Genomic DNA, 57,671 nt, shown 5'->3' with positions numbered 1-57,671 from the left:
GCCGCTGGACGGGACGTGCCGAGCCGTTTGAGTCTGCACGCGCCCGCTATTGGTATCAAATAGCGCAGCCTTATACCTTTGATAGCAGCAGTCAACAAAACAGCCAGCAAAATGGCCAGCGCATTGGGCTGGTCGGCTTCGCTTGCGACCAAGGTGTCAGACGCAATCAAGGACGCGTGGGAGCCAGAGCGGCGCCGCCTTTGATTCGTCAAGTATTTTCGGCGCTGCCCGTCATCGCTGAGCTACAACAACGCTTTGATGGGAAACTATCAACGCTACTGGGTGATGCGGGCGATGTTCATTGTCACGATAATGATGACTTTGCCGAGCGTACCCTTGAACAAGCTCAATTAACCTACGCTGATAAAGTCAGTCACATTATCCAGCAAGGCGGGCTACCCATTGGACTTGGTGGTGGTCATGCCATCGCTTATGGCAGCTTTTTGGGATTGTGGCAAGCGCTGTCATCAAAAGCCGATCAGCCTACTCATGACGTTAGCAATGTCGAAAACTATTTTGAAAATGATGTCAAAAGCCATGTAAGCACAATGCCTACCATCGGGGTGATTAACTTTGATGCGCATCTAGATATTCGCCAATCTGATGTTGCCACCTCTGGTACGCCATTTCGCCAAATAGCCGAGCACCTTGCAGCGCAAGACCAGCCATTTCACTATTGCTGTATCGGCGTTAGTCGGTTTTCCAATACTGCCGCGCTCTTTGACCGTGCTGAGCAGTTAGGCGTTCATATCATCAGTGACGAAGACTGCACCAATAAAAAATGGAAAACACTTGCGGCGCAAATAGAAACCTTTATCAATGACGTTGATGTCATCTATTTAACCATTGACATGGATTGCTTGCCAGCAAGCGTGGTACCTGGTGTCAGTGCACCCGCCGCTTATGGTATTAATTTGGCATTCGTTGAGCGCGCGGTCAAACGTATCATGGCATCAGGCAAAGTAAAAATGGCTGATATCGCCGAGATTAATCCGACCTTTGATATTGATACACGCAGCTGTAAAGTCGCCGCTCGCCTCTTAGCCACTATTATCGAGCAGCATTTACTTTTAACATAGACAAAAAAATAGTTGGTTAACCACAAGCAGGAGCTTATTATGAACCACACTAGCGCCCAAATACTTGACAACAATGCTACTAATACCCTGACTTCATTTGATCACGTTATTATCAATGCCAATCTTGCCACCTTTTCAGCGCAATACGGCTTTGATATTTACAGTGACAAACAAAGCGCCAATCAAAGCAATGATCAAAACAAAAGCACCCCTTATGGTCAATTAGAAAACGCCGCTATCGGTATCAAAGACGGCAAAGTCGCATGGGTTGGTACGCATGAGCAAATCAAACCGCATCTGACTCATTATAAAAGCGATCAAATCAAAGACGTACATGGCAACTGGATCACGCCTGGACTTATCGATTGTCATACCCATATCGTGTATGGCGGCAATCGCAGCAACGAGTTTGAAGCACGCTTGCAAGGTGCCAGTTATCAAGATATCGCGGCACAAGGTGGCGGCATCGTCTCGACAGTGAGCGCCACCCGCGCAGCAAGTGAAGAAGAACTATTTACCCAAAGTGAAAAACGCTTGCTCGCCCTCATAAAAGAAGGCGTGACCAGTATCGAGATCAAATCTGGCTATGGGCTAGACTTAGACACTGAACGCAAAATGCTAAAAGTCGCCCGTGCACTCGGCGACAAACACCACATTCATGTTAGCACCACGTATTTGGCCGCCCATGCGCTACCGCCAGAGTATAAAGACCGTGCCGATGCGTATATCGAGCAAGTTTGCCAGTGGTTGCCAATTTTGCATAATGAGGGCTTGGTCGATGCGGTCGATGGTTTTTGTGAAAACATCGCCTTTACTGCTGAGCAAATTAAGCGGGTCTTTGACGTTGCCCGTTCATTAGACTTGCCTGTGAAGCTGCATTCTGAGCAGCTATCAAATATAGGTGCGAGCGCTTTGGTAGCAGAATACCAAGGGCTATCAAGCGACCATCTTGAGCACTTGGCAGAAGCCGATATTAAAAAAATGGCCGCAAGCAACACAGTAGCCGTGTTATTACCGGGTGCTTTTTATACGCTGCGTGATATTAAGTTGCCACCGATTGAAGCGTTGCGCAAGCATCAAGTGCCGATGGCTATCTCAACCGATTGCAACCCCGGTACCTCGCCGCTCACCTCGCTGTTATTGGCGATGAATATGGGCTGTACCTTATTTTATCTCACTACGGAAGAAGTACTGGCAGGGGCGACCGTGCATGCAGCGCAAGCATTAGGCCTCGCCAAAAAAGGCAAGATAGAAGTCGGCTGTGATGCTGACTTGGTATTATGGGATATCGCCCGCCCTGCTGACCTTGCTTATCAGATGGGGCTAAATCCTATCACAGGTATCATGGTACAAGGCAGATGGCGTGAGACGGTATAACAAACCCCTATAAAAACCTATTCATAACAAAAAATCTGGCAATACCTTATTGCCAGATTTTTTCTATTTTCAAAACTCAAACAAGCCTGAGCACCTTCTTCTTTATACTGTAATAAGCACATGACAAAAACCTAACCCACCGTCTATACCTTAATTACATTGATATGCCAGATATGCTTGATCAATCACTACCAAATATCAGTAGCAGCCATCTTGCTGCAGAAGCATTTGCCGCTCTACCGCCTATCACGCAGGCGCAGTTAATACGAAGCCAGCGTGTGATATTGATTGCCAACAACCCATCGATAGCTACAGCGAGCTTAGAGGCGCTATTGCAGCCTACTGATATGTTGGTGTTATTTAATGACTTTATTCATGCAGATTTCTTTGCCAATCATCCGCTCGCCAAAGATTTACCAAAGCTACTGTTTTTTAGACAAATCGGTGACAGTCAACTGCATTTTGGTCTACCACCTCGCAGCAATAATGTGACAGCGATGCTCGATATGGCGAAGCAAGCACCGCTTGGCATCTTGTTTGGGAATGCTGCCTATCAGTTCCCAATGCCATGCGACGACCCAAATCCCACTGATGACCCTATAACCGCTAACCGAGTGCTAGAGATTCCAGAGCAGCTTGAGAAAATATTACGCAGCGATGAGTATTGCCGCATGTTGTCAGAGCAGCATAAAGTAGTGGCAGATTATCCTATCTTTACTGATATCCATTCATCGGCACCGACGTCAGGATTTTTATTATATCGGTTATTCTTATCTGCACGCCTGCACATTCAACAAAAGCAGAAAGCTAAGACGCTGCTATCAATAGTGATGTTGGGTTTTAATAATGATGATAAAACTGCGCATTTTTGGGAAGGTCATAACTGGGCGTTTGAGCGGCAAGCGCTTGCAACGCCGCCGACAGGTGTGGAGATTATCCGTCAGTATTAGTTGCTCATCAAAATTAAATGTTCATCAAAACTAACTACTCATTGCTACTAGTGATGTATCGGTATTAGAGTGCTAAGAGCCGTCTACACATACGGTGCATCTGGACAATGTGCGCCGTCAATCTCAGCGCTACTTGGCTGCCGAAGAATCTCAATGGGCACTGTCTGCGCCTCTTGCCAATCAATCAAACCTAGCTGTGTAAATTCTACCAGCCAGCCTGCCATCGGCCAATGCTGCCATTTGTCATAAAAGCGATTGGCATTAATCACTATGCTATCGAGATGATTGAGCGGCGGCCGGTAGACGCTGTGCTGCTGATGGTAAACCACGTCGTTGGTCAGATAAAAATCAATGTCTAAAGCACGTGCCATAAAAGCAAAATCGGTGTCTTCAGCGCCGTAGCCGACATAATCGGTATCAAAGCCGCCGATCCGCTCAAACTGATGATGCATTATCGCAAAGCAAAGACTCCAAAATGCGCCATAATCTTGCGTTTTTTTAATATTAGCATCGACATTGTCATTGCGCTGTTGGGTAAAGTTATCACGATAAGGGTTAAATACCGAAAGCTGGTCTAAAGCGTCAGACGCCATTTGACCTTGCTGTAGTTGACTACCCTCATCATCCGTCAAAGGCCGTGTCAAATAACGTGGCTGTCCCATTAGTAGCGCATCAGGATACGTTTTCAATTTATCATATAACCCTTCGATAAAGTCATAGGCGACGATACAATCTACATCCAAAAAAATCATAGTCTCATAGCTAGCACGTGCAGCGCCAAGATTACGGTTACGACCGATATCAAACGAGGCGCTACTCGTCAATCCATGCTCAGTCGCTGTAGTCGTTGCTATCTTAATAATATTTAAATCGTAGTCTGCCAGACGTTCAGCCTCGGCGTCATCATTAACGATAACCACCTCGCTCGGCTTGACGCTACCTTGCGCCAGACTAGCAAGTAGATTATAAAGATGACGATCGCGCCCATAGCAAGTCGTTATTACACTCACGGGAATGGTGTTATATGCGGCGTCTTGAGCTCTGGTTGTCGCTGTCATGGAAATATTTGCTCTTATTATTATAAGTTTCTTTGTTATTTGTGATTTGTTATTTTTTAGGTTTTAAGTCCAACTGCGGCAATAGCCATTCTGCAAACCAAGCTTTTACAGAAATATAGTCAGCAATGCTATTCATAAAGCGTTGCGCCGCCAGATTGGCTTGCTTACTCATCAAAGCAGTCTGCTCATGGTCAATCGACTTATTATTCGTGGAGAGAGAAGACAATAGGTTCTGACTATCCATAGTAGAGGCTTTGGCGATAAACTGTGGCCAACTAAGCGCACGACCTTGTTCGATTAATGCCTCTGCCATCGCTTCTTGCTCACGGTGCGGGCGCACATCAGGCAATACAATAAGCGGCGTCGCATAGTCATAGGCCTGCGCAATTGCATTCAAGCCACACGCCATTAATAGCAGATTACTATAGGCTATAAATGGCGTTACATCATCGACATGGGCGGCAATATCGACACAATGCCGTACTTCATCATTGATAGGACCAAGAGAGACGATTATAGCGTCTGGTAGTATTTGGCGTAGCTTTGGCAACTTGGCATCAATCGCTTCGTGCCCGCCATAGCCTTTAATCACAGTAACGATAGAAGACTTATCGACACTGGCGACCAGTTGTTTATGAATAGCATCATCATGGGTCAATGTCATAAGCTCGTCCATAAACTCACAAAAGCTAGGCAAACCTTGGGCTTTACTTGGCAAAAAATCCAAATATAACGTTTTTTGTCGTACCCAGTCTGGCGTTGCTGCCGCCTCCAATGCTTTAGGATAAGGGGCCAGCAATCCAAGCGCGCCCGCAAAGGCGTTTAAGTGCGGCGCATCATCGCGCTCACCTGCCAGCCGTACATAGAGATAAGGCACGCTAGCAGTACGGCACAGCATAGCCACTTCGGCGCTCACATCAATAATCATCAGGTCAATCTGGCGCTGATGTATCTCATCAAGCAGCTGCCAACTGCGTCTCTGAATGTCTTTGTTACCCACTGGCGAGTAGTGCAAACAGCTTGGCTGCCAATACTCGCCTGCTCGCCCCGCTAGCACATCATCTGGTCGCTCATCCTCAGCGTCTAAACGTACGATGTGCTCATCACTTATACTGCTAAAGCGATAACCATCAGCAGGTAAGCTGGTAAACACCGTCATTTGCGAACGCAGCTCTAGTGATAGTAAGGCGGCCAGTTTATCTGCTTGGCGGCAGTGCCCCGAGCCGTGATGATGAGCATAGTAACCGATACGCATGGTAAATAGCTCCTAAGAGATGAAGGCAGTCATTGATACTCACTACATAAAGAAAAAAGGAAAGAACGCTAGACAAACGCCTCTTGGATGCTATCGCTGTCATCAACCGCTACTGCCTGCTCATATAAACGCAGATAACCATCGACCATTGCAGCGACTGAACAAAACTGCTCAGCGCGAGCACGACAGGCTGTTCGTGAAATATGCTGAATGTCAGCAAACGCTTGTATAAATGCCTTTTTATCCTTTTTGGGTACGATAATACCTGTCTGATGCGTGATAATCTCAGCACTGGCACCGACATCGAAGCCAATCACAGGTGTACCGCAAGCGAGGCTCTCAGCGAGCGTCAGACCATAAGGCTCATCCCAAGTACTGGTAAATAGCATGGCGGTGACTTGGCTTAACTGCTTGTTGATTTGATTCTTACTTAAATGACCAACATAATCAAATAACGGCGCAGCGCTCGCTCTATCGGCTTCTAATAGCGGCGCTACATAGTCATCGAAGTATTCCTCATTACTTTTGGGTCCTGCAATAATCAGGCGCTTACCTGCCGCTTTGCAGTATTCCATCGCCAAATGCGTACCCTTTTCAGGACAGATGCGCCCGTACCAAAAATACACTTCATCAGCAATTGGGTTTGTATTGGCAGTAAATGAGTGGACATCGATGCCGTTATAGACCACATGCGAGGGCACAAATTCAGCAAACAACTGCTGCTGATGACCACTGATCGCTGTAAACTGGGTTTGGGTGCCTTGCCGTAGCGTCAGTAGCGCCAGACGCAGCTGCGGAAAAATCGGCGTATGAAACGTGGTAAAAAACCGCGCGCCAAACGCCTGCCCCATCATCATCGGCACATGGTGCAAGCTATGATTGTGTACTACATCAATCATTCCCATCTCATCACGGCTAATGATATCGCGCAGCGCCTGCTGGTAGACCAAATACTGATACAGCTCCTCGCGGCTCATCTCTACTGACTCATGCTCATTGGGATAAACTGTTTTTTCAAACTCATCACGAGTCATAAAGGGTACTAGTGTGGCATGGGTTTGACTGTCAGCATGAGCGTAGAGCAACACCTGATGGCCTTGAGCCACCAACTCATCACAGATCAGCTGAGTGATCATCTCAAGACCGCCTGCATAAGGCTGGGCAATGGGATATAACGAGTGAGCGATGATGGCAATACGTCGTGGCTTTCTTACTTGAATGTTTGCCCCATCGGTTGTCTCACACGCCGCTGATGACTCAGGCAAGTCATATGTCTTGTGCATAACGATGTTAGAGGTTTTAGCTTTTATATGACTATTGGGGTTGGTTTTGATAGAAGTCAGCATACGTCATCCATTTATTATTTTATTCAGCCATATATTTTTTTATTGGGTCGGTGTTATTTGGGTGCTTATTTTTAGTAATATTATCTCTAGCCGTCTTTTTATTTTTAGCGACATTATTTTTAATCACACAGCTTTGGTTTACAGTGTTATTGATCTCGTCATACGTGTCATGCTCATCAGCATAGCGGTCATTCACCTCAGGATGATACCCATAGTTATCAAAAGCTATCTTTGCAGACCATAGCTTGAGGACAGTGACCACAAGCGCACTAACAAATAACAAAGGCGAATACAGCGCTGATAGCGGTGAGGTCACAGCCAAAGTGATGATATTAAGTATGAGTAGCAGTTTTGGTAAGGCACAAACATTGGCCTGCCATACGCTGCGGCGGTTACTGATCACCACCTGTTTGGGCGTACACACAAATGGCTTGTCGCGGCCCCACAGCACAGGCCACCATGACAACGCACCGATTTCCCAAAAATTTAGATGCAGTGCCCACGCTCGTAGCTTATTGATAAAGGTTGGCGTAACGTGCTGAGCTACCTGCTGATTAAGTGGTGAGCGGTCTTGTGCATAGGCCCACAGCCGTCGCAACAAAAACACGCCATAAGCCGCATAAACCACATATAAGGGCGTAAGCAACATCGCCATATCCACCTGTGCGCCTATTATCAGAGCCGCCAGCACGATAAGCAGCGTACAGATCTGCAGCACGATAAAAATTCCCGTAAAATTAATCCAGGCACTCAGCTGCGAAAAATGCGCACGCATATACTGCAAACGCTCGCCCATCGTCTGGCTTACATTTGTATTTGCGCTGCTATCGGCGGTCAAAGACGCCGGCCTAACAAAGTAACTATTGAGCACTTGTGCATTGCCATATACCCAGCGCTGCCGCTGAGCGATCAGATCACACAGCGTGGTGGGCAATATACCGGTAGCAATCACCTTGGGTATAAAACGACTGTGCAGACCCATACGATGGAGCAGCACGCCCATCTGCGCATCTTCAGTAATGGACGCTCCTGACCAGCCGCCTAAACCCACTAAAGCATCTCGGCGTATCACCGCATAAGTACCGGTAGATAACGCCCGCTGACGGTTAAAAAAGCGATGCAAATGATGATTAAAATAATGGTTTAATTCGCTGTGGACATCTGCTTTATCTGCATCACGATAAAACTGCGGAAATTGCAATAAAGCATGCTCAGGATACTCGTGGATAGCGCTGATAATAGCATCACGGGCATGTGGCAACGCCTGATAATCACTATCGACCACCACCACATGACTGGCGCTAGGGTCCATCAGCCCAAGCGCTAAGTTGAGCGCACCAGACTTAAACCCTGCCACCGCATCGATATGATAAAAATGCACGTTGAGATGCGGATCCAAGCCATCACAAAAGTCTGCCAAAGGCTCATAAAGCTCACGCTTAGTATGGTTGTTATCTATGATTAAAATCTCATCGTCGGCCGCTTTAATGGCTAGCAATGATTTGATAGTCGCAATCACCATTGCCGCAGGCTCAGCACGGGTCATCAACTGAAAGCTCAAGCGTATCGGCTGCGCGACCTCTGCATGAGTCATCGCCTGATCGATAGTACTGACTGCATGATCTGCTAGACGCTCCATCCGCTCAAATTTACCGACAGGTTGCATGCCATTGTTTGTGTCACTTTTTATACCCCTTTGGGTGTTTTGGTGGTAGGGCTTTAGGCAATCATTGCTACGTAGATAGCTGGTTACTTGCTCATTTATATGGTTGTTTATATGATTGTTTAATACAGGGTCTTTATACCAGCTGGTCTGCGCGCGTTTGGAGGCTGGTGGATAAGCGCCAAAGACATGCGCCGCTCGATTGTTTATAGCTTCACGGCCATTATCGTTATGTTCCTGACCAACGCTGCAAGCAAACCGCTCAGCATTTGGCGTATCCTGTATCATTGGATATAAGCCCGACATACCTGAGCGGCCATCAGAATAGACCTCCTTATTGACTGTCATGATTCATCCTTTGATAAATATATCGACATCGTCAGCGGCATCGTTTGCCCGCGACATGAATGATTGATGATATAAACCCGTGCGATAAACACTGAGATAATTGATGATAGTCAAAAAGATTGGTGATAATTATTTATAAACTGTCTAAAAAAATAGATTAATGTAACTTCAAGTAAAACATGTAAAAACTTTTATAAATTAATACTTTATAATCCAAAAAACTTTAGCCGGCGTCTATTACCTCGAGCTTGCAACCAGTCTTTGCGCTCATAAATATTTTATACAGACAAAAAAATACCGCACTTATATATGATAAGTGCGGTATTTGACAGTGCCTCAACAGCCAGAAAGAGTTAGTTTAAGATACCATAAGCGCACAGTGCGTCCGCCACCCGTTTAAAGCCAACGATATTGGCCCCTGCCATATAGTCGATATAGCCGTTGTCCGTTTGACCATAGTTTGCTGATGCTTCAGCCGCGCCGTCATGGATGTTTTTCATGATGCGCTTTAGGCGCTCATCTATTTCTTCAAAGGTTTTGTATTGACGTACCGAGTTTTGTGACATCTCAAGACCTGAGACTGCCACGCCGCCTGCGTTTGCTGCCTTACCTGGCGCATAGTGCACACGGTGCAAACGGATATGATCGACTGCCTCTGCTGTCAACGGCATGTTTGCGCCTTCAACGATATATCTGATGCCGTTTTCGACCATATGTTTGGCATCGTCTTCGTTGACTTCATTTTGTGTGGCTGATGGAATGGCGATATCACCTTTGATGTGCCAAGGCTTTTGCTGCGCAAACCACTCACCACCATAGACATCGACATAATCGCACAGTGGCTTACTCTGGGCTTTTTGCGCTTTTAGCCAATCGATTTTTTCTTGATTTAGGCCATTTGCATCATAGAGCGTCCCTTGTGAGTCGGAGACCGTCAGAACTGTCGCGCCTAGCATGCAGGCTTTTTCGGCGGCATGGAGCGAGACGTTGCCTGCCCCTGACACCAGTACTTTTTTGCCTTCGATACTCTCGTTTTGAGCAGCGAGCATGTTTTCTAAGAAGTACACCGCACCGTAGCCTGTCGCTTCTGTACGCATCAAGCTACCACCGAATCCCACCCCCTTACCTGTCAACACGCCACCGTATTCGCGCGTTAAGTTTTTGTACATGGCAAACATATAGCTGACCTCACGGCCGCCGACACCGATATCACCAGCTGGCACATCGATGTCTTTATTGACATAGTGGTGCAGCTCACGCATAAACGCATAGCAAAAGCGGCGAATTTCGCTGTCTGTTTTGCCTTTAGGATCAAAATCAGCGCCCCCTTTACCGCCGCCCATCGGCAGACCCGTCAAAGCGTTTTTGAATATTTGCTCAAAGCCCAAAAACTTAAGCACTGACTGGTTGACGGTTGGATGAAACCGTACGCCGCCTTTGTAAGGGCCAAGAGCGTTGCTGAACTGGACACGCCAGCCGCGGTTGACTTGTACTTCACCTTTATCGTTTTCCCAGTTGACGCGAAAGCAGATAATACGATCTGGTTCAACCAAACGCTCGAATATCTTCATTTTTTGAAATTCAGGATGGGCATCGTATAAAGGCGCGATAGTCAGTGCCACTTCTTTTACGGCTTGGACAAATTCAGGTTGATGGGCGTAACGCGCTTCGACTTTTTCGATGGCCTGACTGATACTCATATAGGTTCCTTAGGGTAAAAATGGTGGACGTGTTTATTTACATCGATGTCGCGTCGTATGGCAACAAACGAAGGGGATTATGGACATTGATGTAAGACTACAATCGCCCCTATACACTGCGGTATATAGAGGCTCGTGGGAGTAGAAAAGCGGGATAATGTGACGCCTGAACAAGACGCTCAGTAGCAATGACCGTTTCTATCCTATAACTATATATCATTTTTTTGGGGTATAAGTCTAGTGAATATCACCATCATGAAAAGTTATGGTCAACGTTTTTTGTATAAATCATTCGTTTGTCTGACCGCTACGCAGGCTGCTAGGCATTGTGAGCATAAAGTAAAGCGCTGGGTAAATGAAGCAAAAATTGCTACAAGCCTACTGTCTGATTGCAAGTGGCTGGGCAAAATAGAGAGAATAAAACCTTATTGCCAACTTTAGTTCGGCTTAAAATTAAAAACAACATATAAAAGGTTGATAATGACAACTAGACGGTCAAAAAATAGCAGAACCCAGCCATTTGTTTGCTGTAACATATATCAATATAAGTAGTAAGGGTTTATAATAACCAGCGTTTGCTTCAGCCCTTTTTAGTGTCGCTGATAGTGATCTCATCCATTCAATAACCCGTTATAGAGAAAGTGATATGCGTACAGATTCGTTCCAACAAATCTTGGAAGACCTAAACAGCTCATCTGCCGATGTCGAAGCATCTGCCCTAATTTCTAACGATGGTCTGATGATTGCATCAGCCCTACCATCAGGCGTTGATGAAGACCGTGTTGGCGCTATGTCAGCCGCTTTATTGTCATTGGGTGACCGTGCAGGTCGCGAGCTGGCGCGTGGTAGTATCGATCGTATTATGATCCAAGGCGAAAAAGGCTATGTCATCATGACCTCATCAGGCGATGAAGCGGTATTGACCATCATGGCCAAGCCAAACGCCAAGCTCGGTTTGATCTTTTTGGACATCAAACGCGCCTCAGAAGCCCTAGCAAAACTTATTTAATCAATCATTGTTTTCCAGTCAATCATGACGAATACAACGATAGATAAATACAACAATAAATAAAGGAGATTACTATGGGTTCTCCAATCCCTGATGCACCAAAGCCGGATATGCCAGCTGAGCAGATGACACTGACTTACTATGACGGCACCTCTCGCACCATTTATGATACGGGTGTTGAGCGCCCTTATCCTGATGGTAAGCTTATCGTCTCGCGTACCGACTTAGACGGTATTCTAACTCACGTCAACGATGCTTTTGTCGAGATTAGTGGTTACACCAAAGACGAGCTGCTTGGCCAGCCGCAGTCTATCCTGCGCCATCCTGATATGCCAAAAGCGGCTTATCAAGACTTGTGGGACACAGCAAAAGCTGGAAAGAAGTGGCATGGCTATGTCAAAAATTTATGCAAAGACGGTAGTCACTACTGGGTTTATGCCACTGTGGTGCCAAACGTACGCCGCGGTGAAACCGTGGGCTATACCTCAGTACGCCGCAAGCCATCACGTAGCAAAATCGAAGCCATGCAGGCGCAGTACGCTGATATGAAACAAAATGAGGAAGGGTAAATCATGACGACACACAATATGTTAATCGCCCCTGATTTTTCGCCTGAGCGTTTTGCAGGTTGGCATATGTTTAACACCTTGATTCAAAAGCGTGCCAACTTAAACATGCACCTAAATACGCCAGCCTCACACACAGAGCAACAACAAATCATCACGGCTGGGGACATTCAGGTCATCTATGCCAATCCTTTTGATGCGGCAGCCTTGATCCGTGAACAAGGCTACAAAGCGGTCGCACGTCCTATCGGCAAGTCTGACGAAATGGTCATCGCCGCTGGTGCCAACAGCGACATCAATGTCTTAGAAGATATCAAAGCTGGTGCCACCATCGCGATGGCAAACAACCGCGATGTCAAGCTGATTGGTTTGCGCCTGCTTGAGGCTGTCGATATAGAAGAGTCTGATCTGAGCTGGGATGTCACCGAAACATATCAAGCTGCGGCGCGTAAAGTCATCAAAGGCGATGCGCAGGCAGCGTTCTTTTTGGCAGAAGTATTTCACGGTTTTTCTCGTCTGACCAAAGCTCAGCTATCGGTACTGATCGAAAGTGATTTGGCTGATATCAGTCATGTGCTGCTGATCAAAGACGATTTTCCAGATACCGATATCTTTATGAATGCCATACTCAACCTGCACAACGACCCAGACGGTCAAGAAGCATTGGCCGAGCTGGGTATGCCGCAAGGATTTGAGGCCATGGATGAAGAAGACGCCGAGTTTATGATTGATTTGATGGAAACCTTGCTTGATTAGTCGTTACTTGCTATCTTGCTTTGGCTGATTTTATTTTTTCATGGTCGATGACAGTCGTCATCGCCGTGATTATTGGGTCATGTCCATACAACGCAACACATAGGCGCAGCCGCTATCAAGGCAAGAATAACCGCAACGAAGATGTGACCTAAAGGATCCTGTTATGTCTGATGTAGATCTGATCAAAGAAGCCGAGACCGAGGCGCGCCGTGCGTTTCGCTTTTACTCACGCAAAGTATTTTTGGCACCTGCCAATCGTCACTTTCATGAGCAGCGTATCAATGCTGCCCTACTGCTGAGCGAAAAAGAGCCGCTACAGGGCGCGGTGGCAGATTTTTTTTATGGCTGCTGGTACGATATTCCTTACGATGTCAATAACCTATTTACCCGTATTAAAGACCGTCTGTACCCTCATGTTGCACAAGGCTTTCGCGACTGCATCGACAAAAAACGCTACATCCAGCGCAACAGTATGCTGGCGACGCGTTGGAGTGTATTGATATCGCCGTCGCTCAATGAGCAAAAACAGCGACTGCGCATCAGTAGCGACGATGCCAAAGAAATCTCCAAAGACATCACCGCCGAACTAATGCAAGCACGTGCCGAGGAGGACTGGGGCACGATTGAACAAATCGAAAACGAGTTTTTTGCCCACTGTATCGCTCGCAATGACCGTCTGGCTTTTTCTTTGGTTTGGTTTCGCTTAGGCAAAAGCGACTGGCACTTTGACGAGCGCTGGAACAACTGCCAACAACGTCTTGACCAAACCAAAACCATCAAAACTTAACTTATCGCCTGTTTTATAACTTCATCACAATGGTAGCCGCTATGTCCTCTTACTTAAATGCTGATAAAACCTATCTTACCCTAACCCCAGCCGGTATTTTTGAGGCATTTTCCCAAAGCGAACCTACAGAGGAGCAGCTATCGTTACAAGACCTACTCTCTTATGAGCAAACCCTACTCGCCGCTGATTGGCTAGAGCGCTACTCTGAGACGTGGTTACAGCGCTTTATAGAGGCCGGCTGGATCGAAAAGTTGTCCCTATTTTTGCCCGCGCCCAACTTACCATTGGATCAGTTTTTGCCTTATGTCGTCGCAAGCCTATCTGGTAAGCGCCGTGCAGCTATCGGCTCTGATGAGGGCTTTTGTCTGGCGCGCATCGGCTATAACCAAGAAGAAGCGGATATGCTGAGTGTGGCGGCGGCTGACTTTTCAGGCTTTATGCTGCGCCAAAAACAACGCGGCTGGGCAGTAGAAAGCCAAGCAATTTCGTTTTTTCAGCAGGTTGACTTGTTGATTCCTGAGACCAGTTTTGTGTTTTTGTGGATTGATGGCTCAGGATATGTGCTGATCATCGATGGCGAGCCGCTCACTAACAGCCGCGCTTTTGTAGAGCTGGTTTGGGCACTCAAAACCTCTGGACTCCGATTTTTAAATTAAGCGTCTATGGCGTACTTGCTCATAACTCGTGACGGTCATGACTTTTATAAACATCAACATAAAAATAGACATGACTGACGTATCATATTCTCATTAAGAGGCATGCACCCCACTTCTATGTTTGCGTTTATAGCAGACAACTTGGTGCGGTGCGCGCTATTTTTATCCACAGCGCCCTCCTTTATCTTTATACCATACCGCCGTGCTTTTATATAAGCAATGAGATAGCTGACGGCGGCACACTTCGCAACGATACTACCCTCATACGTAACAGTAGCTGGCACCGCATTGCGTCATACTGACTTTTGACGTATGCCAACCTTTACTTGTCTGTTTTTGTGGCTGGTAAGCGTATCTTAGAAGTCGGCTGCGGCATGGCGTTGTCTAGCCTGCTACTCAACCACAGACGTGCTGATATTACTGCAACTGACTATCATCCGACGGTTGAGTATTTCCTTGACCGTCATACCACTTTAAACAATAACAAAACGCCTGACGTGATGGCCGCATCTTGCCACTGCTGGCGCTTGATCCAGTGAGCCATTAGGGGTTTGTAAATCCGCTGTGACATTGCTTGGTCAAAAAAACAAACCAAAGTTTATTTAATAATATGATTGCAATCGCAATATCATTCTTCTAGCATGAATTGATAGATAGCAATTGAGCATAAACCTCAAATAACTTTAAACAATATCAATTATATAAATAATATCAGGCAGATAGATATGAAAAATAACAATACTCCCTTACGTATCGACATCGTCTCAGACGTGGTGTGCCCTTGGTGCGTCGTTGGCTACCGCCAATTGGCCGCAGCGCTTAAGCAAAGCAATACAGACTATGAGATACATTGGCACCCTTTTGAATTAAACCCCAAAATGCCAAAAGAAGGACAAAATATGCGTGAGCACATCATGGAAAAGTATGGCTCAAGTAAGGCAGAATCGGATGCCAGCCGCGCCAGAATAACAGAGGCGGGAAATGAGGTCGGCTTTCAGTTTCACTTCAACGACGACACACGGATGCACAATACCTTTAATGCGCACCAGCTCTTGCACTGGGCCGAAAAACAAGGCCACAGACATGAGTTAAAGCAAGCGCTTTTTGCAGCGCACTTCACGGACAACCGCGATATATCGGATAACGCGGTACTGGCCGATATCGCAGCAGAGGTCGGCTTAGATCGAAGCGAGGCACGGGCAGTCTTAGCAGACCAGCGTTTTGCTCGAGAGATACGTGCAGAAGAGCAGCACTGGCAGCAGCAAGGAATTCAAAGTGTGCCAGCGATGATTTTTAATGAGCGTCATTTGGTAAGCGGCGCGCAAGGGGTAGACAATTACCTCAATATCTTAGGGCAATTGGCCCATATGCCCGACTAAACCCTAAGCGTTGTCGATGAAAGGATATCTTATGCACGCTCACCCAACACCCGCGGTTATCGTCTTTGATGTCAACGAGACGCTACTCGACATAACCACTTTAGCGCCGTTATTTGTACGCCTATTCGGTGACGAAAACATGCTCAGAGAGTGGTTTGCCCAGCTGGTGCTATAAGCGTTTCTCAAACGTCCTTATAATGCCTTGTTATCCGCCCCCAATGTGCCAACACCGGACTTTATGGCCACAGACTTGACTACGCTTGCAGAGCAAATCATTCATCGCGCGCAAGGCTAATCGCTATGGTTTGTCTTGAGCATAAAAAAATACCGCCCCATAATAGGCGCGGTATTTTCAGCTTATCGTTTGCTGCTTAACTTAATGTTTACTCAGAAAAGTGCACCACCGAACGAATGCTCTCACCTTTATGCATCAAATCAAAGGCCTCGTTGATGTCTTCTAATGGCATGGTGTGAGTGATGAAGTCTTGTAGCGGAATTTCACCTGCTAGGTAGCGCTCGACGTAGCCGGGCAACTCACTGCGGCCTTTGACCCCGCCAAATGCTGAACCTTTCCAAACACGGCCTGTCACTAGCTGGAATGGACGGGTTGATATTTCTTGGCCTGCGCCTGCGACCCCGATGATGACCGACTCGCCCCAGCCTTTGTGGCAGCACTCTAGTGCTGAGCGCATGACATCGACATTACCGATACATTCAAACGAATAATCCACGCCGCCGTCGGTCAATTCGACGATGACATCCTGAATGGGCTTGTCATAATTTTTTGGATTGATGCAATCTGTCGCGCCAAGCTTTTTGGCCAATTCAAACTTGCTCTCGTTGATATCGATAGCGATGATACGGCTGGCGTTGGCCATTTGCGCGCCGATGATAGCGGACAGTCCGATACCGCCCAGCCCAAAGATAGCAACCGTTGCGCCCTCCTCGACTTTGGCAGTATTCATCACAGCGCCCATGCCCGTGGTCACGCCGCAGCCCAGCAAGCAGACTTCTTCTAATGGCGCTTCTTTATTGACTTTGGCCAATGAAATCTCTGGCAACACCGTGTATTCAGAAAAAGTCGAGCAGCCCATATAATGGTAAATCGGCTTACCATCTTTGTAAAAACGCGTGGTACCATCTGGCATCAGGCCTTTACCTTGGGTTTCGCGTACTGCCGAGCATAGGTTGGTTTTACCTGAACGACACATTTTACAGACGCCGCACTCTGCGGTGTACAACGGAATGACATGGTCGCCGACTTGCACGCTGGTCACGCCTTCACCGACTTCCTCGACGATACCGCCACCTTCGTGACCCAAAATCGCAGGAAACACGCCTTCTGGGTCTTCACCAGATAAGGTGAACGCATCGGTATGGCAAACGCCGCTGGCGACAATCTTTACCAGCACTTCACCTTTTTTGGGCAGCATTACATCGACTTCTTCGATAGATAGCGGCTCATTTGGCCCCCACGCGATAGCGGCTTTGGACTTAATAAAATTATCTGACATAGTATTCTCTCTTGTAATCATAAATAAGTGATGGCGTTAATCACGCTCAGACCAATTTAGCTTATAGCGCTTACACTGTAGAGGCAAGCGCTAGTTTGAGTCGTCTATAGGCGTTGGTTTTATATTGTCCATTATAGTTGTTTCTGCTGTGATAACAATGTGTTATATTTGCAAATATCTTTTTCACAGTGGTAATAATCATGCGCTGGGATGGCATTAGTGAGTTTGTCTATGTGGCTGAATACGAGAGCTTTACCCGAGCGGCAAAGGAGCTGGGTATCTCCACCGCGCAGGTCAGTCGTCAGATCAGTGCGTTAGAAAAACGCCTGAATATTAAATTGCTCTATCGTACGACACGGAAGGTGTCGCTCACAGAAGAAGGGCAGGTGTTTTATCAGCATTGCCGCGGCGTGCTCGATGGCTTGGATGCCGCCGAGCAAGCGGTGAGTAACTTACAATCTAAGCCGCAAGGCAGAATCAAACTCACCGCCCCTGTCACCTATGGCGAGCAGCAACTATTGCCCCTGATCAATGACTTTATGGTGCAATACCGCGATATCGAAGTGACGGCCTTTTTGAGCAATCAAAAAATAGATCTAATAGAGGGCGGCTATGATCTAGCGGTGCGTATTGGCAAATTAAGCGACTCAACCATGATGGCAAAAAAACTCAGTCGCCGTACCAACTTTGTCTGCGCTGCACCTGCTTACCTCAAAAGATATGGTACGCCGCACACACTGTCTGATCTGCGCAAACATAACTGCCTACTTGGTACACGTGATTATTGGCACTTTATCGAAAATAATAAACAGGCTAACAAGACAGTGGAACAGCAAGCGCACAAACCAACAGACACAGAAAAAAACCTACGCGTCTCAGGCAGCGTGCAATATAACAGCGGTCATAGCTTAGTGGATGCAGCATTAAAGGGTCTAGGTATCGTGCAGCTGCCTGATTATTATGTGCAGCAATATCTGGCCTCAGGGGCATTGATCAGCGTACTGGATAACTATAGAGAGCCTGAAGAAAGCATTTGGGCGATTTATCCACACAATCGTCATTTATCGCCAAAGATTCGCTTGCTGGTGGATTATCTGGCAGCGCGCCTGGCATAGTTGGCGCTCTTACATCATCGCTGATAAGATCCAGTTGTCACGCGCGCCTTTACTATGCATGGTTTATTACGCACAATGCTATGAGGCACAGTAAGTATTATGATTCACAATGAATATTCGATGTTGTCAGCCATCACTCGCTGAATAAACAACCACAATAAAAAAGGACTTTTTATGCTTAAGATTATCTCTATCGCTGCCCTAGCTTTGGCTGTTTCCTCTTGCGCCAGCGTTGAAAATATTGTCAATGCGCCGGATAAGGTGCAGCCAACGCCAAAAACGATGGCTGCTATCAATGCTGAAAAGGGTTTGGTAACCATGCCAAGCCCGCATTCAGTACAAGACACTGCCGATAAGTTGGTCGCCATTATCGAAAGCAAAGGTATGAAAGTATTTGCGCGTGTCGATCATCAAAAAAATGCGCAAGGTGTCGATTTAACATTGAGACCGACGCAAGTGATTATGTTTGGTAATCCGAAAGCGGGTACACCATTGATGAATTGCGAGCAAAGCGTCGCTATCGACTTGCCACAAAAAATTCTTATCAGTGCAGATGCCGATAAAAAGGTCTGGTTGTCGTACAATAATCCTGCCTATCTCAAAGACCGCCATAATATAAAAGGTTGTGATACCCAATTAGGGAATATTGCAAAAGCCCTTGATGGCATCAGTAAAGCCGCTATTGCACAGTAACCCCACAATACAATACCCAAAATACAATTGGTAGCGTCAAACGCGCTACTGGTAAACGTCTAAGCAAATAAAAAGGTGGGCTACAAACGCATGACCCACCTTTTTTCTGCTTTGAAAGAATGCGCTTATTCGCAGCCCTCAGCACGTGCGATTTGCTCATGTAATTCTATTTTTAGCTTCTTTGCACATTCAATAATCTTTTTTCGATTGGCAGGTATGGCACCATATTCAATCGCTGTTTTTCGCATTTGCACCGTGACATCATAGTGTGGATAACTGGCATGACGATGGAATAAACGCTTATCCACTTCAATCAGCGCTGCAAAATCATGCAGCTCTTGCAGGGTATCTGCCAGCATGTGGCACCATTTATAGCCTTTAAATTCTATCTGCATAAAATCGACGTATATCGCCATAGAGTCGCCTCCTTTATTATCAATAGCTATTTTATGATGTGCTAAACAACGCTTTCACAAAACAGCCATTAGAACAGTTCACGTGCATCTTTCTTAAGCTGCTTTAGGATAGTTTGGTACTCGCTATCATTGGTTTCAAGGCTGCTTAGGCGTCCATAACGCAGTTGACGATAGTCCTGCCTCATTCGCAAGATTTTTGCTTGTACGCTCTCTGAATGGCCACTATCTGTTAGCTTACTCACTTTACTGCTCTTATTACTACTTTTAGCATTGGTATCGGCGTTGGTCTCAGCGTCGATATCAGTATTTGAATCATTTTCTCGGTCATCAACCGCTATTGCCAAGCGCTCAAGCCAAGCCAGCTGCCCTTCACTCTCTTGACGAGCCAACTCTTTATCACTTTTACCAATACGTTTTGATAACTGTGCAAGTGGTAGGTCTGCTGGATGCCAACGCTTACGGCGACGTTGCCAAATGATTAAGATGACTATAGCCATCACCATGATAGCACTGACCGTCAGCCATATAACTTGCTGCATAATTGAACGGATGTTAAACCATTTGAGTAGCGAGTCGGCTTGCCTGTCCTGATCGTAACCAACGACATCTTTTTGCCAATAATAGCTGGCTTGATCTGACAGGCGGCGTAAGGTTTGTAGCAGCTGATACTGCTGATAGCTGACTTGGGCGGCAGCGCCGTCGCCAAACATCGCCGCGCCTTGCGACTGCGTCAGTGCCTCCATGCCTTGCTCGACACGCTCAGGCGCGACAAAGGCCGTCGGATCGACACGTAGCCAGCCTTGACCGTCAAGCCAAACCTCCGTCCAAGCGTGCGCATCCTTTTGCCGTACTTCCCAAACATTACCACCGCGGCTGGGCTCACCGCCTTGATAGCCCGCCACGACGCGTGCTGGAATGCCAGCGGCGCGCATCATAAAGGTGAAGCTGGAAGCATAATGCTCACAAAACCCCGCTTTGGTCTCAAATAAAAACTCATCAATACGGTTATTATTCAGTCGTGGCGGAGACAGTGTATAACGAAAGTCCGTTTGGTTAATCCAGCGCTCCAGCGCCTGCATATAGCGCACAGGGTCTGAACCTGACTGAGCGAATAACTGCTGCGCCAATGTTCGCGCTTGCAGGTTGCCGTCAGCTGGCAGTGTAAGATTGAGACGGTGCGATTCATCAGAGAGAATCGGATCGATACGCATCGGTGCAAACTGCAATACCTCGTAGCGCAGCTGCTGAGTCACCGGCTGGTCTTTCAATAAGGTAAAGTCTGAGGTGATACTGACATCTTGGCGCTGAGCAAAAGGATAATCAAGTCCAAACAGCCAGCTTTGCTGCGTTGGCTCTAGGATAATCTCATAATTGGTCGGCGCAACTTTCGCTTCATCAGGGATAGTTGCAAAGGCATTCTCAATCCAAGCAGGTGTTTGCGGTGCAGGCTGCCACTCTTGTTGCTGAGGGCTAGGACGCCACGTGACCCCGTCAAACTCACTAAACACCAAACCACGCCAATAGAGCTGCTGCTGTGGTGGGCGGTTATCTGCAAACTCTACCCGAAACGCCAGCTCAGTCGATTGTCCCAAATTGGCAAAATCGCCAGGCGACATGCTATCAGAGACACCCGTGGTCGCCTGCTGACCTGAGAGCTGCACTGACCATAGCGGTGGCAAGCGCGGGAAAAACAAAAATAGCACGATTAATAATGGCAATGCGCCGATGCCGAGCACGCCCAACGTACGCAGACGCCCATCACCGCGCGTATTACCGTCGTCATTTAGCGCAATAAAGGCCAGCAGCACCGTCACTGCCCCGACGATTACTTCTAACGTCGTGACAAAGCCCTGATCCATCAAAAGCAGCGCGGCGAGGACAAATAGCGATAAATTTAATACCACATAAGCATCACGGCGTTTATACAACTCCCACAGCTTACTGATGAGACATAGCACTAAAAACGCTACGCCCATATCGAGGCCGAAAGCGGTGTGATAAGTCAGCCATAACCCTGTCAGCCCTAATAAAAATCCGAGCATCTGCATGCCCTGATAGACGCGTTTTAGATGCGCTAATTTTTTAAATCGCGCTTTGACGCCGGGCAGCTGCGCTACGATACTGACCACCGCAAACCCCATTAGCCATAATGGCAGATGGGCTGCATGCGGTAAGATAATGACCACTTGGGCGATCAACACCCAATAGTAGGCAGGCAAAGCAAAAAACTTGGCATATCCGCTCGGCTTTTCGCCATGCATTATCTGTGCGCTGCGATGATCACCCAAGGCCAACTGCTCAAAGCTGGCAGCGTTTATAGCGTCTGCTTTATCCAAGCGACTCGATGACGCTATCGTTTTTTTTGATAAAGGCTGCGTAGAGTTATTCATGGCGCTTTTGCCAACCTTAGCAAGCACGCTTGTACAAAGCTGTCACCTGCCCCCATCGCCGCACCGGCAGATTTATCTTGCGGTAGTTGCATCGTAAAGGGTACGCCCAGCCCACCCAAGGTCTGTACGCCATAAGCCAGCTGTGCCAGTTTTTGTTCATGATGCGCGGCTGGCATATCGGCATAATCCAACGTTTGCTCATGACCGATAGGATCAGCGAAATGCTTGGTAAACATGCCTTGACCTCGTGCCACATGCCCCCAAGACACACGGGCCAGCGACTCACCTTCGATATAGTTGTCGAGCCGCTCAAAATCGTCCTGACCTTGCTGATATTGCCCGCCTGTTGGCAGTTCTTCTTCATTGGCTAGCGCATACTGTGCTTGCCAATCAAAAGCCTCAGGTTTGGGATACACCCAAGCGCAACGGGCAAAATACACATAAGACCATGCGCGCATAATGCCGAGTGGGTAGACGGTTTTGATGGTGAGTCTGGGGAGCACCAGCTGGCCGCGGCTGTGCGTTTGTACAGGCAGACGAATCGTTTGTTCGCCTTGTAGTCGTGTCACTAGTATCGACTCTGGGGTACTAGCGCTATTCTTGATTTTCTTATTGGCTTTTTTATCTATCTTGCCATTAGCCTTACTATTCGCTTGGCCGTCAGCTTGCTCAAAGCCAAATAACAGCTGGCGTCTGGGCTGACGACTTTCGCTACAAAGCTTTAAAGTCACCCAGACAGGCGCGCCCGCCTCTGCCATAGTGACATCTATCAATTGCACCTTGAGACCTGAGATATGGGCAAAGGTCACATGAAAGCTGATCAGCCAGACGCTAACCAAATAAAAGCACAAACCCAGCACCAAGTTGTTGCCATAATTGATGCCAGCGATAAAAGTGATGATTAATAAAACGGCAAACAGCAGGCCTTCATGGCTAAAAAAAATATAGACATTACGCAGCGTGAGGGTGGCGCTATCGCTTTTGGGCGCACGCGCGGCAAACCAGCGGCGTAGTGCAGAGTCCGCTGGTACAGTAAAGGCATTTGGCAACAGGCTCATAACGACCCCATCCTCAACATTAATAGTCTTATCGCTAATAAACGAGCAGCTTTAGAAGTGAATCTCTTATGAGTAAAAAAATGGTCAAACAATAACAGCCACTTCTGCCAAAATACGTTGGGCGATGGTCTGCATCGCTTGTCCAACAGTCACATGCGCGGGTACAAAACGCTGACCGAGACGATGATCGGTGACGGCAGCAAACACGGCTTGGATGTCCTCTGGTGTCACCTCCATATGCCCTGATACATAAGCATAAGCCTGTGCTGCACGCTGTAGCGAGAGTACCCCTCGCGGCGACAAACCATGGTACTCGGAGCTGGCGCGTGTCTTTGCGACCAGCCGCTGCAGATAGTCCAAGACCACATCGGCGACATATACTTGCTTGACGCCTTGCTTTGCCAATAGTACCGCCTCGGTATCAAGTACAGCAGGCAAGCCTTTGAGCAGCTCGCGGCGGTCTTGACCTTGCAAAAGCTCACGCTCAGCGGCAGGCGATGGATAGCCAAGCGAGATACACAATAAAAACCTGTCGAGCTGCGACTCAGGCAATGGATAGACGCCTGCTTGCTGCAATGGGTTTTGGGTGGCAATGACAAAAAACGGCTGCGGCAGCATATAGGTTTTCCCATCTTGCGTCACTTGCCGCTCCTCCATGGCCTCTAGCAGCGCGCTTTGGGTTTTGGGACTAGAGCGGTTGATCTCATCCGCAAGTAACAACTGCGTAAAGATCGGCCCTGGCCGGAATTCAAAGCGCTGGTTTTTTTGCTCAAAGATACTCATGCCCAAAATATCAGCGGGCAGCATGTCATTGGTAAACTGCACACGATTAAAGCTCAGACCAAGCAGCTGGGCTAGCCCTTGTGCCAATGTGGTCTTGCCCATACCAGGCAAGTCTTGTAGCAATAAATGACCACCCGCCAATATACCACTGAGCGCCAGCTTAATCGCCTGCGGCTTATCTAAAACGATGTGGTTTAGTTGCCCAAGCAGCTGAGCTATTTTTTGCTGATTGTGCTGATAGTCAGCGGCACTCAAGGCCGCCGTATCTGCCAGCTGCGGCGCTGGTTGAGAGGTGGTGCTAGAATCGGGGTCGATCGCGGCATGGCTCATAGTCAGTTATTGGCTCATTTTGGATGAATAAACATAATAAGTCTGCGATCAATTGGCATCATCGGTCGCAGGCGGCGCGGCCCTTAGGGTTGACAGATAAGCAATCACATCTGCTCGCTCTTTTGCATCCGGCATCGGGTCTGAGAGCATTTTTGAGTCTGGCATACTCTTTTGCGCATCGGCGATATAAGGGTCTAGTGTCTGTGCATCCCATACCCAGCCTGACGCCTTTAATCCTTCACTATAAGTATAATCCTCGAGGGCGGCGGCAGGCGCGCCGTAGATATTCATCAGCTGCGGGCCTTTTTTGTTCAGCCCTGCATTGAGCTGGTGGCACTGACCGCAGGCATCTTGATAAATGATCGCACCGTTGTCGGCATCGCCCTCAGTGTATAGCGGCAATGTCACAGGGTCACGGTGATCAGCGGGCACTTGCTCTCCGCACGCACTGAGCAATAAAACAGCGGCAACAAGGCCGCACAAACGATACTGACGAATAATAAACATGTTTGACAGTCTTCAGTTAAAAGGTATGACAGATAAAAACAGGATGAGGCATGACGTTATGAGACTTTTATGGTCGCGCTGGGCGCTTCTAGATAGTACCCTTGCAAATAGCGGGCGCCCACACTCCACGCCACCGACATCGTCGCGGCATCCTCGATATATGGCATGAGCACGTCAGCATGGACCTCAGAGGTACGCACAATCAAAGACTTAACCGTATTTAGATTATCCGCAGAATTGATGTCTTGGATATAGCTTCGCGCCAAACGCACCATATCTGGCTGCACAAAGCTGGCAAGTTCGATAGACTTAGCAGATGAGCCAAAGTTATTGATACCTAATTGACAGCTGACTTGTGTCAACGCCGAAAACTGGGTTTTGGCGACGGTCAGATAGTCTAAGATATCTTTTTCATTAAACTGCAGTGTCAATACTCCAGCAGCACCGCCGACCGCCTTGATCAACTGACTGGCCACATTTGGCAGTTTTTTGTCGACCAGCGACGCCCCAGTGAGCTGCACCAACAGTCTGGCCTCAGGATGGGTCTTACGGACTTCGTTTATTTTTTTGCAGGCATTGATTAGTACCCAGCGATCGATTTTTTCTAATAAATTATGCGTCTTGGCGACAGCCATGAACTGATCAGGGGTGAGTACGGTATTGTCAGCATCTGCCAACGGTAAGCGCAGATACACCTCAAAAAAGTCGCTACGGTCTTCGTTGATGTCATATATAGGCTGAAATGACAGATCAAAACGATTGTTGGTAATGGCATCGACCAAAGATTCAGCCAGTGCATGATCATCACTATTGGCATGCTCACTTGGGTCATACAAATGGTAGGTCCCGCCATGATTGGAGGTCTCTATCATGATTTGATTGATGGCATCGATAGCACGCTCGAGCAGTACATTGGGCGCTGCAGCATTTTTCTCTATCTTCACGATACCAATACTGACGGTGGTACTGGTGGTACGCTTATCGACTTCGATAAACATCTCACTAATGCGTGTGACAATGTGCTGTGCCAAATCTTTTAGCTCGCTGGCGCTTTTGTCTTCGACAAGCACCGTAAACACCGTATCACTAAAGCGGCTCACATGCCCGTCTTCTATCAGCTCATCTAACATATAGGCGACTTGCTTGACTGTCGCATCGACCCCTTGTAGGCCCAAACTGCTTTTTATTTTACCCACATTATCGAGCTGAATATACAAAAGCCCTGCTGTCAGTAGCCCTTGTCGTGCTTGCTCATACACCAGTGCCATTTGTTTTTCAAAACCATGGCGATTGTCGATACCGGTTAGCTTGTCTTTACGCTCAGCCTCCGCTAAGCGCTTGGCCACCTCAGCGCTGTTATTGGTGTTTTGCTGAATGATAACTTGGGTGACAGGCTCACCGTCCAAGGTGGCTGAGGCAAGCTGTAGTTTGGCCTCAAAGGTGCTACCATCTGTACGTTTGCTTTCAAACTCAAACTCCACCTCTTGTCGATTGCCTTTGTCAAACTGCCGCAAAAACTGTTTAAAGCCTTTGACACTATCCCCGCCTGAAATCAAATCAACGACTGGCACGCCGATGGCATCGTTCATGGTTTTAAAGCCAAAAAGCTGCAGATAGGGGTCGTTGGCAAATATATGGATGCCTTGATCGATATAGGCGACCGCGCTTTTGGAGTTTTTAATCAAGACGTTCGCGCGTTGCTCCGCCTCAGAGATGACATGGCGTAGCGTCTTTAGCTCACGGCGGCTGCGCAAGTTGTCATGTTGCAAGCAAATAGCCATCACCACTGCCATCTCTTGCTCGGCTTTGAGCGCCTTGACCATTGTACCGCTGACGATAGCTGGCAAGCCGTCGTCATTTTGTGCGGTGGCTGCCGCCTCATCATGAAACAGACAAATCATCGGCAAATCAATACTTTGCTCTTGCACGATGCCCACCACTTCGGTGAAGTTCATATCATAAGCACTGCCAAACACCAATACATCCCATGGCTGACGCAACAGCCTTAGCAGCTCTTCTTTATCGTCCAAAAACCCCAAATTCACACTGTCATAATAAGCGCTCAATAACTGCACAAGTTGCTCAGCATAGAGCTGATCATCATTGATGACTAACAGGTTTAGGATAGACTGAGTGCGCATAAATGGCCTTTTAATCTTATGATCATACGATCGTATTTTATCAGTGATGTTTGATACCTGAGCTTGCTTGCTCAGTGCTTGGTCAGCAGATTGGGTGTCGCATCAATAGAGTAACAATTTGTGCCATTATAGACAATAACTGCACCCCCTGCAGGCGAGTTTCATTAGCGGGGGTTCGCGCAGTATGTTTTGGTACTTATCCATGATTCAAATGCAAAAACACAAACTTTATCGTGTCTACTACAGGCCTGATAAAGCTTGCCTCAAATTAAACAATAGTACTGGTAGTCAAACTATAAGCGTAGCACTTCATATTGGCTAAACTCATCAGTCATTAATAAGCGTCGCCCCAAACGTAACGGCGTCTGCTGCTGATTGATACGCATGATGACCCGATCATCAACCTGAAAATGGGCGGTTGGGACAATGAGGCTTGCCACAGTTTGAAGCTGCTCGTCTTTCCCCATGATAAAAGCTGGCACAAAGTGCCGGTCACGCGTGTCATCACCATCGACACGTAGACCGCAAGCCGCTGGATTGTGTCCGAGTACCTGCCACTCAATCTCTGGCGTAGCGCCATCGGCATTGACCCAGCGAGTCAGCCCTATCGAGCAATCAAGGGCAGTCGCGGTCTCAGCACGACATAACAAAAAAAGCCTCATGATCTGTAATGGCACCGGCGCGGCCACGCGCTCATCACGGGTTTTATGACTGGTGTCATGTTGGATACCTGCATCTATAGGTAGAGGACTCAAATCGAGCTGCCCAGTCCGCATCGGTGGTTGACGATCTGGTGGCATGCTCGCAGGCTCAGCGCGCAGTCGTAAGATACGAAACAACGATAAGGTATCATCGCCATCAAATGTCTCAGCGTTCAGCCGCGTATGAGTGTTGATGGGCAACTGATGGGTATCATAATGAGGCCGGTGTGCCTCTGGCAGCTCGTTTGCTACAATCAATCTGGTGAGGCTGCAGCCCTGACTGACTCGGTAATGCATGTCGTTAAACCCGCTAATCACCACAGCGTCTTGCTTTGAGCTATACTTGGTGGGCAACGTCAGCTGAGGCTGTAGATAGCGATACGTGAGCGTCATGATTACTTTATTGAGCAGCGCGCACGCCACCGCCTCCCGGCCCTCTCTTATCAATGCCTGCCTGCGTGCCTGCAGATAGGTAATCATCGGTGTCAGCTCTATAAATAAGCACTCATACCGATCCTCATAAGGATTGATGCATGAATGAGCCGTCAAGTAAGTGGGCGGCTGACTGTCTTTTAAATTGACAAACACTCGGGTTTCACTCTCAGGCTCTATGGTGGCGAGCAGATGCTCGGCCCACTCAGGTAATAATCGCTGCACCAACAAGATATTAGGGCGACGCATGGCACGTACGTTCAATAAGCTGTGCAAACATAGCTGACAGTACAGACGGTGAATGCTGTCTGCGCGCTGAGTGAGCGTATGAGCGCTCAGATTCATCAACGTGAGGCGCTGCTGATGAGCAAGATAATACAGCTGATTGATCTTAGGCCATAAGTACGATGACGGCTTTTGGTAGCAGAGCGCCGCCTCGCCTAAGAGCTTTTGATACATCAGTAGTGACTGATAGATAGCAAGGGCGAGCACGGCTGACGCGCGCTTTTCATGGTGAAAATAACGCTGCCAACCGTTTTTTGTAGCAGAGTTAGCAGGATGGATGGAGCTTGTCATCTCACGCTGTATGACACCATCATAGATCATGATAATCAAATAATATAGCGACCGAACTTGAGCCACGTACGCCATCTGCGCCTCACTAAAGGCAGTAGTCTCATAAATATAGTGTTGGCGCAGCGCCACAATCAATTGCTCGGCGGCCTCGATGACACAAGCGGTGAGCTTAAGGCGCTGCTCATCCTCCATATCCGCTGCCTGCAAGACCTTCAAAATCTCTTCTAGCCGCTCAGCTTGCGCCTCATGTGTCTGTGACGGCAGACCGGTCAATAGTGTCTGTAAATAGCGCGCTTCACTATCAACTGAACGCCTTGCTGTCGTTGACTGCAGTTTTGTAGCAGACAAATACTCTTGAAACGTCGATAGGGTGATCATCCAGATTCCTAATAACTTTTAATCCTAATAACTTTTCGTGATATCGAATAGTTTGGCAGCAAAGCCGTTTTGTCAGACAGGCAAGAAAAGCTGATGCCAGTTGCACGTTAATATCAGCGTATCGATTTTACTTCGCATGACTATACCTTAATACCATCCTTACCCGCACGCTGGATAAATCCTTTACCAAGCGTCACTATTGATATTGCTTGTTTGGTAGTCAGCAGCTCGCCCACTCTTTATTAGTCATTCTTTGTTTACTAATTTTTAATATAGCATATTTTGCATATCAAACATCATGGTAAATGTTAACTGGCACTTTAAAGGGCTTATTCGGTAATTCTCTGACCAGTTTGGGTACCAGATACCCTGGCAAAGCCGCCAGCAGCGACCAGTATAGCCTTACAGCGCTGTGCTCATCACTATCAAAATGGGCCGCACCGGCCACTTTATCCAAAACGTGTAAATAATACGGCAGCACACCGGCGGCAAACAGGTGCTGACTGAGCTGCGTCTGTATCACCACACTATCATTGATGCCTTTTAACAACACCGCTTGGTTGAGTAACGTAATGCCAGCGGCTCTTGCACGCTGTAGATACTCCGCCGTCAGCGTGTCAATCTCATTGGCATGATTACAGTGGATGACCATCACAATTTGACAGCGGCTTTGGGCCAGCCTATCTAATAGCGGCGCATCCAAACGCGCAGGAATCACAAGCGGTAAGCGCGTATGCAGACGAATGGTGGTCAGCTGCGGGATAGCTTCAAGCGTGTCCAGCCATGCAAACAGCCGCCTATTGGTCACATTTAGGGGATCACCGCCACTTAAGATAACCTCATTGATTTCAGGGTGCGCTGTGATATAGTCAATGATATGTGCTTTGGCATCGGCGGTGGGCATGTTGGCACTATAATCAAAGTGCTGACGAAAGCAGTAGCGGCAATGAATCGCACAAGCCCCCGTGATGGTCAGCAGCACTCTTGATTGGTATTTGTGCAGCAGGCCTTTGATAGGGTTTTGGTCGTTTTCCGCTAGTGGGTCCGCCACGTAGCCTGTGACCTTGATTTGCTCTTGCTGATCGGGCAAGACTTGTTTGAGCAGCGGGTCCTCGCGGTCACCGACTTTCATTTTTGCAACAAAAGCACGTGGCACACGCAGCGCAAAGTGTTTCGGCACATAGACCTCTGTGCGTAGCGTCTCGAGCTTTAGGATGCTAAGCAATTCATCCACGGATGTAATGGCTTCGGATAATTGCGTTTGCCAGTTTTTTTGTGTGATTAAATGGTTTATCATGACAGCCTATTACCTGTGCCCAAAAGCCGCTATTATACGCCCTTAGTGTCTACCCTATCAAAGTATCCCGCCTAGCCTATTTTGCTAAGTGCGACAGACACAAGTGATGGTATAAGCTTTGGCGCAATAAGCCCTGCAATCACCAACACATAGCATAGTGATACCCCCTACCTACAAACCCTTAGGAGTCTCTTGTGGCAAGTTTTTCTACCAATGAATTTAAAGCAGGTCTAAAAGTCATGCTGGATGGCAATCCTTGTGCCATTCTCGAAAACGAATTTGTCAAACCGGGTAAAGGTCAAGCCTTTAACCGCGTCAAACTGCGTAACCTTCGTAGTGGCAAAGTACTTGAGCAAACGTTTAAATCAGGCGAAAGCTTGGAAGCCGCTGACGTACTAGACACTGAAATGAACTATCTATACAACGACGGTGAGTTTTGGCACTTTATGCATCCAGAAACCTTTGAGCAGCTACAAGCCGACAAAGCGGCCGTTGGTGATGCGCCAAAATGGCTAAAGGACAACAGTAATGAGCTTTGTGTCATTACTTTGTTTAATGGTGTACCCTTATCCGTCACGCCGCCAAACTTTGTCGAATTGCAAATCACAGAGACTGATCCTGGCGTACGCGGCGATACCTCAGGCGGCGGCGGCAAACCTGCCACGCTAGAGACTGGCGCGGTTGTACGTGTACCATTATTTGTCCAGCAGGGCGAAGTGGTCCGTGTGGATACCCGTACTGGCGACTACCAGACCCGTGTCAACTAGTCGACACTTACTATTTATTGATTATTACTGAGTACAAAAAAAGCTTAACCTTTATGATAAGGGTTAAGCTTTTTTATTGCCCCGCTATTCTTGATTGGATGACTGCTGAATCAGCCAATACTGCACCAGCGCATTGAGCTGCTCTTGTTTAAAGGGTTTGGTGCAATAATCCTGCATCCCAACCTTGAGATATTTTTCACGCTCGCCATCCATCGCGTTGGCCGTCAAAGCGATGATCGGCGGCAAAGACTGCGGATCATAGAGCTCGTGTAGCTTGATGGTGGCCTGTACCCCGTCCAAAATCGGCATATGATGATCCATCAAAATTAGATCATAGCTATCAGGCGATACGGCAAATATCTCAAGCGCTTGCTGTCCATCCGTGACGTGGGTGACGACATGCCCACTGTTGGTCAAGGTTTTTTTGGCAATAATGGCGTTTACCGCATCGTCTTCGACCAGCAAGATATGACCTGCCCGCTCATGACTTGGCTCATCTGTGATGAGCTCATTGGCGTTCTGCCAAGTTTCATATTTGGCAGCATCGATGGTTGGCAGCGGTAGCAGGACGCTAAACGTCGTGCCAACGCCCACTTCGCTATCGACATTGATTTCACCGCCCATCAAGTCTACCAACGACTTACAGACAGATAGCCCAAGCCCTGTACCGCCATAAAGCCGGTGCGTCGACTTATCCGCTTGATCATAGGCATCAAATATCGCCTCTAACGACTCAGGCTTGATGCCCACGCCCGTGTCTGTCACCTCGATACATACGGTCATATAGTCAGCAGACACCGCCGTATCATCGGCAGTATGGTCAGGGTGGTCGGTGTCGTCGGCACAGTGGCAGTTGGGCACGTGCTTGACCGCGATACTCACCCGCCCCCCTTCACGGGTAAACTTGATGGCATTATTGACCAGATTGGCGATGATTTGTTTGAGCCGTATCGGATCGCCTTGTACATAAGGCGATAGCGATTCAGTATAGTGATAATCTAATATCAGCCCGCGCTGACGTGCCTTTATCGCAAAGAGGCTCACCACCTCGTTGCATAACGTGGAGAGATTGAGCGGAATGGAGTCAATGGTCATTTTGCCAGACTCAACTTTTGATAGGTCCAAAATCCCATTGATAATCGCCATCAAATGCTCATTGGACACCTTGATATTGTCCACGTATTCTTGTTGCTCGTCACTAAGCTCCGTCTCGCTTAGCATCTCCACCATACCGATGATGCCATTCATCGGTGTCCGTATCTCGTGGCTCATATTGGCCAAAAAATCCGACTTCATCTCATTGGCATGCTTGGCATCGCGCTGCTTGTCCTGTAGCTGTAACGCATCTGCTGCGATCATGGCAAACTGCGCCAGTACCTTGGCTTGCGGCTCATCAAAGTCGTCGTGCGGCTTGGTATCCATCAGGCACAAAGAGCCCAAGCGAAAGCTTTTATGATCCTCGTGTAAGATAATGGGCGCCCCTGCATAAAACCGTAAATGCGGTGACTCGGTAATCAAAGGGTTTTGGCTAAAGCGGCTGTCCTTTGATAAGTCCGCCACCACAAAAACGTCATTGGAGAGCACCGTATAATTACAGATTGCCACTTCACGTGAGGTTCGGCATACCTCACCTAAGCCATGGGCAGACTTGAGATATTGCGTCTCCTCGTCCATAAAGGTGATGGTGACAATCGGCATGCCAAAAAAAGACTTGGCAAGCTCTACCAAACGCTTAAATGCAGGCTCATCATTGTCATTGAGCACTTGATACTTTCTTAGCTTGTTGATACGCGCAGCTTCATCGACTGCGACCGGATAGCTGAGCGTTGGCAAGTTGGTTGTAGACAAGATGGACTCCATTTAATAATCTCAGACGGTTGGCATTACGCTGTCTGCTTTATCAATAATTGTAACGCTTCGCTCACCATGACCATGGCCACCACTGAGGTGACGACGACGGCTGAGCCATAACCACCACAATGCAAGCCCCCTGTTTGACAGCTTTTATCTACCCGTGGCGGCTCTGTAGAGTAGACACATTTGATACCAAACTTATCTTTTAGCTCGCGATTGATGCCTTTTTCGTGCCGGAGCTTGTTGCGTAGCTTGGCCAGTAGCGGGTCTTGATAGCTCTCACGCAAGTCACTCACTCGAATTTGGCTTGGATCTATCTTACCACCAGCGCCCCCAGCACAGACCAGTTTTAATTTGTTAAAACGGCAGTGCAACGCGATGGCCAGTTTGGCATTCATATCGTCCACACAGTCGAGCACCACCATCGGCTTGCCCTGCTGGGCGGCTGTTTTGGCCGCATCGCGACTGGGCAATAACCCTGCGACATTCTCTACTGTCAAAAAATCATCGACCAAGTTTACGGTGATTTTTGGGTTGATCTCCTGCAGGCGTGTGGCCATCGCTGCAATTTTACTTTGACCAAAGGTGCTGTCTAGTGCCGGTAATTGACGGTTGACATTGGAGGCGACCAACACGTCCAAATCTATCAAGGTAATGGTGCCGACCGCGGTTCGAGCCAGCGCCTCTGCTGCCCAAGAGCCGACACCGCCCACCCCGATGACATAGACGTGAGCGGCGGCAAAGGTGTCTGCCGCTGCTGCGCCATAAAGCGTCTTGGTGCCCTGAAAGCGGCGCTCATACTGCCCATCTTCGGCTTGCATCGCCAAAGGCGCGTTGCTCACCGCTTCATTTATTTGCTCAAAACTTTTTGTATCACTTATCACAGGTTCAACGCTCTTTTAAATTGAAATGACTTGTCTACATGATGCTTGATTTTCTACTCCCATTATACGGGATAAGGCCAACGCGTTTGTAAAGCATCATTGCTGTTTTGCCATAATTGTTTGGCAAGCTCGTCGATGGGTATCTCGAGCAGCTCACTGAGACTCGCCAGCACCCATGGCAAATTGGCCGGTACGTTCCTATTGTGAGCGCATCCCGCAGTAGACGGCGCGCCCCACTCATCATCTGGAGACTGGCCTAATGCCGATGCGCTGTCGCCTGCCGTCTGACACATGATGGGTGTCATATCAGGGCAATCCGTCTCTAACACCAAGCAGCTGATGCCATGCGCGTTTACCGCCGCACTAATCGCACGGCGCAGTTTTTTGGCATTGGGATTGGTGACTTGCCCCGTCACTCCCAGCTTAAAACCGAGTTTGACAAAAGCCTTGGCTTCTTGCTCGCCGCCACTAAAGCTATGGGCGATACCACCGAGCTGCTGCGCGTCGTAATCGTGCGCTTTTAAAATAGCCAGTGCTTCTGCATGTGCCTTACGGATATGCAGCATCACAGGCAACTGATGCGCCACTGCCATGTCTAGCTGTGCGCAAAAAAACTGCCGCTGCTTGGCAAACACGGCAGGGACTTTCATGGCATCTGTAAACGTATCTAGTCCAATCTCACCAATAGCAATAGGACGCTTTTGCCCCAATATCTGAGCCATATCCGCCAAGTGCTGGTCAGTATGCTGCTCAATATAAAAAGGATGCAAACCTAACGCAATATGCGTGACAGGTATAGGCGGGCGGTCACGATTGTCCCAGTCTTTGTCTTGAATTGCATCAGTCGCCGTGAGTGCGTGCTTGGTCTCATACATACGCTCGAAATGACGCGCCAAATACCCCACCAGTACCAAATGACGTACCCCTCGCTCATAGGCTTGTTGCGCAAGGGTTGTGCGGTCATGATCAAATACAGGCGCATCAAAGTGTGTGTGCGTATCGATGAGCGGGTAGATAGTAGATATCCTCTCATGGTCATGGCTAAGGGTTGATGAGTCGCTAGCAGTCATAATGCTCACTCCACGGCACGTATTGGGTTTCTGGCAGCTATCTTTACCTTGGTTTTTTTGCATCGCCGCTTGATTAGGGCGTGTCATGAGTGGTCTGCGCAGCACTCATGGCAGCTCGTGGCAGACTGTCGGCTACTACGCCGAGGAGTCAGTAACAAAGCCGCCGCGGTTAACCCCAAGGCCAGCCATTTTTTTGTTGTCTGTTTATGGTCTTTATGCTTGTTGTCTTTATGCTTGGTCATTTTGATACTCTAACATGGTAGCTACTCTTGATATTTGCCTAGTTTTTTTGGCAATTGATACCAACAATCTCTCATTGCCCATTATTATACGGCGATATCAAGTGTGCTATGTGTATCTGTGTTATGAATGCGCAAGCTAATGTACGATGTCATGTGCGTGATTACATCATCAATCCGGCCCCATAAGCGCGTTCGCTTTATGCCGGATTGATGATATGAATTAAAAAATTGGTGAATTAAAAACCAGCCACTATCAGCCATCAGCGCTTTAACGGATAGGTGGTGATACCGCTACTTGGTCTGTCTACTTTTGTAAAGCCTTGCGGCGCCGCAGTTGGGGTCTGATCGCGCTTGGGTACGAGAGGATTAAGCGGCATCAGCTCATAGTCGGCGCTGACATTGCCATTCCAGCCTTCTGTACCGCTCAGGGGCAACTGTTTGATTGTGCCGTTTTTATCAATGACCAGCTGTAGCACGCGCATCTGATTGTATTTACGCTCAGTGACACTGGCGACCGCACCGCCATCACGTAAGATGGTGGGCTGCAAAAATATGATTAGGTTGCTTTTTTGAGTGCTGTCGTTGTCTGAGCGAAACAACCGACCAATCACAGGAACATTGCCTAGCCCTGGGACTTTTTGTTGGCGGGTGGTGGTGTTGTCACGCATCAGGCCACCTAAGGCGATGGTCTGCTGATCGTCTGCCAAAATCGTGGTATTAATCAGGCTTTTATTGGTAATCAGTCCGCTCGCGTTGCCAGTACTGCCAGGCACCACCGATGAAACCTCTTGTGAGACCTCAAGACGTACCGTGCCATTGTCACCGATATGCGGAATGACATTGAGATTGATACCGATGTCCTGACGATCAATGGTCTGAAAAGGGTTGGTCGAGGAGTTACCACTGGTCGTATAAGAACCTGTGACAAAAGGTACGTTTTGCCCGACCAAGATACTGGCTTTTTCGTTGTCCAACGTCAAGATAGAAGGCATCGACAGCAGATTGGCACTGGTCGTCGAGTCAAGCGCTTGTAAGATTGCGCCATAAAACTGAGTGTTGCCTTGGCTGTCTTTGCTGCTATCACCGATACCGACCAACGCGCCTGCTATCGAGCCAGCAGCGGCGCTGATACTCGACCCACCTGCTAAAGCGGCGGCAGCAAGCGAGGTGGCACTAGCGCCTACGTTATTGAAGTTGACCACGCCGTAGCCGCTATTGGCATTGCCCAGCGCCCACTGTACGCCAAGCTGGGTGGCATCATCGCCTGAGACTTCGACGATCGCTGCCTGAATCAACACTTGCGCGCGGCGACTGTCTAGCTGGTTGACGGCATCTTCGATCTCAAACATCAGCTCAGGGGCGGCGTTGACGATGACAGCGTTTTGGGTTTCATCAGCGATGATACTAAAGGGTCGACCATTTGCACTAGCGCTGCCAACACCAGCGCCTGCAGAAGACAACGCCGATGCAGCCGTACTATTCGTACTGGTATCGTTGGCAGCACTGCTCAGTCCTGCCCCGGCACTACTGGCGTCGTTTAGGGAGGCAGATTCCAAAGTAGAGGTCGCCCCTGCACTATTGATCGACTGATTGGCCAGCAGTCCGCGTAGCATCTCTGCAATATGACTGGCACTGGCATACTTTAGACGAAAGACCCGTAAGCCGCTAAGACGCCTGCTAGGCGTGGTATCTAGTTGATTGACCATCTCTTGTACTTTGGCAATCATCTCAGGGCTACCCTTGACCAATAGCCTATCGCTGGCACTATCAGCAATCACCTTCAGCTGATTACTACCGCCTTGTGCTTGCCCGCTGCCTGCACTAGAGACCAATGCGCTGATCAGCTCCATCATACGCTCAGAATCGACATGGCGTAACGGTATCACGCTTAAGCTATCATTGACATTGCTGTCCAAGTCGCGGATGAGCGCCGTCAGCTGATTGAGGCTATCGGCGCGATCAGACAACACCAGCGCATTGACACCAGGTACCGCAGCAGCATGGGCAGACTGCGGCATCAGGGGCCGAATGACGCCCAATACTTCTGCCGCCTGAGTATTGGTCAGATAAATCACGCGTGTGGCCAAGGACTCACCGACACTATCTCCGCGCAAATCGACGGCGACGCCAGATTGCTTGGCGACATTATCAGGCACCAGCTTGACCGTCGTACCAGAATCAATCGCGGCAATGCCATTGACCTGCATCACACTCAAAAACAGCTGGTAAATCTCATCACGTGATAAGGCTTTGTTTGAAATCACCGTTACATTGCCATTGATACGCGGGTCGAGGACGAAATTTTGATTGGTGATGGTCGCCACTTCATTGATAAACGCCTTGATATCAGCGTCTTGTAAGTTGACCTTCCAGCTCTCAGCACTCGCAAGCCCTGTACTGGCAGCCCATAGCGGTATCGCCAGACATAAAGGACGACACATACGCATCAGACGCTGCATAATACGCTGCAAAGGCGTGACTGAAAATTTGTGAGAACTGACCATATTGATAATTACCTGCAGTGATGTTGCTAAATATGCACTGGCTTTAGGTCAAAACCTACCTAGCCAGCATTTAAAGCCACTATGTGAGCGTGAAGACTCAAACACAACGATACAACTGAGCGAACGCTTAATCCATCTGGTGATGGGCTTACTATAAATGCGATAAATCCAAAGTCGCAACCTTGCCGCAACCTATTAAATGGCATCAAAACTGCTGACGAATGGTGATCACTTGCTCGCCGCGCTGCACTTGTATCTGCGCCTCGCCAGTTTGCTGGACTTGCTGCAATATGCCCGCGTCTTGGGCAGGATTGTTGCCCACACTTTGCCCATTGACCGTGATGACCTTGTCCCCTGGCTCAAGACCCAAACGATTACGCAGTTGCGCTGGCATCGCCGCCGTCACTTGATAACTCTCTCCTGACGCCATCACCCCCATTCTACTTAGATAGCTGGCGGGGTTTTCTTGCAGCTCGGTGACCGCCTCGGCGATGGCTGATTGCGGACTACTGTCACGATCATCGCTGCCTGTCATGGCCGCCTCATTGTCTATATCAGCTGGCGGCGGTGCGGTGGGCAACATCGTATGATCTGGCAAACGCTGGTTGCTCACCGCACCTGCTATGTTATCGCTTTGATCCAGCGGCATCGCCTCAACCATTCTAATCACAGTTTGCTTGTCAAAGGCATCAGCGATGACGACAGCATTCCAATCGACGGCCACCAATGCATAGTCGCTACCTGTCAGCGTATCACCGATACGATAGTTTTTTACCTCACCATTGACATCGAGTAATGCCGACGACTGGCTCTCTGGCATAGCGAGCAGCACCCCTTTTAACTCGACGTTTGGTGGCGGCTGCACAGGCGCTGCACTCGGCTCAGGGTCAGAGAAGATCGCAAACAAACCTGCGTTGTCATTGCCTGAAGCCGTGCTGCTTTGTAATGGCGCTAAGGGCAAGGCTGGTGCGAGCGGTGCCGCCAGCAAGAGCCAAAATAGCCGCGCCGCTGTCCAGCACAGCCATACCATGGCCAAAAACAGCAACCAACCCGAAAAGCGATTTAGGATATTGAGTACAGGCTTGAGGTTTGCGCTCATATTCAGCATTTACTGCGCCCCCAAACCAGCCAATAAAGGCTGACGCACACTGACGACTGGCGTATCTTGCGGCGCTTGTCCTTTATAGTCAGGCATATTTTCTAGCAGACGTTGCGTCAAACTGACATCTAGCATATTATCGCCATCGATATATAAGTCACCCAAGCGCTTGTCTTGTTGGTTTAGTAGATTGATATGCAAAAGGTTTTTGTTGTTTTTTTGCTCAGCGCTCAGCTCAGCACGCAGCGCAGGCATAGTGATATAAAATACCTTACCGCCACTTGGGTAGCCAACCTCACCGCCCACCCACATAAGCTGACCATCTGCTTGGCTAAAGCCTGCTGCCTTGGCACTGGTCGCACCGCTATCTGTCTGACGTTTGAGCGAGACATTATTGACCTGAATTGGTGTATTGGGCAGTTGCCAATCGATGATACTGGCAAGGGTGGACGGAGCAATTTTGCCACTCATATTATCTACCTGCCACGAGTGCCAGCCTATTTTCACTTGTCCATGCAGGCGGGTTTGTTCTGATTGGATCTCAACCTTGGCGCCGAGCTTACCGAGCAGCAACTGCCATGGCTGCCATGACCAGTCGGCTGTCCCCGTAAGCGAGCTTGCTGCCACAGGCATCTGCCAAATAGCAGACCCTTGCCAGAGATTGCCCGATACGTGCTGCACATAAGGCGTATCGGGCGCATACTTGTTGAGCACCCATGCGGCAGGCATTTGCAGTACCGCAAATAGCGCAAAGAGCACCAGCCCAACGAGCCACCACAGCTTACGGGGACGCTTATGAGACGACGCAGATACTTGGGGCACAGTGTGATAACTCTTATATAAGACAAAAACGTCATTATCATAACAAACAATGGCATACAGATGACAGAAAAAAAGCCAGTATCTTTTTACCAAAAGACTGGCAAAAAAGATACTGGCTTTTATCTGATGCTTGGCTCAGCAACCAGACGCTGGCTGTGCTCATTAAATAGCAAAGTCTTCAAGTTTGCGACCTGCGGCCAACGCCTCTACCAACCAGGTAGGCTTGCGGCCACGGCCCGTCCACGTCTCTTCGCTGTTAGCCGTATTGCGGTATTTAATACTGCGTTTTTTCTCCAGCGTCTCACCAGCTTTTAAAATCTCTTCGATGGTGGTATTGCTGTCTTCTGCAATTTTTTCGAACTGCATATAAGCGTCATATAAACGTTGATGCTGTTTTTTAGCGATAAGTTGCTGAGCATTTTCGGTAATGGCACGTAGCTCATCAACGCCTAAACTATCCAAATCAATAGCACTATTTTTAGTCATAATAAATCCAACTCTATAATAAAATAACAATCTTAATGACCCAATGAACCATTAAGGACGTGACTGACTCAGTATCTGAGTTATCACTTAATCATATGATAACGGCGTTAAGATTATAAACCCATTCAATTATATCTGATTTAAAATAGCTCAATATCGCCATACTCAAACCAAAAAAGGTTTTGGGTCATAAAACTTATCCGCAAAAGTAATATAAACAAAAATATCGCTTATCACAACAGTAGTTTTTTATACGTTTTTGTATAGACTCAGCAGACAGTAAACTTAAGTAAATTTTTAATCTGCTATTACTCCCAATTATTTCTTAATCTTATAAACAATCGCATTTAATAATGAACAAACTTTTTTTATTAAAATAAAAAACTTCAATAATAAAAACGGATATAAAAAAAGAGCCTATTCACATAGGCTCTATCTAACTTAATCAATATTACTTAATTATGTATTCCTCAGAACGGAATATCATCATCGACTGGACCATCAGGCATCGCTGTTGGCTTAGGCTGAGAGGCATTTTGCGCTGGCTGATTGAATGGGTTTTGCTGAGGATTGCTTTGGTTGTTATAAGCATTTTGATTGTTATAACCCCCTTGATTACCGCCCTGCGCCATGCCTTGAGCTGCCACGCCGCCCGCTTGGTTGTAGCCGCCTTGCTGACCAAAGCTGTTTTGGCCGCCTTGATTACCATAGCTCCCGCCTTGGCTTTGACCGCCACCGCTTGCGCCATCGAGCATCTGCATTTGCTCAGCGCGAATCTCGGTGATATAGCGATCTTGACCATTTTGGTCTTGGTATTTACGCGTGCGCAAACTGCCCTCGATATAGACCTTACTGCCCTTACGAAGATACTGCGCTGCAATCTCGCCTAGACGATTAAAGAGTGAGATACGATGCCATTCGGTCGCTTCTCTTTTTTCGCCGCTTTGCTTGTCTGTCCACTGCTCTGATGTCGCAACCGAGATATTGGTCACGCTACCACCGTTGTTAAACTGACGTGCCTCAGGGTCTGCTCCAAGGTTACCGATGATGATAACTTTATTAACTCCGCGCATGATACCGTCCTTTTATTTATGAATAATTTAGTGAATCGTATCTATGATGATTCAATGAAGCCAATATGCCTCATCACCGTTAATGCTATCGACAATACGATTTTACAGTAATTTGATTTTACTTTAACCAATTTTTATTTAAATATCTAGTGGGCTTTGTGCCAGATGCGACAGTGCTTGTCGCGAATCATCGGTAAGCTGGGTTTTGTCCAGCTTAAGATAGGCCACCTGCTCTTTTGCCATGACCACCAGCTCATCTACGCCATCTACCGCCAGCATTTGCCGCGACCAGTCTTGGATATTGATGTTTTTAGGAATGGTAATGGTGGTACTTGATAGATACGGCGGCTGGGCGATCGGAAATATCAGTAATAGCGCCGCGCCCATAATCAGCGCCAGTAATCCCCATGCCAGCAAATTTGGCTGCGTCAAGAGTAAGCCGCCCAGCGCCCCGCCGACAAATGCACCAAAAAACTGACTGGATGAGTTTAGTCCCATCGCTGTGGCTTTATTGGCGACTGGTGCACGCTTGGATATCCAAGACGGTATCGTCGCCTCAAGCAAGTTAAAGCCCATAAAGTATAAGAGTAAACCCAAAATAATCCCAACGCCCACATGGCTACCCAGCGCCAGTAATGCCAGTGCCGCGGTCATCAGGCCGATCGCACCCAAAAACACCTGACGCATTTTGCGCTTTTTTTCTGCGACAATAATAAAGGGTATCGCTACCGCAAAGCCAATAAACAACAGTGGCAAATATACCAAGCCCTGCTGACGAACCGACAAACCCAGCACCTCAAAGAGCTGATGCGGCAAAAGGACAAATATCGCCGTCATGGTCAAATGTAAGGCAAAGATACTGATATGCAGACGGTTTAAATCGCCAATTTTTAGCACGCTGGCCAACTGCTGACCGATAGATTTGTTGTCCAAGTTATGTTTGAGCACTCGTAGCGGCGTCGGCACCACAAACAGTAGCATCATTGCCAATACCGCAAAACCCGATGTCAGCCAAAACAAGCCTGACATACCAAGCGACCCCACCAACAAAGGGCCAAAGGCAAAGGCCAACATAATAGAGGTGGCAATGGTCAAGCCCATCGTCGCCATCGCTTTGGTACGCATCTCCTCGCGCGTGACATCAGCGAGTAGCGCCATCAATACCGCCGACACCGCACCGCTTCCTGCCAGCGCCCGACCGATGATTACTTCATAAATATCGGTGGCGTTGGCTGCAATCATACCGCCCAGAGCAAACAATATCAGACCCAAAAAGATAATCGGCTTACGCGGAAACTTGTCAGCAGCAAGGCTCATCGGTATTTGAAAAATCGCCTGACCCAGCCCATAAACCCCGACCGCCAAACCAATCAAAAACGGCGTAGCATGCGCATAATTGTCGCCATACACCGAAAACACAGGCACAATCATAAACAGGCCAATCATACGCAGGGCAAAGATGCCGCCGACCCCGAGGATTGCCCGTTTTTCTACGCTATTCATACTTGCCTCACAGGTTTATCATTGCTGATATAGTCGATTCACTCTAAAAAATGACGACCAGTAGGTCTATACTTAACTTATTTTAAAATAGATTATCCATACATCAATATCACAGTTGATCTATCAGGGCACTCGCCTACAAATCAAGCCCTCTAAATTAAGGCCCCTAGTATAAGACATTCGCCGTTTGGTTGCCGAGACTTTTGTTTTTTGTTACCAAGTGCGTCTCTAGCGGTTTTTTGCCTTGAATAATGCACGCATCATGACAATAAAGTACAACGTTATCAATAAGGTTGCGGATTTGCTTGAGCCATTAAGTGCTAACTAAGACAAGCTTATCTGGTCAAAACCATAACAAAGGATACCTGTTACGTAACACAGATTTGATTTAGATTGGCTGAGTCTAACAAAACTTGTGAGATAAAAACGGCCTAGATGGTTTAGCTGCCTTAAACGGTTTGGTTAAAGATTACCCAGCTTATAAAAAACGCGCGCGAAAAAGCACGCACTAAAAAATGGGGTAAAAACCGCAGCGAGGCCTGACAAAGACACTATAAAAACCGAAGCAATAAAGAAAGCGTATCGTCTATAAAAGCATCGCTTATAAATAGTTATCGTAAAAACATAGCTTACAAAAACGCTGTTTATAAAAACCAGCTATCTTTTGCGTCACTATTTTGACCCTCATACACTTTAAAAATAACATAGCGCGACTGGGATGCTGTTTTACATGGCTGGTTTAAATGTAGGTTGCGCTCACTACTTCTTATACATCAGTATCTTTATCCATCACTTTAGCAAATAGGAAACCTATCACCGATGGCAAATGACCACATTGCAATACGCGGCGCCCGCACGCACAACCTAAAAAACATCGATCTGGACATCCCGCGCGATAAGTTCGTGGTAATCACAGGTTTATCAGGCTCTGGTAAATCGTCCTTGGCGTTTGACACCTTGTATGCCGAAGGGCAACGCCGCTATGTCGAGAGCCTGTCCGCCTATGCGCGTCAGTTCCTCTCACAAATGGAGAAGCCCGAAGTCGATAGCATCGAGGGACTCTCCCCTGCTATTGCCATTGAGCAAAAATCCACCAACCACAACCCGCGCTCGACGGTCGGTACCATCACCGAGATCTATGACTATCTGCGCCTGCTCTATGCCCGTATCGGCACGCCTTATTGCCCCGAGCATGGCGAACCCATGGTTGCGCAGTCTGTCACCGAGATGGTCGATCAGATCATGGCGCTGCCGACAGACACCAAGCTTATGATCCTGGCTCCTGTAATTCGTGAGCGTAAAGGCGAGCATACGGTCTTACTTGAGCAGCTGATCGGACAAGGCTTCGTCCGTGTGCGTGTCGATGGCGATGTCTATGATACCGATGAGCTACCCACGCTCGATAAAAAGAAAAAACATACCATCGAAGTCGTCGTCGATCGTTTTAAAGTCCGCGACGATTTGGGCAACCGCGTCGCCGAAAGTCTCGAGACTGCCCTGCGCTTAGGCCAAGGTCTGGTCACGCTACACTTTATGGATGGCAATCCTACTGAGGGCGGGGACGCCAATCAAGTCATGTCGTCGAAGCACTCCTGCCCTGTCTGTGATCGAGCAGTGCCTGAGCTTGAGCCGCGGATGTTTAGTTTTAACAACCCGTACGGCGCTTGCCCAAGCTGTGACGGTCTGGGTAAACGTCAGTATTTTGCTGCTGAGAAGCTGATTACCCATCATGAAAAATCGCTCAACCAAGGCGCAATCAATGGTTGGGACAAGCGTCATGCCTATTATTTTGGCCTGCTCTCTACCGTTTGCAAGCACTTTGACATCGATATGGATGCGCCGTGGCAAGCACTGCCAAAAGCGCAACAAGACATCATCATGCACGGCTCTGGTAAAGAAAAACTGAGTTTTAACTTCACCGATGAGCGCGGGCGCAAGACCAATAAGACGGTACCATTTGAAGGCGTATTGCCCTATCTTGAGCGGCGTTATGCCAAGACCCAAAGTAACCTTGTGCGTGATGAGCTGGCAAAATATCTGGCTGATACTACCTGCAACGTCTGCGATGGTGCACGTCTCAATGAAATCTCGCGCAACGTGCGTGTCGATGAGCAGACCATCGCCGATATCGTCAAGCTCTCCATCGGTGATGCCGCTGACTATTATAAAACCTTAAAGATTGGCGGCCATAAAGGTGAAGTGGCAGAAAAAATCTTTAAAGAGATTAATGAGCGCCTGAACTTCCTCGTCAGTGTCGGGCTAGATTATTTGACCCTTGCTCGCTCTGCTGAGACGCTATCGGGCGGGGAGGCACAGCGTATCCGTCTTGCCAGCCAAATCGGTGCTGGTCTGATGGGCGTTATGTATGTGCTCGATGAGCCGTCAATCGGTCTGCATCAGCGTGACAATGATCGCTTGCTAAAGACTCTAACGCGGCTGCGTGACTTGGGTAATACGGTACTGGTCGTTGAGCATGACGAAGACGCCATACGTCAAGCCGATCACGTCATCGATATCGGTGTCGGCGCAGGCGTGCATGGCGGTCACATCATCGCCCAAGGTACGATCGATGAGATCATGGCGACCCCAGACTCGCTGACCGGACAATATATGTCTGGTGAGAAAAAAATCGAGATTCCCAAAGTACGGCATAAAGCCAAGACCATGGAAGTTGAGACCAAAGGTAAAGCCAAACCAAAGCAGGTGCCAATGACGATTGAGCTAAAAGGCGCGTCAGGTAACAACTTAAAAGACGTCGATCTGAGCTTGCCAGTCGGTGTGATGACCTGTGTCACTGGCGTATCCGGCTCGGGCAAATCAACCTTGATCAACCGCACCTTGATGCCGATTGCAGCGACTCAGTTAAATAACGCTTCTACCCTTATCGCGGATAAGCATGACAGCATCAGCGGGCTTGAACATTTGGACAAAATGGTCGATATCGACCAAAGCCCGATCGGCCGTACCCCGCGCTCAAATCCTGCCACCTATACTGGCGTGTTTACCCCTGTGCGTGAAATGTTTGCTCAAACGCCTGAGGCGCGCGCCCGTGGTTATAAGCCCGGCCGCTTTAGTTTCAACGTCAAAGGCGGCCGCTGTGAGATGTGTCAGGGCGATGGCCTGATCAAAGTTGAGATGCACTTCTTGCCAGATATGTATGTACCCTGTGACAGCTGTGATGGCAAACGCTATAATCGCGAGACGCTAGAGATCTACTATAAAGGCAAAAGCATCGCTGAAGTGCTCGATATGACCGTTGAAGATGCCACTGAGTTCTTCTCAGCGATCCCAGCGATCTATCGCCGTCTACAAGCGCTCATGGATGTCGGTCTTGGCTATATTCGCTTGGGTCAATCCGCGCCGACCCTGTCTGGCGGTGAAGCTCAGCGGGTCAAACTGGCGCGTGAGCTGGCCAAGCGTGATACAGGGCAAACGCTGTATATCTTGGATGAGCCGACCACTGGCCTGCATTTCCATGATATCGATAAGCTGCTTAATATCCTGCATGCGCTGCGTGATAAAGGCAATACCATCGTGGTCATCGAGCATAACTTAGATGTGATCAAAACCGCGGATTGGGTGATTGATCTTGGCCCTGAAGGCGGTAAAGGCGGCGGTATGATCATCGCTGAAGGTACGCCTGAGGAAGTGGCGGAAGTCAAAGGCTCGTATACTGGTGAGTTTTTAAAGCCGATGCTTAAGCAGGCGATGTCTGAGGCAGGTTAGTTTAGTTAATTGTTTGGTTTTAATTTAAAGGCTGCTCTTTTGAGCTGACCCCATAAGTTGGATACAACTAACTAATGGGGGCAGCTCAGTTTGACTTACCTTTTTTGATGTTATGTACTGATTTATTTATGTTTAATCGTCCGAGTCACTACCCCAGTCGTGGTGCCACTCATGGTATTGGTCGGCGCTTTTACAGCGGCTTGATAAACTGGCATCACGTCAGGTAGCAGTGCTTGGATTTTGGCGATACGCTGCCCTGAGTTTGGATGCGTAGACATCAACGTGACTAAGGTGTTGCTGCGACCATTTGCCGCTTCCATTTTTTTCCATACTGCAATGGCAGCTTCTGGATTGTAGCCTGCTTGCGCCATCAAACGTAAGCCACCTGCATCGGCTTGTGACTCTTGACTACGAGAAAACGGCTTATCAATGCCAAAGTCACTAATCAAACCCAGCGCCTCATTACTCAGCCCTGTTTCCGCCTGTATCGCGGCACCTCCTAACTGAAGTGCTAGGCTTGTCAGAATTTTTTGCCCAGCATCCTTTTTGCTGTGCTCAGCTAATGCATGGGTCATTTCGTGTCCCATGATTGCCGCGATCTCTGCATCTGTCAACTGTAGTTTTTCTACAATACCGGTATAAAACGCCATTTTACCACCAGGCATTGCCCAAGCGTTTAATTCAGGCGAGCGTATCACAGTGACCTGCCAATCAAAGGGCACCCCTGTTGTGTTAGCGCGCACAGCATAGGGCTTCATACGATGAAAAACCCGATTTACCCGCGCGGCGGTGGCAGAGGTATTGTCTACCGCGCCTTGACTATGAGCGCTAGAAACCACTTGCGAGTAGCTTTTTGCCGCATCGATATTCATGGTAGCAGTATCATATCCTGCGATATCAGCGACCGTGGTGCAGCCTGCTAAAGTAGTAACCGTAGTCAGCAATAGTGCATTTTTTATTTTTTGAAACGTTGTCATCAGACGTCCTATTTGAGAGCCATAACCATTAAAATGTAACCGATATGTAACTAATGTGTCTAAATTGCACGAAGAGATTATCACGGTAAAAAACAAAAGTCTATCAATTTAACAGTCTATTGTTTGGCTATATCAAGATTGCACGCTTATCCTAACCGCTCAGTTAGGTTTTTTTGTCATTGCGGCAAAATGGATAACGGACTTACTCTAAACAAACTCCCGCTCTATACTCATCACCCGCGCATCTACCGTGCGCTCTATCTTCTCCTCAATTTGACGGCATTGCGACTCGACCTCACGTTTGGACAGCCCGACGATGACAAACGTCCACTCGCTGGCGTCATGGCGCTCGCGCGCGCCGCTCTCACAGACGGCGACGCTTGGCGTATTGCCAAAGCGCGCATGCAAGCCGCCCATACGTTGACGTTTTTCTTTAAGTGAGCGACAGCCAGCTAGCGCAAAAGTCAGGGTTAAGATAGCAATATGCATTTTATTCTCCTTGCGACAATGGTTTACGCCTTATAATAGTAGCAAATCAATAGCGCAAGTTATGCTATCGTTACCTTGCTATATCGATACGTCATCACTACTTCTCATCCCTTATAACCCTCATAAGAGCGACAGTAGCCAACATGCCCAGCTTACCCATGACTTCTATCAGCTACGTACAGCAGCAGCGCATCACTCGGCTATGCGTGCGCTGCGGATTACTTCTTATGCAGTATGGCGCAGAGTCTGCGGTGGTGGTGGATTTATCCAAACGCTTGGGGCTGGCCTTAGGCATGAATAGCGTCGAATGCTCGCTGAACTTTAACGCCATTACCTTGACCACCATCTGTGATGAGCGCTGTATCACCACCACCCGAGACACCATCAACCAAAGCATCAATGTCAATTTACTCGTACAAATCCAGCAAATCATCAATAAAACCGAAGCCGATACCAATAGCGGCAAGCTAGGTAACAATACGCTAAAGTCTGAGCTGACGGACCGCACCATCCTTGCCTTTGATGAGCTAGATAAGGCGGTGTATCCAACGTGGTTGGTGGGCATATTTGTAGGGGCGTCTTGCGCTGCATTTGCCTATCTAAACGGCGGCAGCTGGGCGATTACTGGGGTGACCTTTATCGCCGGTATGGTGGCGATGTTTACTCGTATTTATTTGTCCAAGCATCATTTCAACCCTTTTATCACCGTCATTGCCACCGCTTTTATCGCCTCCTTGATCGGGGCGACGACTTATTATTTTGATATTGGCAATAATGCCGATATTGCGGTGGCCTCTAGCGTGCTACTACTGGTGCCCAGCTTTCCTTTGATCAACTCCTTATCCGATATCTTAAAGGGCTATGTCAATATCGGCGTTGGGCGGGCGGTGTTTACTTATATGCTGACCTTGTCCGCGTGCGTGGGCATCGTCATGGCGCTGGTGTTACTGCAAATACAGCATTGGGGGTTTTGATATGTGGCTCATTGAGACTGTCGCGCTATCATGCATCATCACTCTTGGTTGGACGCTGATGTTTACCGTGCCCAAACGCTATATTTTGCCGTGTTTGCTGATGACGGCGTTTGGCTTCGGACTAAAAACAGCCCTTGTCTATCAGCATGTCCATCTGGCGGTGGCCAGCTTTTTTGGGGCGATGCTTGCCAGCTTTTTGGGAGTATATTTTTCTAAAAAATATACGCTGCCGCCCAAAGCACTGATCTCACCAAGCGTCATCTGTATGATGCCCGGTATCGCTGCTTATAAGGCAATGGTCAGTATGGTACAGATAGGCTATTTTGGTTTTTCGGACGAGTTATTTAGCCAAATGATGGTGTATTTGTTCGAGGCCTTGTTTGTGACCTCAGGGTTGGTGCTGGGTCTGTCGATTCCTGGGCTGTTATTTTATAGACGTCGCGCCATTGTTTAGGTATCGTTTATAGTATGTTGGGTCTTTGCCCATTCTCTTAATAGCGGCTGTTTATGTTGTACCATACCTACAGTGGTCGGTTGCACCCTGCCGCGACAATACTCAAGACAGCACTTATCAATCATACATATAAGGATAAAACATGAGCAAACATTATGATTATATCGCCATTGGCGGCGGTAGCGGCGGTATTGCCTCGATCAACCGCGCCGCCAGCTACGGCAAAAAATGCGCCATTATCGAAGCGGCGCAATTGGGCGGTACGTGCGTCAACTGGGGCTGCGTACCCAAAAAGGTGATGTGGTATGGCGCGCAAGTGGCCGAAGCGATTGAGAAGTATGCGCCAGATTATGGCTTTGATGTGGAATTAAAAAACTTTGACTTTCAAAAACTGGTACAAAGCCGCCAGCAATATATCCAAAATATCCACCGCTCTTATGACAATAATCTGGCCAAAAACGGCGTGGAAGTAATCAAAGGCTTTGCAAAATTTGTCGATACCAATACGGTCGAAGTCAATGGCGAGCAAATCACTGCCGATCATATCCTGATCGCGACGGGCGGACAGCCCATTAAGCCTAATATCAAAGGCGCAGAGCACGGCATCGATTCTGATGGTTTTTTTAAATTGACTCATTTGCCAAAAAGGGTCGCTATCGCAGGCGCAGGCTATATCGCTGTCGAAATCGCAGGCGTACTCAACAGCCTCGGCGCTGAGGTACATCTCTATGTCCGCCAGCATTCGCCGCTGCGCTCGTTTGATCACACTATCGTCGAGGCGCTGCTGATAGAGATGGAGCAAGACGGTATTCATCTGCATACCAACACCACACTCACCGAAGTCAATAAAAACGAAGATGGCTGTTTAGAGCTGTTCACCAAAGATGGTACGCTTGATACGGTCGATTGCTTGATTTGGGCAATTGGGCGCGCGCCTTCAACCGACAACATCAACCTGCAAGTAACGGGCGTAGAAACCACCGAGTTTGGCAAAATCAAAGTCGATAAATTCCAAAATACCAATATCGATGGTATTTACGCAGTCGGTGATATTATCGAAAATAGTATTGATCTGACACCAGTTGCCATCGCCGCTGGTAGGCGTCTGTCTGAGCGCTTATTTAACGACAAGACCGATGAGCATTTAACATACGAGCTGGTACCGACGGTGATTTTTACTCACCCTGCGATTGGGACGGTTGGCTTATCTGAGATCGATGCGGTGGCGCAGTATGGCAAAGACACCATCAAATGCTACACCTCGACCTTTACCTCGATGTATAGCGCGGTGACGCAGCATCGCCAAAAGTGCGTGATGAAGCTGGTGTGCTTAGGTGAGGAGGAAAAAATCATCGGCCTACATGGCATCGGTTACGGGGTCGATGAAATGCTGCAAGGCTTTGCAGTGGCAATCAAGATGGGTGCGACTAAGGCTGACTTTGACAATACCGTCGCCATCCATCCGACAGGTGCAGAAGAGTTTGTGACGATGCGTTAGACAGACTGAATGAGAAGAAAGGCTATTTTTAACGAAATGGCCTTTTTTATTGTCTATTTTTGCTTTAGTGTAAAACCAGATACAGACAGCACAATCCTGATGCTGCTATGATGCGTTTAATAATGACCGTTGCGAGATGACTGTGTGGCAGGTGTACCTTTTTATATTACCCGTGGGCTTAGGCATCATGACCTTGGCAGGAAGTTTGCTATTTTTATTCGCTTTTCTCATGTCTGATGATAATGCCACGCGCGTGCCTGCTTTTACTTGGTTTAAGCGTTTGATTATCGTGGCATTTATCTTGTTGAGTGTCGGCCTGTTTATGACCTTTGGGCATTTTTGGGGTTAGGGTTTACGCACTCACCACTTTTTCTAATTCTAATAATTCTAAATCTTGACGTTTTGGTTCGCCATTATTACCGTCATCTGGAAATGGCATTTTATTGCCATTTAGCTGATAGCCGCGGCGCTGATAGTAGGCTAATAGCTCGGGGCGATGGCTCAAGATAGACATCGTGAGACGACTTGGCTGGCCGTTATCTGCTAGATGCCGCGTAGCAAACGTCTCTGCCGCTTGTAATATCTCATTGCCAACGCCGCACCCTTGCAGCTCTGGATGCACGGCAAACATACCGATATAAGCACAAGTGGCTGCATTGTCATCTGTTTTTATGTCCACTGCGATGCAGCCTAGCAGCTCGCCTGTTTCTGCATCATCACGTGCGCCTGTCGTGGTTTTTGGATAAACAAACAGGTAGTGTGTTGGATGATCGATGACGCCTGCCAGCTCGTCTGCCGTGGTACGAATACCGCCCACCAGATCCGCTTCATTCGTCCAGCCTGCGGTCTCTCGGTAGCAGCGGTTGAGTAGCTGCTCGAGCGCTGCGATATCGGCGCGGCGGGCTTGCCGCAAAAACACAGGGCGATTTTTGGTAGTATTGCTATCCATATGAGGGTATGTCCTTTTACTGCTTCTATATATAGCGTGTGATATGAAAAGCTGACCTATCTGTAGGCCAGCTTTTTATAGTAAACCTTATCCGCCTGTAAATGCTAGCGCGACAGTAGTTGTGCTTGCGCAATCATGTCAAATCCGGCACTGAGCTGCGCGCGTGTTGGCGCATGACCACGGCGTAATAGCTCAGAAAACGCGATCAGCTCTTTGTCTCGTCCAAGCGAGCTTGCAGCACTGGCACGGGTGTCTTCCGCCTCATCATCGAAGTAGTATTCGATATAATCTAGGCTATCTGGCGAGCCAAATAATATGCCTTTATCAGGGGTTGCGGCATGTCCGCTGTAGCGTAGGCTTTTGCCATATTGTCCAGTCCAAAAAAACGGAATACGTTCCTCTAGCGAGTGGTCATTGTCTTCATTTAAGATGGCAGCAGCCGTTACCATGCCATGCTGTAAGGCCACGCGCCAATGCTCGATACGCATACGCCCCATCTGATTGGTGGCTTTGGCAATATCACCCAGTGCATAGACGCCGTCGCGTAGCTGTAGATGCTCATCGACTTGCACGCCATCGGGGTCATTTACTTCATTTAATAGCTCGGTACGTGGTGCCACGCCCGTACCCAAAACCACCACGTCCGCTGCCAGCGTACTGCCGTCTGACAGTGTGACACCGCTGACGTGACTGCCGTCTCCATCGATGCTCTCAACACCTGCACCAAACACAAAGCGTACCCCATTTTCTTCATGCAGTTTGATAAGCGCATTACTCACCGCCTCAGAGACGATATTGCTCATGACGCGGCGACTGCGCCCGACGATGGTGACGGAGGCGGCATTGCCAGCCTGCATCAGCGCTGACGCCGCCTCCATGCCGATAAATCCTGTACCGACGATGACGACGTTTTTGTTATTGGTAGCACCTTTGATCGCCTTAGCATCATCCATACTACGTAGCGTATAGACGCCCGCTAGCTCAGCACCTTGAAATGGCGGTATCTTCGGCTCGGCGCCTGTTGCCACGACCAAAAAATCCGCAGCCTGTTGCTCGTGGTTACCATCGTCGCCTTCAATGACAATCGTACGCTCATTGGGCAGTACTGCGCTGACGGTTTGATTTAAGCGCAGCTCAATGTTGTTATTACTGGCCCACTCGCGGCCGCCTAGCATCAGATACTTCTCATCCATCTTGCCTGCCAAAAACATTTTGGACAATAAAGGGCGGTTGTAAGGAGCGTAACTGTCCTTACTAATTAAAGTAATTTTGCCGCCATAACCCGTATGACGTAGCTGATTGGCGGTCATAAATCCTGCACCGCCGCCGCCTACGATGATGGTATGCGTGTCGGTCAGCTTGTCATTTGCGGTACGATTGTCTATCTTGGCCGCGGTATCCACCACCAACCGTTCGCCCTCATCGACCAGCTCATATTGAGTCAGGCCGCGCATCGCGACAGGCTCTAATAGCGTACCGTCGCGGCTGTCAAAACTACCATGATGCCATGGACAGATCACTCTATCGCCGCAGCGCAACCCCTCACCTAAATCGGCACCGGCATGCGGACATTTGCCATCAAATGCGCTAAACTCATCACGGTCTCGCGTGACTAAAATGATGCTATCGTCTTCTTGTTTATAAGACTTCATGCCACCATCTGGGATGTCGGACTTATCTATAGTCACTAAATTTTTGGCGGCGATTTTGTCAGCAGCTTGATTATTGTTTGTTTGGCTCATAGGTCATCCTTAACAGTTATTGTTGATAGGCTGGCATCCGTATTAGCTTAGGCGGGCTTGGGCAGGATTGTATTGGCTCAAACCAAAAGACCACTTATAGACATTTAGACACTACATTCAAAAATACGTATTATCTGATAGTAGCAAGACCTCTTGGCTGACGCTGTTTATTTGTATGCGTGCCACGTTGCAAAACGTAACTTTTTTTCTGTTATTCTCATTACTTATATTCTCATTACTTACCTTTATCTCGCGTACGTCCCTCTTACCCTTATCAAAACAAAAGACACCTTTATGACTTCCCAAGATCAAGATAATCAGAACGATACAACGACACATCAGCCACCTACTCATGAGCGGGCTATGAGCGACACGCTGACAAGCACTGATATAAAAGCGGCGACAGACACCGAGCGGCTGCCGCAGCCTATACCGCAACCTTTAAGGCAGGCAACTTATAAAACCCAAAACAACGACTTTATTGTCAATGAAATATTGCCGCTTGACTTCACAGGCGAGGGTGAGCACTTGTGGCTGCATATCAAAAAATCAGGGATAAATACGGCCTATCTGGCCAAGCTGCTATCAGAATGGGCAGAGATTCCGTTGCGTGATGTTGGTTATTCGGGGCTAAAAGACCGTCATGCGCTGACGACGCAGTGGTTTAGCTTAAGAATCCCCAAAAAGCAACTGCCCAACTCGGAGTTTGCCCCAGTAGACATCAGCGACAACGAGTCCGTCACCATCATCGCCCAGCATTGGCACCACAAAAAGCTCAATCGCGGTACTCACCGTGCCAATCAATTTACCATTATCCTACGAGAAATCGAGTTTGCCAGTAATATCGCAGCTACTGACGCCAAGCAGGCAACCGAGCAACATCTGGCTACTATCAGCAAAACAGGCGTGCCCAATTACTTTGGCCCCCAGCGTTTTGGTTATGAAGGCAGCAACGTCGCAGAAGCCCTACGGCTATTTGCTCGTCCCATACCGGCGAGCAAACCAAAAACCAAAAAGAGTAAACGCAAACGCGCGCCACGTGAGCAAAACGCCATGGAGCTGTCTGCGGCTCGTAGTCTGATATTTAATGAGATATTGGCAGCCAGAGTCCGCGTAGGCAACTGGGATAACGGGCTGGCAGGTGAGGTATTTAACTTAAACGGCTCAGGCTCGATATTTGGCAGCGAGGCAATAGACGATGCCTTACGCGCACGGATGATGAGTGGTGATATTCATCCGACTGGCGTGCTGTGGGGCGTGAGTAACGATAAGGTCAGCGGCATGGCAGCGCAGCTTGAGAGCGATATTGTGAGAAATGACACCTTATTGACACAGCTGGCCATGGGCTTAGAGCAGCGCGATGTCAAAGCCCAGCGCCGAGCTCTACGCTTGCCAATTGAAGCGCTAAGCTGGGAGTGGTTAGATGCGTCCGAGAGCAATGAGCAAGCGCTGATACTGAGCTTTACCTTGACGACTGGCAGCTTTGCCACCAGTGTATTGGCCAGCATCGTCCAGCATTTACAGTTGGGCCCAGCTTAAATACCACACAGCATCACATGGCGGCTATTTTCGCTGACGAACATGTGATTGGCACTGACCACTTGGTCGCGGCCACGGTCTTTTGCTTCATAGAGCGCCTTGTCCGCTGTACAGATTAAACGCTGGCAAATATCAGGTGGCAAAAGGGTCTGGTACTCTGGCGGTAAGGCGGATCTGTGGTGGCGGGGTTTGCCTGCGGGCGCTGGTTGCAGCGCCGCCTCTAACTGTAGCTGCTCTGTACGGGCTTGTTTCATACACACGCTTTGTTCGTGAGTGAACGTGTATAGCCCCAAGCTTGCAGTGACGCTAAACGCCTCATTATCATCGACCTTGATGATGTGCTTGCTGATGTCTTTGCGGAGCTGTTCGGCGATGAGCATCGCCCCATCATGACTCGTGGCTGGCAGGACAATCAAAAACTCTTCGCCGCCATAGCGGCTCACGATGGCCGCATCGGTCAATGCCTGCGTCAGCGTCTGCGCCACTTCAAACAACACCTGATCGCCGACCTCATGGCCATAGGTGTCATTGATGTCTTTAAACCAATCCAAATCTAGCAAGATAACGCTAAAGTCCTGCCCATCTTGTAGCTCTTTTAGCGCTTGCTTCATCTGCGTCAAACCGTATCGACGATTTTTGAGCTGGGTTAGCTCGTCTTGATTGGCATGCTTTAATATCTCGTTTTTGCTGTCATCTAATATCAACAACAACGTACGAAACATATAAACAATAAAGATTGCTTTGGGTAAGGCCAGTAGCACGTGGGTTGCGCGCCAAAAAAACGTCGAAGAGCGCTGTAGCTCGCTGATACTCGACCAGTCTAACGTCACCCCCTTAAACACCGAGGTGGCAAGCGTGTTTTCGATCGCCATCAGCTCGTTATACGTCAGGTAGTTTTGGCTGTCTAAAAATGGATAAACAAACGTCAGTTGACGCAAGTTGGGCAGATGAATACCGAAGTAAGGCGCCAAGATAGCCAATAAAATCAGAGCAATCTGTAGCAAAAACACACGCCACGCATAGCGGCGTTTGATCAGCATCATCCCAAGCATCGCACCGCCTACCAGCGAGACACCCGCAAACAAACTGCTATAACCGACCATGATGATCACAGTGGCGATATAAAAAGTATAAGGCACCACCAACAGCAGCTGCCATTTGTTTAAGTTTTTGTTTTTTATGGCAGTCGTTTGCCGTTTAAGATGCGACAGATGGCGTGCGATACCCCAAAAAAACACACCCATCACCGTGATGCCAAACCACAGCGGATACAACAGATGGATATAAACATAAGCGCCTAAGGCATCTTGATACCACCAGACAAACGCACACCAAAGCCAGTGTAAAAACACCTCCATCAAGATAAACACTGCCAATAAAGCAGTCCTATCAGCAGCTTGCCATTCGAAGATTGCTCGCGAGAGTCGCTTGTAGCCTAAATGAGGAAACGATACAGACATAGTTTGGCTACCGCAAAAAATGTAAATACACCAGACATAATATGAGTGAAAGCAACCAACGACTACAACTGCTATATAAAAATAAGCGTCTATTAAATATAAGCTCAGATAACTGCATGCGTAAGAGATAAACGTCCTACCCATCGTACAAACGCTGGCTACCACTTAAGTGTGGCAAGATTTTTCTGAGGTTTCAATCTGTTTTGGCTATTTATTAGACAAACGCTCACCTCAAAGTGTAACCAAATAAGCGGCGGCCTCGCGCTTCTAGACAGATGTATATGGGCCGTTAGCCAAGCGTGGTAAACGACTGCCAGACGCCTTGTTGGTCAGGTGTCAATACAGGAACGTCGCCCAAGCGCCGCCACGGCATATTGCTACCATGAAAGTCACTACCAACCGAAGCCACCAAATTATTGGCGGCGATACTACGATCGACCATGCGGCGGGTGCTGATAGGCTCACTGGTGGCAGGCAGCTCACAACCATCACCGCCCAGCCCAGCAAACTCTTCGATCAGCTTACGCACCCGCGTGGCTGAGAGATGATAACGCGTCGGATGTGCCAATACAGCCTTGCCGCCACACGCATGTATCAGCTCGATACCCTCAGCCATGCTCAGCGCATCGATTGCCACATAGGCAGGTTTATTATCCGCCAGATATTTATCAAAGGCCTTTTGTACCGTTTTGACGTCGCCGCGCTCAAACAGTACCTGACCGATATGGGCGCGCCCGACCCCTTGCGGGTTGCCACCGGCTTTATCCAGTACGGCCTGCCACAGCTCCTCATAATCGAGACTTAATAACTCACTAAGCTTTTCAGTGATTTTCTGACCGCGAGTAGCGCGGCTGTCTTGTAACTGCTGCAAAGTTGCGTGCATTTTATCTCGGTCAATAAAATCCAGCCCCAGCACATGGATGATTTTTTTGGTTGATTTGTTTTTGCCATAGCCGCCGCTAAGCGTATGCTCACAGCTAATCTCAACCCCATTAATCAGCTGCATATCGCAGGCCGTCGCCGCTACCCGCGCCTCATCAATCCCCGCCAGCGTATCATGATCGGTCAGTGCCAATACATTGACACCAGCTGCATGGGCACGTTGCACCACTTCGGTCGGTGCATAAGTACCATCAGAGCAGGTACTGTGACAATGTAAATCAAATTTCATAAAATAAGCCTTAGCTTTAATAGTATATAAAAGTATAGTCAGTTCGAAATAAAATCGATGCGCTCATATGAACGGGCAACTGGTATAAATTTTCCTTGCTTGCTGTGTCTACGCTGACAGATGCTGCG

At 48.3% G+C, this 57,671-nt stretch carries 48 protein-coding genes (1 of these 48 running past the window's edge); 19 read left to right on the top strand and 29 right to left on the bottom strand.

From position 1 onward, the window contains the following. From J3491_RS02970 to J3491_RS02960, 3 genes are all read left to right on the top strand, one after another. On the top strand, window positions 1-1,079 hold the 3' portion of the coding sequence (locus J3491_RS02970; protein ID WP_207969209.1) for a formimidoylglutamase. Its footprint begins 40 nt before the window's first position; only the last 1,079 of its 1,119 coding nucleotides appear in the window; its start codon lies off the left edge, out of view; the stop codon is at window positions 1,077-1,079. 39 nt (window positions 1,080-1,118) lie between these two features. Then, on the top strand, window positions 1,119-2,456 hold the full coding sequence (gene hutI / locus J3491_RS02965) for an imidazolonepropionase (protein ID WP_207969156.1): 1,338 nt from the start codon (window positions 1,119-1,121) through the stop codon (window positions 2,454-2,456). 173 nt (window positions 2,457-2,629) lie between these two features. Next, entirely contained in the window at window positions 2,630-3,406 is a 777-nt protein-coding gene (locus J3491_RS02960; RefSeq protein ID WP_207969155.1) for a hypothetical protein, read from the top strand. 83 nt (window positions 3,407-3,489) lie between these two features. On the opposite strand, the gene J3491_RS02955 is transcribed toward J3491_RS02960, so the two are convergent. The 5 genes from J3491_RS02955 to gdhA form a co-directional block, all read right to left on the bottom strand. After that, on the bottom strand, window positions 3,490-4,464 hold the full coding sequence (locus J3491_RS02955) for a glycosyltransferase family 2 protein (RefSeq protein WP_207969154.1): 975 nt from the start codon (window positions 4,462-4,464) through the stop codon (window positions 3,490-3,492). A 49-nt stretch (window positions 4,465-4,513) separates the two neighbouring features. Continuing rightward, window positions 4,514-5,719, bottom strand: a complete 1,206-nt coding sequence (locus tag J3491_RS02950) for a hypothetical protein (RefSeq protein WP_207969153.1) — start codon at window positions 5,717-5,719, stop codon at window positions 4,514-4,516. 68 nt (window positions 5,720-5,787) lie between these two features. Continuing rightward, window positions 5,788-7,065: a glycosyltransferase gene (locus tag J3491_RS02945; RefSeq protein ID WP_207969152.1), complete on the bottom strand. Its 1,278-nt coding sequence runs from the start codon at window positions 7,063-7,065 to the stop codon at window positions 5,788-5,790. A 19-nt stretch (window positions 7,066-7,084) separates the two neighbouring features. Continuing rightward, complete coding sequence (locus J3491_RS02940; RefSeq protein WP_207969151.1) at window positions 7,085-9,076, bottom strand: glycosyltransferase family 2 protein; 1,992 nt, start codon at window positions 9,074-9,076, stop codon at window positions 7,085-7,087. Window positions 9,077-9,429: 353 nt separating this feature from the next. After that, on the bottom strand, window positions 9,430-10,776 hold the full coding sequence (gene gdhA / locus J3491_RS02935) for an NADP-specific glutamate dehydrogenase (RefSeq protein ID WP_198335420.1): 1,347 nt from the start codon (window positions 10,774-10,776) through the stop codon (window positions 9,430-9,432). A gap of 646 nt (window positions 10,777-11,422) precedes the next feature. Here gdhA and J3491_RS02930 point away from each other — a divergent pair. From J3491_RS02930 to J3491_RS11970, 8 genes are all read left to right on the top strand, one after another. Next, a complete protein-coding gene (locus tag J3491_RS02930; protein ID WP_105243989.1) occupies window positions 11,423-11,785 on the top strand; it encodes a roadblock/LC7 domain-containing protein in 363 nt (120 codons plus the stop codon). Window positions 11,786-11,859: 74 nt separating this feature from the next. Further along, window positions 11,860-12,354, top strand: a complete 495-nt coding sequence (locus J3491_RS02925) for a PAS domain-containing protein (protein WP_105243990.1) — start codon at window positions 11,860-11,862, stop codon at window positions 12,352-12,354. A 3-nt stretch (window positions 12,355-12,357) separates the two neighbouring features. Then, complete coding sequence (locus tag J3491_RS02920) at window positions 12,358-13,107, top strand: PhnD/SsuA/transferrin family substrate-binding protein (RefSeq protein WP_207969150.1); 750 nt, start codon at window positions 12,358-12,360, stop codon at window positions 13,105-13,107. 163 nt (window positions 13,108-13,270) lie between these two features. Then, complete coding sequence (locus J3491_RS02915; protein ID WP_075100532.1) at window positions 13,271-13,894, top strand: hypothetical protein; 624 nt, start codon at window positions 13,271-13,273, stop codon at window positions 13,892-13,894. A gap of 41 nt (window positions 13,895-13,935) precedes the next feature. Then, on the top strand, window positions 13,936-14,550 hold the full coding sequence (locus J3491_RS02910) for a hypothetical protein (protein ID WP_105243993.1): 615 nt from the start codon (window positions 13,936-13,938) through the stop codon (window positions 14,548-14,550). 326 nt (window positions 14,551-14,876) lie between these two features. Further along, a complete protein-coding gene (locus J3491_RS02905) occupies window positions 14,877-15,089 on the top strand; it encodes a class I SAM-dependent methyltransferase (RefSeq protein WP_207969149.1) in 213 nt (70 codons plus the stop codon). A gap of 186 nt (window positions 15,090-15,275) precedes the next feature. After that, on the top strand, window positions 15,276-15,929 hold the full coding sequence (locus J3491_RS02900) for a DsbA family oxidoreductase (RefSeq protein WP_207969148.1): 654 nt from the start codon (window positions 15,276-15,278) through the stop codon (window positions 15,927-15,929). Between the two features lie 31 nt (window positions 15,930-15,960). Further along, the gene (locus J3491_RS11970; RefSeq protein ID WP_243456057.1) at window positions 15,961-16,104 is read left to right on the top strand and encodes a hypothetical protein; all 144 of its coding nucleotides are present in this window, start codon (window positions 15,961-15,963) and stop codon (window positions 16,102-16,104) included. 208 nt (window positions 16,105-16,312) lie between these two features. On the opposite strand, the gene J3491_RS02890 is transcribed toward J3491_RS11970, so the two are convergent. Further along, a complete protein-coding gene (locus J3491_RS02890) occupies window positions 16,313-17,443 on the bottom strand; it encodes an S-(hydroxymethyl)glutathione dehydrogenase/class III alcohol dehydrogenase (RefSeq protein ID WP_207969147.1) in 1,131 nt (376 codons plus the stop codon). Window positions 17,444-17,643: 200 nt separating this feature from the next. On the opposite strand from J3491_RS02890, the gene J3491_RS02885 reads away from it, so the two are divergent. Together J3491_RS02885 and J3491_RS02880 are read left to right on the top strand one after the other, a co-directional pair. Then, window positions 17,644-18,558, top strand: a complete 915-nt coding sequence (locus J3491_RS02885) for a LysR family transcriptional regulator (RefSeq protein WP_207969146.1) — start codon at window positions 17,644-17,646, stop codon at window positions 18,556-18,558. 174 nt (window positions 18,559-18,732) lie between these two features. Then, window positions 18,733-19,251 (top strand): DUF302 domain-containing protein, encoded by a 519-nt coding sequence (locus tag J3491_RS02880; protein ID WP_207969145.1) that lies wholly within the window; start codon window positions 18,733-18,735, stop codon window positions 19,249-19,251. Between the two features lie 125 nt (window positions 19,252-19,376). Here J3491_RS02880 and J3491_RS02875 read toward each other — a convergent pair whose 3' ends face one another. The 8 genes from J3491_RS02875 to epmB form a co-directional block, all read right to left on the bottom strand. Beyond that, window positions 19,377-19,667: a DUF4031 domain-containing protein gene (locus J3491_RS02875; RefSeq protein WP_207969144.1), complete on the bottom strand. Its 291-nt coding sequence runs from the start codon at window positions 19,665-19,667 to the stop codon at window positions 19,377-19,379. Window positions 19,668-19,735: 68 nt separating this feature from the next. Next, complete coding sequence (locus J3491_RS02870; RefSeq protein ID WP_207969143.1) at window positions 19,736-22,057, bottom strand: transglutaminase TgpA family protein; 2,322 nt, start codon at window positions 22,055-22,057, stop codon at window positions 19,736-19,738. Then, window positions 22,054-23,115: a hypothetical protein gene (locus tag J3491_RS02865; protein WP_207969142.1), complete on the bottom strand. Its 1,062-nt coding sequence runs from the start codon at window positions 23,113-23,115 to the stop codon at window positions 22,054-22,056. Before J3491_RS02865 ends, J3491_RS02870 begins: the two co-directional genes overlap by 4 nt. 84 nt (window positions 23,116-23,199) lie before the next feature. Continuing rightward, entirely contained in the window at window positions 23,200-24,228 is a 1,029-nt protein-coding gene (locus tag J3491_RS02860) for an AAA family ATPase (protein WP_207969141.1), read from the bottom strand. A 48-nt stretch (window positions 24,229-24,276) separates the two neighbouring features. Then, window positions 24,277-24,735 (bottom strand): c-type cytochrome, encoded by a 459-nt coding sequence (locus J3491_RS02855; protein ID WP_075100521.1) that lies wholly within the window; start codon window positions 24,733-24,735, stop codon window positions 24,277-24,279. A 56-nt stretch (window positions 24,736-24,791) separates the two neighbouring features. Then, complete coding sequence (locus tag J3491_RS02850; RefSeq protein ID WP_207969140.1) at window positions 24,792-26,876, bottom strand: EAL domain-containing protein; 2,085 nt, start codon at window positions 26,874-26,876, stop codon at window positions 24,792-24,794. 293 nt (window positions 26,877-27,169) lie between these two features. Beyond that, on the bottom strand, window positions 27,170-28,963 hold the full coding sequence (locus J3491_RS02845) for a hypothetical protein (RefSeq protein ID WP_207969139.1): 1,794 nt from the start codon (window positions 28,961-28,963) through the stop codon (window positions 27,170-27,172). A gap of 289 nt (window positions 28,964-29,252) precedes the next feature. After that, window positions 29,253-30,260, bottom strand: coding sequence for an EF-P beta-lysylation protein EpmB (gene epmB, locus J3491_RS02840; protein WP_207969138.1), 1,008 nt, complete (start codon window positions 30,258-30,260; stop codon window positions 29,253-29,255). Window positions 30,261-30,454: 194 nt separating this feature from the next. On the opposite strand from epmB, the gene efp reads away from it, so the two are divergent. Next, on the top strand, window positions 30,455-31,027 hold the full coding sequence (efp, locus tag J3491_RS02835; protein WP_075100517.1) for an elongation factor P: 573 nt from the start codon (window positions 30,455-30,457) through the stop codon (window positions 31,025-31,027). A gap of 84 nt (window positions 31,028-31,111) precedes the next feature. Here efp and J3491_RS02830 read toward each other — a convergent pair whose 3' ends face one another. The 9 genes from J3491_RS02830 to J3491_RS02790 all read right to left on the bottom strand — a co-directional run bounded on the left by J3491_RS02830 (window position 31,112) and on the right by J3491_RS02790 (window position 42,564). Then, window positions 31,112-32,875 carry a GAF domain-containing hybrid sensor histidine kinase/response regulator gene (locus J3491_RS02830; RefSeq protein WP_243456055.1) on the bottom strand — a complete coding sequence of 588 codons (1,764 nt, stop codon included), beginning with the start codon at window positions 32,873-32,875 and terminating at the stop codon, window positions 31,112-31,114. 35 nt (window positions 32,876-32,910) lie between these two features. Then, window positions 32,911-33,702: a tRNA threonylcarbamoyladenosine dehydratase gene (locus J3491_RS02825; RefSeq protein WP_083608485.1), complete on the bottom strand. Its 792-nt coding sequence runs from the start codon at window positions 33,700-33,702 to the stop codon at window positions 32,911-32,913. Window positions 33,703-33,827: 125 nt separating this feature from the next. After that, entirely contained in the window at window positions 33,828-34,835 is a 1,008-nt protein-coding gene (locus J3491_RS02820; RefSeq protein ID WP_207969208.1) for a TatD family hydrolase, read from the bottom strand. A 502-nt stretch (window positions 34,836-35,337) separates the two neighbouring features. Continuing rightward, window positions 35,338-37,581 carry a type II secretion system secretin GspD gene (gene gspD, locus J3491_RS02815; protein WP_207969136.1) on the bottom strand — a complete coding sequence of 748 codons (2,244 nt, stop codon included), beginning with the start codon at window positions 37,579-37,581 and terminating at the stop codon, window positions 35,338-35,340. A gap of 205 nt (window positions 37,582-37,786) precedes the next feature. After that, a complete protein-coding gene (locus J3491_RS02810; protein WP_207969135.1) occupies window positions 37,787-38,689 on the bottom strand; it encodes a type II secretion system protein N in 903 nt (300 codons plus the stop codon). Next, window positions 38,690-39,502 carry a type II secretion system protein N gene (gspN, locus tag J3491_RS02805; RefSeq protein WP_207969134.1) on the bottom strand — a complete coding sequence of 271 codons (813 nt, stop codon included), beginning with the start codon at window positions 39,500-39,502 and terminating at the stop codon, window positions 38,690-38,692. 162 nt (window positions 39,503-39,664) lie between these two features. Then, window positions 39,665-39,988: an H-NS histone family protein gene (locus tag J3491_RS02800; RefSeq protein ID WP_075100512.1), complete on the bottom strand. Its 324-nt coding sequence runs from the start codon at window positions 39,986-39,988 to the stop codon at window positions 39,665-39,667. A gap of 470 nt (window positions 39,989-40,458) precedes the next feature. After that, window positions 40,459-41,061, bottom strand: coding sequence for a single-stranded DNA-binding protein (gene ssb, locus J3491_RS02795; protein WP_207969133.1), 603 nt, complete (start codon window positions 41,059-41,061; stop codon window positions 40,459-40,461). Window positions 41,062-41,199: 138 nt separating this feature from the next. After that, complete coding sequence (locus J3491_RS02790) at window positions 41,200-42,564, bottom strand: MFS transporter (RefSeq protein ID WP_207969132.1); 1,365 nt, start codon at window positions 42,562-42,564, stop codon at window positions 41,200-41,202. 819 nt (window positions 42,565-43,383) lie between these two features. On the opposite strand from J3491_RS02790, the gene uvrA reads away from it, so the two are divergent. Further along, window positions 43,384-46,290 (top strand): excinuclease ABC subunit UvrA, encoded by a 2,907-nt coding sequence (gene uvrA / locus J3491_RS02785; protein WP_207969131.1) that lies wholly within the window; start codon window positions 43,384-43,386, stop codon window positions 46,288-46,290. Between the two features lie 122 nt (window positions 46,291-46,412). Here the strand turns inward: uvrA and J3491_RS02780 are convergent, their stop codons facing one another. Both J3491_RS02780 and J3491_RS02775 read right to left on the bottom strand, forming a co-directional pair. After that, on the bottom strand, window positions 46,413-47,267 hold the full coding sequence (locus J3491_RS02780) for a M48 family metallopeptidase (RefSeq protein ID WP_207969130.1): 855 nt from the start codon (window positions 47,265-47,267) through the stop codon (window positions 46,413-46,415). Window positions 47,268-47,474: 207 nt separating this feature from the next. Further along, on the bottom strand, window positions 47,475-47,756 hold the full coding sequence (locus tag J3491_RS02775) for a DUF503 domain-containing protein (RefSeq protein ID WP_207969129.1): 282 nt from the start codon (window positions 47,754-47,756) through the stop codon (window positions 47,475-47,477). A 158-nt stretch (window positions 47,757-47,914) separates the two neighbouring features. Here J3491_RS02775 and J3491_RS02770 point away from each other — a divergent pair, with 158 nt between their 5' ends. The 3 genes from J3491_RS02770 to gorA all read left to right on the top strand — a co-directional run bounded on the left by J3491_RS02770 (window position 47,915) and on the right by gorA (window position 50,682). Then, on the top strand, window positions 47,915-48,730 hold the full coding sequence (locus tag J3491_RS02770; protein WP_207969207.1) for a threonine/serine exporter family protein: 816 nt from the start codon (window positions 47,915-47,917) through the stop codon (window positions 48,728-48,730). Between the two features lies 1 nt (window position 48,731). Then, window positions 48,732-49,184: a threonine/serine exporter family protein gene (locus J3491_RS02765; protein ID WP_075100506.1), complete on the top strand. Its 453-nt coding sequence runs from the start codon at window positions 48,732-48,734 to the stop codon at window positions 49,182-49,184. 142 nt (window positions 49,185-49,326) lie between these two features. Beyond that, entirely contained in the window at window positions 49,327-50,682 is a 1,356-nt protein-coding gene (gene gorA / locus J3491_RS02760; protein ID WP_207969128.1) for a glutathione-disulfide reductase, read from the top strand. Between the two features lie 352 nt (window positions 50,683-51,034). On the opposite strand, the gene J3491_RS02750 is transcribed toward gorA, so the two are convergent. Continuing rightward, entirely contained in the window at window positions 51,035-51,631 is a 597-nt protein-coding gene (locus tag J3491_RS02750) for a GNAT family N-acetyltransferase (RefSeq protein ID WP_075100503.1), read from the bottom strand. A gap of 104 nt (window positions 51,632-51,735) precedes the next feature. Then, window positions 51,736-53,373: an FAD-dependent oxidoreductase gene (locus tag J3491_RS02745; RefSeq protein WP_207969127.1), complete on the bottom strand. Its 1,638-nt coding sequence runs from the start codon at window positions 53,371-53,373 to the stop codon at window positions 51,736-51,738. 363 nt (window positions 53,374-53,736) lie between these two features. Here J3491_RS02745 and truD point away from each other — a divergent pair, with 363 nt between their 5' ends. Then, complete coding sequence (gene truD, locus J3491_RS02740) at window positions 53,737-54,912, top strand: tRNA pseudouridine(13) synthase TruD (RefSeq protein WP_207969206.1); 1,176 nt, start codon at window positions 53,737-53,739, stop codon at window positions 54,910-54,912. Here the strand turns inward: truD and J3491_RS02735 are convergent. Both J3491_RS02735 and J3491_RS02730 read right to left on the bottom strand, forming a co-directional pair. Continuing rightward, complete coding sequence (locus J3491_RS02735) at window positions 54,909-56,372, bottom strand: GGDEF domain-containing protein (protein ID WP_207969126.1); 1,464 nt, start codon at window positions 56,370-56,372, stop codon at window positions 54,909-54,911. The genes truD and J3491_RS02735 overlap by 4 nt on opposite strands. Before the next feature lie 289 nt (window positions 56,373-56,661). After that, a complete protein-coding gene (locus J3491_RS02730; RefSeq protein WP_207969125.1) occupies window positions 56,662-57,543 on the bottom strand; it encodes a PHP domain-containing protein in 882 nt (293 codons plus the stop codon). Window positions 57,544-57,671: the final 128 nt, after the last annotated feature.

The sequence above is a fragment of the Psychrobacter halodurans genome, from assembly GCF_017498075.1.
Lineage (GTDB): Bacteria > Pseudomonadota > Gammaproteobacteria > Pseudomonadales > Moraxellaceae > Psychrobacter > Psychrobacter celer.
Note: the sequence above shows the minus strand (reverse complement) of the source record. Positions and strands in the feature narration are given on the sequence as shown.

Bases quoted from the DNA above. Each gene is read 5' to 3' on its own strand.
- J3491_RS02920 (WP_207969150.1), top strand. From the start codon at position 12,358: ATGACGACACACAATATGTTAATCGCCCCTGATTTTTCGCCTGAGCGT.
- gspD (WP_207969136.1), bottom strand. From the start codon at position 37,581: ATGGTCAGTTCTCACAAATTTTCAGTCACGCCTTTGCAGCGTATTATG.
- J3491_RS02750 (WP_075100503.1), bottom strand. From the start codon at position 51,631: ATGGATAGCAATACTACCAAAAATCGCCCTGTGTTTTTGCGGCAAGCC.
- J3491_RS02780 (WP_207969130.1), bottom strand. From the start codon at position 47,267: ATGACAACGTTTCAAAAAATAAAAAATGCACTATTGCTGACTACGGTT.
- J3491_RS02735 (WP_207969126.1), bottom strand. From the start codon at position 56,372: ATGTCTGTATCGTTTCCTCATTTAGGCTACAAGCGACTCTCGCGAGCA.
- J3491_RS02865 (WP_207969142.1), bottom strand. From the start codon at position 23,115: ATGAGCCTGTTGCCAAATGCCTTTACTGTACCAGCGGACTCTGCACTA.
- J3491_RS02765 (WP_075100506.1), top strand. From the start codon at position 48,732: ATGTGGCTCATTGAGACTGTCGCGCTATCATGCATCATCACTCTTGGT.
- J3491_RS02890 (WP_207969147.1), bottom strand. From the start codon at position 17,443: ATGTCAGATAATTTTATTAAGTCCAAAGCCGCTATCGCGTGGGGGCCA.
- truD (WP_207969206.1), top strand. From the start codon at position 53,737: ATGAGCGACACGCTGACAAGCACTGATATAAAAGCGGCGACAGACACC.
- uvrA (WP_207969131.1), top strand. From the start codon at position 43,384: ATGGCAAATGACCACATTGCAATACGCGGCGCCCGCACGCACAACCTA.
- J3491_RS02925 (WP_105243990.1), top strand. From the start codon at position 11,860: ATGGGTTCTCCAATCCCTGATGCACCAAAGCCGGATATGCCAGCTGAG.
- J3491_RS02960 (WP_207969155.1), top strand. From the start codon at position 2,630: ATGCTTGATCAATCACTACCAAATATCAGTAGCAGCCATCTTGCTGCA.
- J3491_RS02880 (WP_207969145.1), top strand. From the start codon at position 18,733: ATGCTTAAGATTATCTCTATCGCTGCCCTAGCTTTGGCTGTTTCCTCT.
- J3491_RS02910 (WP_105243993.1), top strand. From the start codon at position 13,936: ATGTCCTCTTACTTAAATGCTGATAAAACCTATCTTACCCTAACCCCA.
- J3491_RS02930 (WP_105243989.1), top strand. From the start codon at position 11,423: ATGCGTACAGATTCGTTCCAACAAATCTTGGAAGACCTAAACAGCTCA.
- J3491_RS11970 (WP_243456057.1), top strand. From the start codon at position 15,961: ATGCACGCTCACCCAACACCCGCGGTTATCGTCTTTGATGTCAACGAG.
- J3491_RS02950 (WP_207969153.1), bottom strand. From the start codon at position 5,719: ATGCGTATCGGTTACTATGCTCATCATCACGGCTCGGGGCACTGCCGC.
- hutI (WP_207969156.1), top strand. From the start codon at position 1,119: ATGAACCACACTAGCGCCCAAATACTTGACAACAATGCTACTAATACC.
- J3491_RS02915 (WP_075100532.1), top strand. From the start codon at position 13,271: ATGTCTGATGTAGATCTGATCAAAGAAGCCGAGACCGAGGCGCGCCGT.
- J3491_RS02870 (WP_207969143.1), bottom strand. From the start codon at position 22,057: ATGAATAACTCTACGCAGCCTTTATCAAAAAAAACGATAGCGTCATCG.
- epmB (WP_207969138.1), bottom strand. From the start codon at position 30,260: ATGATAAACCATTTAATCACACAAAAAAACTGGCAAACGCAATTATCC.
- J3491_RS02810 (WP_207969135.1), bottom strand. From the start codon at position 38,689: ATGCTGAATATGAGCGCAAACCTCAAGCCTGTACTCAATATCCTAAAT.
- J3491_RS02885 (WP_207969146.1), top strand. From the start codon at position 17,644: ATGCGCTGGGATGGCATTAGTGAGTTTGTCTATGTGGCTGAATACGAG.
- gdhA (WP_198335420.1), bottom strand. From the start codon at position 10,776: ATGAGTATCAGTCAGGCCATCGAAAAAGTCGAAGCGCGTTACGCCCAT.
- ssb (WP_207969133.1), bottom strand. From the start codon at position 41,061: ATGCGCGGAGTTAATAAAGTTATCATCATCGGTAACCTTGGAGCAGAC.
- J3491_RS02855 (WP_075100521.1), bottom strand. From the start codon at position 24,735: ATGTTTATTATTCGTCAGTATCGTTTGTGCGGCCTTGTTGCCGCTGTT.
- J3491_RS02850 (WP_207969140.1), bottom strand. From the start codon at position 26,876: ATGCGCACTCAGTCTATCCTAAACCTGTTAGTCATCAATGATGATCAG.
- J3491_RS02745 (WP_207969127.1), bottom strand. From the start codon at position 53,373: ATGAGCCAAACAAACAATAATCAAGCTGCTGACAAAATCGCCGCCAAA.
- J3491_RS02790 (WP_207969132.1), bottom strand. From the start codon at position 42,564: ATGAATAGCGTAGAAAAACGGGCAATCCTCGGGGTCGGCGGCATCTTT.
- J3491_RS02860 (WP_207969141.1), bottom strand. From the start codon at position 24,228: ATGAGCCATGCCGCGATCGACCCCGATTCTAGCACCACCTCTCAACCA.
- J3491_RS02770 (WP_207969207.1), top strand. From the start codon at position 47,915: ATGACTTCTATCAGCTACGTACAGCAGCAGCGCATCACTCGGCTATGC.
- J3491_RS02775 (WP_207969129.1), bottom strand. From the start codon at position 47,756: ATGCATATTGCTATCTTAACCCTGACTTTTGCGCTAGCTGGCTGTCGC.
- J3491_RS02845 (WP_207969139.1), bottom strand. From the start codon at position 28,963: ATGATCACCCTATCGACGTTTCAAGAGTATTTGTCTGCTACAAAACTG.
- J3491_RS02945 (WP_207969152.1), bottom strand. From the start codon at position 7,065: ATGCTGACTTCTATCAAAACCAACCCCAATAGTCATATAAAAGCTAAA.
- J3491_RS02730 (WP_207969125.1), bottom strand. From the start codon at position 57,543: ATGAAATTTGATTTACATTGTCACAGTACCTGCTCTGATGGTACTTAT.
- gorA (WP_207969128.1), top strand. From the start codon at position 49,327: ATGAGCAAACATTATGATTATATCGCCATTGGCGGCGGTAGCGGCGGT.
- J3491_RS02900 (WP_207969148.1), top strand. From the start codon at position 15,276: ATGAAAAATAACAATACTCCCTTACGTATCGACATCGTCTCAGACGTG.
- J3491_RS02955 (WP_207969154.1), bottom strand. From the start codon at position 4,464: ATGACAGCGACAACCAGAGCTCAAGACGCCGCATATAACACCATTCCC.
- J3491_RS02875 (WP_207969144.1), bottom strand. From the start codon at position 19,667: ATGGCGATATACGTCGATTTTATGCAGATAGAATTTAAAGGCTATAAA.
- J3491_RS02820 (WP_207969208.1), bottom strand. From the start codon at position 34,835: ATGACTGCTAGCGACTCATCAACCCTTAGCCATGACCATGAGAGGATA.
- J3491_RS02940 (WP_207969151.1), bottom strand. From the start codon at position 9,076: ATGACAGTCAATAAGGAGGTCTATTCTGATGGCCGCTCAGGTATGTCG.
- J3491_RS02825 (WP_083608485.1), bottom strand. From the start codon at position 33,702: ATGCAAGCCGAAGATGGGCAGTATGAGCGCCGCTTTCAGGGCACCAAG.
- J3491_RS02800 (WP_075100512.1), bottom strand. From the start codon at position 39,988: ATGACTAAAAATAGTGCTATTGATTTGGATAGTTTAGGCGTTGATGAG.